The sequence below is a fragment of the Sandaracinobacteroides saxicola genome, assembly GCF_014117445.1.
Classification (GTDB): domain Bacteria; phylum Pseudomonadota; class Alphaproteobacteria; order Sphingomonadales; family Sphingomonadaceae; genus Sandaracinobacteroides_A; species Sandaracinobacteroides_A saxicola.
Window position 1 is genome coordinate 2,283,394 of record NZ_CP059851.1, and the last position, 53,707, is coordinate 2,337,100.

Genomic DNA, 53,707 nt, shown 5'->3' on the forward strand with positions numbered 1-53,707 from the left:
CATGCGTCAGAACGCCCTCCCCGATGGTGAAACGGGCGCGCATCAGGCGGCGTCCTCCTCGAACCAATGCTTGCGCGCCGCCATGATGATCGCGTTGCCATCGTCCTGGCTGATGTTGAACATCGCCAGGATGCCGGCCGGAATCTCCCGCCGCTTGTCGCCTTTGCCGATCAGCTCGTCGGTGGACAGGTCGGCCAGGTCGTCGAGCGTCTTGATCCCCTTCTGCCCCAGCCGCACCAGCATCGCTTCGGTCAGCCCGGGGATTTCGCTCAGCGCATCCTCCACGCCCAGCGCGCGCCGTGCCTCGCGGAAGCCGGCCTCGCGCCGCTCGATGGCGTCGTTCGCCCGCTCCTGCAGCGCGCCTGCCAGCTCCTCGTCGAAGCCCTCGATCTCCGCCATCTCGGCAAGCTCGACATAGGCGACTTCTTCCAGGCTGGTGAAGCCCTCGGCGACCAGCAGTTGCGCCAGCGTCTCGTCGACATCCAGCTCGCGCTGGAACAGTTCGCTGCGCTCGACGAACTCCTTCTGCCGCTTCTCGCTCTCCGCCGCCTCGGTCATGATGTCGATCTGGTGGCCGGTCAGCATGCCGGCCAGCCGCACATTCTGGCCGCGCCGGCCGATCGCCAGGCTCAGCTGGTCATCGGGCACCACCACCTCGATGCGGGTGTCCTCCTCGTCGATCACCACCTTGCTCACCTCGGCGGGCTGCAGCGCGTTCACCACGAAGGTCGCGGTTTCCGGCGACCAGGGGATGATGTCGATCTTCTCGCCCGCCAGTTCCTGCACCACCGCCTGCACGCGGCTGCCGCGCATGCCGACGCAGGCACCCACGGGGTCGATGCTGCTGTCGCGGCTGATGACCGCGATCTTGGCCCGGCTGCCCGGATCGCGGGCGCAGGCCTTGATCTCGATGACGCCGTCATAGATTTCCGGCACCTCGGCGGCGAACAGCTTCTTCATGTAATCGGGGTGCGCGCGGCTGCAGAAAATCTGCGGCCCGCGGTTTTCGCGCCGCACCAGCGTGATCAGGCTGCGCACCCGGTCGCCCACGCGCAGCATCTCGCGCGGGATCTGCTGGTCGCGGCGGATCACGCCCTCGGCGCGGCCCAGGTCCACGACGATGTGGCCGAATTCCACCCGCTTCACCACGCCGGTGATGATCTCGCCCTGCCGGTCCTTATATTCCTCATATTGCCGCTCGCGCTCGGCATCGCGCACCTTGGTCACGATCACCTGCTTCGCCGCCTGCGCCGCAATCCGCCCGAACTCGATGGGCGGCAGCGGATCGATGACATAGTCGCCCAGCTTGGCGTCCTTTTCCTTCGCCTGCGCATCCGCCAGGCTGATCTGCTTGAAATAATCCTCGACGAACTCGACCACCTCCAGCACGCGCCACAGCCGCAGGTCGCCGCTGCGCGGATCGATCTTCGCGCGGATGTCGTTCTCGGCGCCATAGCGGGCGCGGGCGGCGCGCTGGATGGCTTCCTCCATCGCCTCGATCACGATCATCCGGTCGATGCTCTTCTCGCGCGCGACGGCGTCGGCGATCGCGATCAGCTCGGCGCGGTTGGCGGAAATCGGGTTCATTCGGTCATCCCTCTTCTTCGATGATATCATCAGCGCCGCTCGCGTCCAAGGGCGCGGTTTCGGCGATCAGCTTGTCGGTCAGCAGCAGCTTGGCGGTCCGGATCGCGGCAAAAGGCAGCGCGATCGGCCCCAGCCCCTCGGCCTCGAGGCGAATGTCATCGCCCTCCGTCGGCAGCAGCGGCCCCTGAAAGCGCTTGCGGGCCGCCCCGTTGAACGGCAGCGGCTCCGAAAGGTCGATGCGCGCCACATGCCCCACCCAGCGGTCGAAGTCGGCCAGGCGGGTCAGCGGCCGGTCGATGCCCGGGGAGGAGACCTCCAAACGGTATGCCGCCTCGATCGGGTCCTTCTCGTCCAGCATGGCCGACAGGGCACGCGACAGCCGGGCGCATTGCTCCAGTGTCATCTGGCCGGTCGCCGGGTCTTCCGCCATCACCTGAAGCGTCGGCGCCCGCTCGCCGCCGATCATGGCGACGCGCACCAGCGCGAAGCCGGTGGCGGTCACCACCGGTTCGATCAACGCCTTCAGCTTCTCGTCGCCCAAAATCCTGCCTCGTGCCAAAAGCCCTCCGGCGCCGGAGGCGCTGTGCCGTCCGACTTCCCTGCGGGCCTGCTTGTTGGAAGTGACGGCGATATAGGCCCGCCCGTGGCGCGGCGCAACACCCATCGACAGGAAAAACCCCCGGCGACAGGCGCCGGGGGTTTTGAGCGGCAAAGGCCGGCTGCCGTCAGTTCGCCGAGGCCAGCGCACTGCGGCGGGCGATCAGGCCTTCCGCCCATTTCTGCGCCTTGCCCATCGATTCCAGGCGGCAGCGGCGCAGGTCCTGCGTGTCGCTCAGGTTGCGGACGTCGCTGTCGCTGCAGGCCGCCTTCACCGCCACCGCGATCCGGCTGTTCAGGGCGGCGATGCCCTCGACGCTGGCCAGGTTGAGGTCGCCGGTTTCGACGGCGATGCTCTTGGCCGGCCCGGCCTGCACCGGCAGGGCGGCCACCGAAACCAGGGCGGCGGCGATCATCAGGTTGAACTTGGTCATGGCGTGATCCTTCTCTGTCCCCGCCGGATCCGCTGGCTGCCCGGGATTGGGCGGTGCGTTCGGCGTGGCACCCTTGTCGGCCCTGCCCGCCCGACGAGACAGGGACGCAGGCCGTTCATTGCCCGACCGCCACCCGATCAAATCCCGATCCGGCGCTTTTCTTTGACTTTCGGGGTTGTTTCCGCCTCTAGTCGCGCATCGCAGGGGGCGTCGGGACGGGTGTGAGCGGCAGCGAAAAACGCATCATCTTGGCCGACGAGCCAATCTTCACGCTGGGTTCGACCATCGTTGACCCGGCCGGGCTGCGCGTGACGGGAGCGGACGGTGTTCACCACAGCCTGCAACCCCGAACCATGCAGGTGCTGGTCGCGCTGTTCCACCAGGCCGGCACCACCGTCAGCCGCGAATCGCTGAACCAGAGCTGCTGGGAAGGCCGCATCGTGGGGGAGGATGCGATCGACCGTGTGCTGGTGCAGCTGCGCAAGCTGGCCCATGACAGCGGTGGTTTTCACCTGGAAACGATCCGCGGCGTCGGTGTCCGCCTGCTGGCACAGGCGGCGACCACGCCCGCGCCGGCGCCTGCCGGCAGCCCGCCGCCCGCGACGGCCGCCGCGGCCGTCGAACCGCTGGCAGCCCCCGTGCAGCCGCCCGCGGCCCCCACCGCTGCTTCCGTCGAAACACCCCTGTCCTGGTGGAAACCGCTTCGACTCTACGTTGCGGGGCTCCTCCTCCTGCTGGTCGCGGCCGGCGCATGGTGGGCGCTGCGGCCGGCGGGCGGCAACGCCGACGCCGTGCTGGTGCTGCCGTTTCAGGACATGTCGCCGCGCCGCGACCAGGCCTGGTTCGCCAACGGCGTGGCGGAGGAAATCCTCAGCGCGCTGTCGCGCGACCCGCGCCTGCGGGTGATGGGCCGCACCACCGGCGAATCGCTGCGGGCCCGCGCGCTCGACCTGGCGACCCTCCGCGCGCAGCTCGGCGTGGGGCATGTGCTGGAGGGCAGCCTGCGGCAGGCGGGCGGGCGCATCCGGGTGGCGGTGCGCCTGATCGACACGCGCGACGGCACCGAACGCTGGACCGAGAGCTTCGACCGGCCGGACGGCGACATTTTCGCGGTGCAGGACGAAATCGCCCAGGCGGTCGCCAGCCGGCTGGGCGGCACGCTGGACGCGGTCGAAACCCGACCGGCCACCCGGTCGGTACCGGCGCACGACGCCTTGCTGCGCGGCCAGCAGCTGGTCAACCTGTCCGGCGACGAAGCGACCTGGCGGGCGGCGCTGGCGCAGTTCGACGCCGCCATCCGCGCCGATCCCGACTATGCCGCGGCCCACGCCGCGCGCGCCGGCGCGCTGTCCGCCATCGCCGGCCAGTTCGACGACGAGCAGCAGGCGCCACGCCGCAACCGCGCCGCGCTGGAGGCGGCGCAGACCGCGGTGCGGCTGGCGCCCGACCTGGCGGACGCGCATGCCGCGCTGGCCTACGTTCTGGAGCGCGGGCAACTGGACGTTCGCGGCGCCGCCCGCGCCTATGACCGGGCCTATGCGCTGGCGCAGGGCGATCCCGACCTGCTGATCCGCTTCGGCATCTTCAACGTGCGGGTGGGCGATGCGACGCGCGGCCTGGCGGCGCTGCAACGGGCGTCCGCGCTCGATCCCTACAACCCGCGCGCTTGGCGCGCGCTGGGGACGGCACTCTATCAATCCCGCCGCTTCGCCGATTCGATTCCCGCCTTCGATTCGGCGTTGCGCCTGTCGCCGGGCATGGCGGCGGGCCATGCCTATCGCGGCGACGCGCTGCTGATGCTGGGCCGCGTGGCGGAGGCGCGCGCCTCCTATGCCGCCGAGACCACCGGCTGGGCGCAACTGGCGGGCCTGGCCATCGTGGAGGCGCGGTCGGGCAACCGACCGGCGTCCGATTCGGCCTTGGCATCGCTGCGCCGCATCCCCGGCGCCGGCTATCAGGTGGCGCAGGTGCTGGCGCAACGCGGCGAAGCGGCGGCGGCGCTGGCGATGCTGGAAACCGCCCATGCCGCCCGTGATCCGGGCATGCTGAACCTGCGCAACGACCCGATGCTCGACCCGCTGCGCGGCGACCCGCGCTTCCGCGCCCTGCTGGCGCGGCTGGGGATCGGCTGACGCCGGCGGATCGTCGCGGCGGTTCCCATATCGCGGCAAGGCCGCTAAGCCGCGCCGCACCATGGCCGAACCGCTGATCATCGCCCTTCCCAAGGGCCGCATCCTGAAAGAGGCGCTGCCGCTGCTGGCGCGCGCCGGCATCGTGCCGGAGCCGGCGTTCCACGACGAGGCGAGCCGCGCGCTGAAATTCGCCACCTCCCACCGCGACGTCGAGTTGATCCGCGTGCGCAGCTTCGACGCCGCGACCTTTGTCGCCTTCGGCGCGGCGGCGCTGGGCATCGTCGGCAATGACGTGCTGCTGGAGTTCGCCTATCCGGAGCTTTATGCGCCCATCGACCTCGGCATCGGCCACTGCCGGCTGTCGGTCGCCGACCATGCCGACGCGCCGCCGATCACGGGTGAAACGGCGTCTCACCTGCGGATCGCCACCAAATATCCCCGCCTGACCCAGGCGCATTTTGCGGCGCGCGGCATCCAGGCGGAGTGCATCAAGCTGAACGGTGCGATGGAGCTGGCGCCCCTGCTGGGACTGGCGCCGCGCATCGTCGATCTGGTCTCGACCGGCGCGACGCTGCGCGAGAATGGCCTGGTGGAGCGCGAGGTCATCCTGGACGTGACCAGCCGGCTGGTCGTCAACCGCGCCGCGTCCAAGACCGATGCGCGGGTGTCCGTGCTGGTGGAGGCGCTGCGGCGGGCGGTGGGCGATGCCGCTGCGGCTTGACGCCCGCGCGCCCGGCTTCGCCGAGGCCTTCGCCGCGCTGGTCGCCGACCGGCGGGAGGAAGATGCCGGCGTCAGCGCCGATGTGGCACGGATCATCGCCGAGGTGCGCGCGCGGGGCTATGCGGCGGTCGCCGAGCTGACGGCGCGTTTCGATGGCGTCGATCTGGCGGCGGGCGGGATCGAAATCGGCCGCGATGAACGGGCAGCGGCAGCAGCGCGGGTGACACCGGAAACGCGCGCCGCGTTGCATCTGGCCGCAGACCGAATTGGAATGTTCCACGTGGAACAATTGCCAAAAGGGCATGATGCCGTGGATGGAAGCGGCATCCGCGCCGGCTGGCGCTGGACGCCGGTGGAACGGGCGGGGCTTTATGTGCCGGGCGGACGCGCCGCCTACCCCTCCAGCGTGCTGATGAATGCCCTTCCGGCGAAGGTCGCCGGCGTGCGCGAGCTGGTGATGGTGACGCCGACGCCGGGGGGCGAGCTGAACCCGCTGGTGATGCTGGCGGCGGAGATCGCCGGCGTGGACCGGGTGTTCCGCATCGGTGGCGCGCAGGCGGTGGCGGCGCTGGCCTATGGGGTCGCGCCGGTGCCGGCGTGTGATGTCATCGTCGGCCCGGGCAATGCCTGGGTCGCCGAGGCGAAGCGGCAGCTTTATGGCGTGGTCGGGATCGACATGGTGGCGGGGCCGTCGGAAATCCTGGTGATCGCCGATGCCAGCGCGGATCCGGCGCATGTCGCCGCCGACCTGCTGAGCCAGGCCGAGCATGATCCGGTGGCGCAGTCGATCCTGATCACGGACAGCGCCACGCTGGCAGGCGCGGTGGCGGCGGAGGTGGAGCGGCTGCTCCCCGGCCTGGCCAGCGCCGCAACCGCGCGGGCGAGCTGGGCGCGGTTCGGCACGATCATCACGGTCGCCGACATCATGGACACCGTGCCGCTGGCGGACGCGCTCGCCGCCGAGCATCTGGAGCTGATGCTCGCCGATCCCGAACCGCTGTTCCGCGCCATCCGCCATGCCGGCAGCATCTTCCTGGGGCACCGCACGCCGGAGGCGATCGGCGACTATCTGGGCGGCCCCAACCATGTGCTGCCCACCGGCCGCCGGGCGCGGTTCGCCAGCGGGCTGGGCGTGCTGAACTTCATGAAACGCACGACCTTCCTGGACAGCAGCCGGGGATTCGACGCGGTCGCCGATGCGGCAGCCACGCTGGCCGACGCCGAAGGCCTGCCGGCGCACGCGCTGTCGGTGCGCATCAGGAGCTGACACCGCGTCGCAACGAAATGAACGCGCGCGCGTTCATCGCAGGTCATGGCCAGCCTGCCCGATGCCGAGCCCGCGCTGCATTTCTCCGACCTCGATGCCCCCGGTTTCACGCGGGTGCGGCGGGGCAGCGGTTTTCACTATCGCGATGCCGCGGGCCGGCCGGTGCGCTGCCGGGAGACGATCGCGCGGCTGAATTCCGTGGCGCTGCCGCCGGCCTATCGCGACGCCTGGTATTGCGCCGATCCCGACGGGCATATTCAGGCGGTGGGCATCGATGCGCGCGGCCGGCGGCAATATCGCTATCACCCCGCCTTTCGCGCCCGGCAGGAGCTGAGCAAGTTCGAGGCCTGTGTGGCGTTCGGGGAGGCGCTGCCGCGTGTTCGCCGCGCCGTTGCCCAGGCGCTGGAGACGCGCGGGCTGGACCCGGCGCGGGTGATCGCGGCGGTGGTGCGGCTGCTCGACCTCGGCCGGATTCGCGTGGGAAACGAGCGCTATGCCCGCGACAACCGCACGCATGGCGCGACCACGCTGCGCGGGCGGCATGCCGCGGTGAAGGGCGCGCGGGTGCGGCTGCGGTTTCGCGGCAAGCATGGGATCGAGCGGGAGGTGGTGCTGAGCGATCGCGCGCTGGCGTCCACGGTGCGCCGCTGTCAGGAGCTGCCGGGGCAGCATCTGTTCGCCTGCGAGACCGGTGACGGCGTGCGCGCGGTCACCTCGGCCGATGTCAATGCCTGGTTGCAGGGTGTCGCCGGCGCCGGGGTGACGGCGAAGGCGTTCCGCACCTGGTGGGCGAGCACGCTGGCGCTGGCGGCGGGGCAGCGCGGCGCGGGCCTGCGCGAGGCACTGGACATGGTTGCCGCCGAACTGGGGAACACCCCGGCGATGGCGCGCAAAAGCTATGTCCACCCCGCGGTGGTCGGCTGGCTGCGCGAGGGCGCGCCGGCGCTCCGCCGGCAGCGCGCGACACGGTGGATGAGCGCCGACGAGCGCACGCTGCTGGCCTTCCTGTCCAAGCCGGTCAACGGCACCCTATCAGAACCTGTTTGAGAAATCGTTCAGGCCGTGGCGAGAACGTTGATTTTCGACCACCGAAGCGCAGCGACCTTCAGGGTCGTGAGCATCGGAGCGCAGAAAATCGGCGTTCGCAGCCCGGCATGGACGATTTATCAAACAGGTTCTCAGACGAACTTGCCGGGCACCACCGGATGGCTGCTGCTGAGGCCGCCGTCGACCGCCAGTGCCTGGCCGTTGACATAGCTTGCCTCGTCGCTCGCCAGGAAGACCGCGACGGCGGCGGCCTCGTCGGCGCTGGCGGCGCGCTTCAGCGGGTTGAGCTGTCCCAGCTTGCCATCCGTTCCGCGGGCACGGGCGCCATCGAACAGGCCCTGTGTCATGCCGGTTTCGGTGAGGCCGGGGCAGATGGCGTTGACGCGCACGCCGCTGCCCTGGAGCTGGTTGGCGCTGGTCATCACCAGGTTGATGACGCCGGCCTTGGACGCGGAATAGGGCATGCCGCCGGCGCCGGAGCGGATGCCGGCCACGCTGGCGGTGGCGACGATGGCGCCCGACCCCTGCGGCACCATGATGCGTGCCGCCTCCCGGATACCCAGGAACACGCCGATCAGGTTGACGCGCAGCACGGTCAGCCATTCATCGACCCCGACATCCGGCAGCCGCGCCAGCCCGCCGCCGACGCCGGCGTTGGCGAAGAAGGCGTCGAGCCGGCCGAAGCTCGCCACCGCCTCGTCCACGATCTGCCGGTTGAACGCCTCCTCCCCGCAGTCGCCGCGCATGGCCACCGCCCGTCCGCCGCTGGCGGCGATGGCGTCGGCGGTCTCGTTGACGCCGGCGGACCAGTCCACGGCGACCACGGCGGCGCCTTCGGCGGCGAAGCGCAGGCTGGCGGCGCGGCCGATGCCGCTGGCGGCGCCGGTCACCACGGCCACGCGGTCGAGAAATCGGGTCATCATTGTCTCCTTCCTGCGCTATGCTAGCCTTTGCAAGGCGCGGCGCAACCGGATAACCAGCGGCGATGCAACCGCTGATCCTTGCCATCGACGAAGGCACCACCTCCACCCGCGCGCTGGCGTTCGACCTGAACGGCGGCATCGTTGCCAGCCATGGCGTGGCGTTGACGCAGCATTATCCGCAGCCCGGCTGGGTGGAGCATGACGCGGACGAAATCTGGGAACATACGCTGGCCTCCATCCAGACCGTGCTGGCCGAGGTGGGAAGGGTTGCCGCCATCGGCCTGACCAACCAGCGCGAGACCATCGCCTTCTGGAGCCGGGCCAGCGGCCGGCCGCTGGCGCCGGCGATCGTCTGGCAGGACCGGCGCACGGCGGACATCACCGCGCGGCTGAAGGCGGGCGGGCAGGAGCCGGCGGTGCAGGCGGCGACCGGCCTGCTGCTCGACCCCTATTTCAGCGCGTCGAAGATCGGCTGGGCATTGGCGCACTGGCCGGCGGTGGCGGAGGCCGCGGCGCGCGGCGACCTGGCGGTGGGCACCATCGACAGCTGGCTGGTGTGGAAGCTGACCGAAGGCCGGACGCACATCAGCGACGCCACCAACGCCAGCCGCACCCTGTTGATGGACCTGAAGACGCGGCAATGGCGACCCGACCTGTGCGCGCTGTTCGGGGTGCCGGCGGCGGCGCTGCCCGCGATCGTGCCGTCCGCCGGGGCGCTGGCCGAAACCAGGCTGTTCGGCGCGCCGATCCCGATCACCGGCATCGCCGGGGACCAGCAGGCGGCGAGCATCGGCCAGGCCTGCCTTTCGCCCGGCATGGTGAAGACCACCTATGGCACCGGCATCTTCATGCTGGCGCATGCCGGCGCGGCGCCGCCGATCAGCCGCAGCCGGCTGCTGGCGACGCTGGCCGCGGAGACGGACGCGCCGAGCTATGCGCTGGAGGGATCGATCTTCATCGGTGGTGACGCGGTGAAATGGCTGCGCGACGGGCTGGGCATCCTGCACACCGCGGCGGAGTCCGAGGCGCTGGCCGCGAGCGTGGCGGACAGCGGCGGCGTGACCTTCGTGCCGGCCTTCGCCGGGCTGGGGGCGCCGCACTGGAACCCGCGCGCGACCGGCATGCTGACCGGGATCACCGGCGGGACGACGCGGGCGCATATCGTGCGCGCCACGCTGGAAGCGATGGGGATGCAGACCGCGGACCTGCTGGACGCGATGGCGGGCGACGGGGTGCGGCCCGGCGTGATGAAGGTGGATGGCGGCATGGTGGCGAACAACTGGCTGTGCCAGGACCTGGCCGATGCGACGGGCCTGGTGGTGGAGCGGCCGCGCTGCATCGAGACGACGGCGATGGGCGCGGCGATGCTGGCGGCGGTGGGGGCCGGGCATTTCGCCGACCTGACGGTGGCGGCGGCGGCGATGGTGGCGCCGGACGCGCGGTTCGAGCCGCGCGAGGGCGATCGCGCCGGGCGTCGCGCGGCGTGGGCGGCGGCGATCGCCAAGGTGCTGGCATGATTGACGCGCTGCTGGCGCTGGGCGTGCTGGTGAGTTTCGCGCTGGTCGGCGGCGGGCTGTGGCTGTGGCGGCGGGACCGGAAGCGGGCGCTGTTGATGCTTGCGGCGGGCGTGGTGTTGCTGTTCAATATCGTGATGTGGAGCACGTTGCCCGTGATGCCGACCCTGCCGGTGGCGAAGGGCTGAACGATGCGGATGCGGATGCGGGAGCTGGAGCGGGAATCGGGGGTGGGGCGGGAGACCATCCGGTTCTACATCCGCGAGGGGCTGTTGCCGGAGCCGGAGCGGGCGACGCGCAACAGCGCGGTCTATTCGGACGATCACCTGACCCGGCTGCGCGCCATCCGGCGGTTGCAGGACGAGCGTTTCCTGCCGCTGGCGGTGATCCGCAGCCTGCTGGACGAGGATCATGGCGCGCGCTGGCTGCATCCGGAGGCGCTGCCCGACCTGGACAGCGTGCTGCGGGCGCGGCTGGACGGGGCCGGCGGGCGGCTGCCGGCGGCGCAGGTGGCGGCGGACGCGGGGCTGGTGGAGGATGGCCTGGCGGATGCCGCCGCGGAAGGGCTGATCGAGCTGGCGGGTGACGGCAGCGTCAGCCCGCGCGATGCCCGGATCATCCGGCTGCTGGCGGAGGCGAGCAAGCTGGGGTTCGACCGCGAGCATGGCTATGAGCCGTTCGCCATGGTGCGGTACCTGAATGTGGCGCGGGCGCTGGCGGAGGCGGAGGTGCGCGAGTTCTTCGAGAATATCGCGCCGCATGTGGATGTGGCGCAGGCGGCGGACATGGCGGAGAATGGCATCGGGTTGATGAATGCGCTGCTGTCTGAACTGCACACGCGGGAGATATTGCGGTTGTTGGATGCCCGCCGGCGGGTGGCGAATGACAACGGCCAAGGCGGCCGGGAATAGCGCAAGGCGCTATTCCCGGACTCGCCGCAGTGCCTGGCCGGCGTGCGGTTGGCCGGTGGCCAACCGACACGTCCGACAAGCGGGCTTTGCCCGCTCTTTTCTGTTCTTCTTTTCTTCTTTCGTCTTTTCCGCTGCCACCTCCGCCCGTTTCGCGCGGCTTGGCCGCGCAGGGGCTGTTGGTTTGTTGCAGGGCCGAATTCTGGAAGGTTTGTCGAAAAAAGTGACAGCTTTTATCAAGGGCTTGGCGATTTTGGGGGATCCGGGCGGCCTGCGGGGAGGGAAAAGCCGCTGGCGATTGATCCGATAATTCCGATATGGTTATCATTGCCGAGCGAAAAAAGCAAGCAATTTTGCAGCGGTTTCGGGCGAGCGCACCGTGGGGCGGATTGGCCGGGGGGTTGGGGGGTGTTATGGAATGGGGGAAGGAGTGGCGCATGGCGAGCGTGACGGTGTCGGCGGAGGATGAGGCCTGGATCGCGGCGCAGGTGCGGGCGGGGCGGGCGCGGGATGCGGCGTCACTGATTTCGGCGCTGATGGAGCGCGAGCGGGCGGATGCAGCGAAGCTGGCGACGTTGCGGGCCATGGTGGAAGAGGGCCGGCAGAGCGGGATCAGCAGCCGGACGATCGATGATATTTTCGCCGGTGCGATGGCGAAGGCGGGCGCCTAGTTTCTTCCGACGGAACAGTTCACCAGATGAACCGTCGCCGCAATTCAGCCTCTAGTCGTCCTTGAATCCCATGCCTCTGAGGCCGCCGCCGGTGTGGTTGCCGATTTGCGTTCCGGTAACGTCCTCTCCGTCAAAGTCGTTCGTTCGGAGCGCCAGGGCGAATTCGACAAGCTCGTCTCGGACAGTCGCGCTGTGCAGGGGATATTCGTGGGCGATGGCGTTATCCACCGTTCCCGGCAATCCCCGTTCCACGTCATCCCTGGGCGTGGCGCGGGGATAATTCCCGATCAGATAGTTTTTCATGTCCGCGATCCATTGTGCCCTTCGCGCGCCGCAGAAACCCTGAATGGTCAGGGGCGCAGGTGGCAGGGCGTTCAGGTTGAGCTTGCTGTAATATTTGAGCCGGGTGGAGCGAGCGGGATCGCGAGCGACATTTTCCTGACCCACCGCCACCTCCAGCGACGTTGCCCGGTCGGCCTCTCTTTCAAGGTCTTCGAAGGCGTTGACGATCTCTCTGGGTGCCTGCAGCAGCCGGGCGGGCGTGAGGAGCGGTGTTCGCGCCATGGAACCTCCATCATGTGCTGACAGGGAATTGTTAAGAAGGTGGTAGGCTTGATGGCCAGCGGCTGCAATGCGAAACGGTGAGCTTGGACGTGCAGTGCGGTAATATGCGGAGCGGCGCTTAATGCGAAGATTGCGCAGCAATCAGCGAGTTAACGCACGACACCGGGTAGTGCGCTGCCCCCTTTCGGCAGGGCATGCTTGAAATAAACTTGCCGTGAAGTGCAAGCAATACCTAGCGGCGATTCGTTCATTTAGCAAAATGTCAATGTAATTCAAAGTAGACTGTCACCGTAATTCTATCATTACTCATCCTCAAACATACTACGCAATTGTTTTTCAACCATTTCCAGCGCTTGGCCGTAGCACTGCAGCTGTTGTTTCATTTCGTCATGGTCGAGCGGGGCATAGTCCGCAGTCGTCCAAACACGAACATAGCGTTCCTTCGTACCCTTGATGCGGGGGAAGAAAATGAAAATCGCTTCTGAGCCCTGAAAGTCGGACAGTCGCAGGATACTTTCTGTTACAATCGTTGACATAATTCGTTTTTGATAGTCATCAAGTGCGACCGCGACCCATCCGACCACAAAAACCGGTTTGAGCTGTCCGTCCTTTAGTATGGTAAAGGTGGGTTCGACTGGAATTGAAACATTCCGACCAACAGGATAATTCTCCTTGAGGCCGGGGAAAACGTTCAACCCATCCAGCTTCTCACGGCCATTATAGCGAAAGAAGGCGGGAACGATCTCGTACGCCATCGCTCGGGTTCGCGGGCTTGAGATAGCCGCAACCGACCGCATAGACTCTTCATAGGTCCGGCCGAAATGCACCGCATCGCCTATAATTCGATACACTGCCTGTAGGCTACTTCTAGGCCTGCCAAGAACAAATGCCAAAAGAGCGCGAGCAGTATCATTCACGCGCTTGTAGTTGTATCGAACCCAATTAGCAACCGACGGAGGCCGCCGTAGCTTCCTGATCAGATCGTCCGACTCGCTCATGCATTAACCCCTTTCATACTGGCATCGATAATTATTTGAGGCGTTATTTCCATTCCTGGGTTTACTGGACCATCATGGTTCCATACCATATCCCAAGCACTTCCTGGTAGGTGAGATAAGCTTCGAAGACGCGCCGCGCTCAAAGAGATAAGGGGCTCTATGATTGCGCTGAACTGGCGGGCGTCGTTTTCAGCAATGCTGGGTTTGGCGATGACCATTTGACGAGAGATAACATCAAACCTCTTGGCGTATGTGTCTATCGGTTTGTCCCCGTGAACTTTGAAGTTACGATAAATCTCGGGAAAAACAGGTCCATGCTCCCAAGCTTCAATTTTAGCCTGCGTTATGATCCTGCCAGAGGTTACCAGACACGATTCGACAAGGAAATACAAAACCTTATTCAGCGCCATGTTCGTGAGAAAAGCTTTTCGAGATCGGCCATAATCGAGAATAAAGTTCGCCAACTCCCTTACGTCGTATCCCTGATCTTGTTGGAACAAGTAGATATCCCTCACTTCTTTCTTTTGATCCTGTCTTGCCCAAACGACGTGTTAGTAGGGCATCTTCAGAGCCAGAGGGCTTATTCGGCCGCGCCCAGCAGGACCCCCTGCCCTTCGTCCACGGCGTCGTTGGCGGCGGCGCCCTTGGCGGCGGCGCGTTTGTCGAAGGTGTCCCAGACTTCGTTCCAGTTGCCGCGCGTCGCCGCCTTCGAATATTCGGTGGCGCGGGTTTCGAAGAAGTTGGCGTGTTCGACGCCGTTCAGCAGCGGTTGCAGCCAGGGGAGGGGGTGTTCCTCGATCAGGTAGATGGGTTGCAGGCCGAGCTGTTTCAGGCGCCAGTCCGCGATGAAGCGGACATATTTCTTGATTTCCTTGGGCGTCATGCCGGGCACCGGGCCCATTTCGAAGGCGAGGTCGATGAAGGCGTCCTCCAGGCGGACGGTGCGCTGGCAGACGTCGGCGATGTCGTCCCGGACCGCCTTGGTAAGGCAGCCGCGTTCGGCGCAGAAGGCGTGGAACAGCTTGATGATGCCTTCGCAGTGGAGCGATTCGTCGCGGACGGACCAGCTGACGATCTGGCCCATGCCCTTCATCTTGTTGAAGCGCGGGAAGTTCATGAGCATGGCGAAGCTGGCGAAGAGCTGGAGGCCTTCGGTGAAGCCGCCGAACATGGCGAGCGTGCGGGCGATGTCGGTATCGCTGGAGACGCCGAAGGTCGCCATGTAATCATGCTTGTCGCGCATTTCCTTGTAGTTGAGGAAGGCGCTGTATTCGGATTCGGGCATGCCGATGGTGTCCAGCAGGTGGCTGTAGGCCGCGATGTGGACGGTTTCCATGTTGCTGAAGGCGGTGAGCATCATCTTGATTTCGGTGGGCTTGAAGACCCGGCCGTAATTGTCATGATAGCAGTTCTGCACCTCCACATCCGCCTGGGTGAAGAAGCGGAAGATCTGCGTCAGCAGGTTGCGCTCATGCTCGTGCAGCTTCTGCGCCCAGTCGCGGCAGTCCTCGCCGAGGGGGACTTCCTCGGGCATCCAGTGGATCTGCTGCTGGCGTTTCCAGAAATCATAGGCCCAGGGATATTCGAAGGGCTTGTAGCTGTTGGAGGCCTGGAGGAGGGGCATGGGTTAGCCTTTCACGGGAAGGAGCGCCTGGCGGCGGAGAAAATCGGCGAGTGAGCTGTGGATGGCATCGAGCAGCGGTGCGGCGGCGATGGCATCGAGCAGGCGCTGATGTTGCTGGTGCGGGTTGAGCGGATATTCGTGGGCCAGGCGGTTGCGCAGGCGGACGAGTGCCGACCAGCCGGCGGCATCGGGGATGACGCCGAGCTTTTCCATGCGGTTGGCGATATCCCGCGCGGTCATCGGCGCGATGTCGACGCCATCGGCAATGAGCGCGGTGCGGAACATGCGGGCGAGAATATCCTGCTGCTGCTCGATGCGTTTCAGAAGCGCGGTGGCGGCGGTGCGCTGCACGCGATCGAGCGCGTCGAACGCGGCGGGCGATGCCGGCGGCGGGCCGAGCAGATCGAGTGTTTCCTGAACGCCAACGGCAATCGTGGCCGCAGAGGAATCGAGCGCCTGGAGGATGGCGGTTTCGGGGGCGGTCACAGGAGGATCCCGTCGCGATAGCCGATCGTCTGGAACGGGCCAGCGGGCGCGCCGCGGACGGCGAAGATGAGGTCCACGCGCTGCGGCTCGATGGCGCCGAACAGGAGGGTTTCGAACCGGTCAATGGCGGCGTCGCTGTTCCGGCCGGGATCGATTTCGAGATGCAGGTCGATGTCGCCGCCGCGCGCCGAATCGCGGACGCGGCTGCCGAACAGGCGCACGGCGACCGACGCACCGAAGGCGTCGCGCGCGGCGGCCTTGATGGCGGTGGCTTCGTGGGCGGTCAGGCGCATGGAGGGCTGCTTCAGGGGTGGGGGGTTTGAGGGAGGGGCATGGGTGGGGTCCTTGGCAAGAGATGTTTCTAGGGCTTCAGGCTCCCGGGTTTCTCATGAAAATGACTATCCGAACACGCGTTACTTACCCTTAGACTGCTTGTTTGGGGCCTGTGTAAGAACCGAAGCTGCAAGCGACTGTATCTGGGATTTTGTGATACTGCTGGGGTTTTGCAACGCTTTGCTGGCAATGGATGCGACCTTTGAAGAGGTCTGCTCGTTAGACTTGTTCGCCATGTCGTTTCCTTTCACTGGCAAGCTAAACACTCGTCGTAATCCGTCGTTTCCGCCTGGATCACCCGCAGGTCCGGGGTGTTGTCGGCCTCCACGCCGCCGGCGAAGCCGGCGCGCTGGATGCTCTTGCTGCGGAGGTAGTAGAGCGATTTGATGCCGAGTTCCCAGGCCCGGAAGTGGAGCATCAGGAGGTCCCACTTCTCGATGTCGGCGGGGAGGTAGAGGTTGAGGGACTGCGCCTGGTCGATATAGGGCGTGCGGTCGCCGGCGAGTTCGAGCATCCAGCGCTGGTCGATCTCGAACGCGGTGCGGAAGGTGGCCTTCTCGTCGGCGGACAGGAAATCGAGGTGTTGGACGCTGCCCCCCATCTCCAGCATCGAGTTCCAGACGCTGTCGGCGTTGCGGCCCTTTTCGATGAGCAGCTTTTCGAGGTGCGGGTTGCGCACGACGAAGCTGCCCGAGAGCGTCTTGTGGGTGTAGACGTTGGCCGGGATGGGTTCGATGCAGGCGCTGGTGCCGCCGCAGATGATGCTGATGCTGGCGGTGGGCGCGATCGCCATCTTGCAGCTGAAGCGCTCCATCACGCCCATGTCCTGCGCGTCCGGGCAGGGGCCGCGTTCGGTGGCGAGCAGCATGGAGGCTTCATCCACCTTGGCACGGATGTGGCGGAACATCTTCATGTTCCAGGATTTTGCCGTGGCCCCCTCGAACGGGATGCCGCGCGCCTGGTAGAAGCTGTGCAGGCCCATGACGCCCAGGCCGACGCTGCGTTCGCGCATGGCGGCATAGGCCGCGCGCTCCATGCCGGGTTCGGCGCGGGCGATGTAATCGGAGAGGACATTGTCGAGGAAGCGCATCACATCCTCGATGAAGCGGTCGTCGCCGTGCCACTGGTCCCAGGTTTCGAGGTTCAAGGACGAGAGGCAGCAGACCGCGGTGCGGTCCTTCCCCAGATGGTCCGGCCCGGTGGGGAGCGTGATTTCGGAGCAGAGGTTCGAGGTGCTGACCTTCAGCCCCAGGTCGCGCTGGTGCTTGGGCATGTGGTTGTTCACATGGTCGATGAAGATGATGTAGGGCTCGCCGGTGGCCAGGCGGGTTTCGACCAGCTTCTGGAACAGGGCGCGGGCGTCGACCTCGCCGCGTTTTTCGCCGGTTTTCGGGCTGACGAGCGTGAAGGGCCGGCCGTCGCGCACGGCGTGCATGAAGGCGTCGGTGATGAGGACGCCGTGGTGCAGGTTCAGCGCCTTGCGGTTGAAATCGCCGCTGGGTTTGCGGATTTCCAGGAATTCTTCGATCTCCGGGTGGTTGATGTCCAGATAGACGGCGGCGGAACCGCGGCGGAGCGACCCTTGGCTGATGGCGAGGGTGAGGCTGTCCATGACGCGGACAAAGGGGATGATGCCGCTGGTCTTGCCGTTGAGGCCGACGGGCTCGCCGATGCCGCGCACCCGGCCCCAATAGGTGCCGATGCCGCCGCCGCGGCTGGCGAGCCAGACATTCTCGTTCCAGGTGTCGACGATGCCGTTGAGGCTGTCGGACACGCTGTTCAGGTAGCAGCTGATGGGCAGGCCGCGGCCGGTGCCGCCGTTGGAGAGCACGGGGGTGGCGGGCATGAACCAGAGGTTCGAGATATAGTCGTAGAGGCGCTGCGCGTGCGGCGCGTCGTCGGCGTACGCCGCGGCGACGCGGGCGAACAGGTCCTGGCAGCGCTCCCCGGGCAGCAGGTAGCGATCCTTCAGCGTGTCGATGCCAAACGCCGTCAGCAGCGAATCGCGCGCGTGGTCGACGGTGACCGGAAAGCGCGGCGCATAGACGCTGTGGCTGTTGGAAGGGGCGGTGAGCGTGTCGGCGCTGGCCATGGTTGGTGCCTGAAAGTCCATTTTGTTCCCCTTTTACCCCTACGCGCTTTTGGCCGGTGTGGCCAGCCTCTGATTGGTGGCGGGGACGCGATGCCGAACCTGTTTCCCGGGGCGTGGTTCCATCGGAGGATGGGGATCACATACTAGGGGTTGTGTCGGCGACGCCGGGCCGCACCACAGATAGTGGTGAAAAGGTCGGCGGATGCAAGCGGAAAATGCCGGCCGATGCTGTGGATAACGGGGAGAAAGGCGCCGTCACAGGGGGGAAAGCATTGGCGCGGCAAGAGCTTCGGGCGCGGCCTTGGCGGGGGTGGCGAGCGGCGAAAAAATTTGCGGGTGATGGCGCGGGTGGCCGGCGCGGTGCCGTGGCCAAGGAAGGCCGCATCAGCTTTGGTGGCAGCAACCGGCGGCAAAAGCTTGGTGGGACGGGGAAAGACCGGGGCAGCGGCGGGATCGGGGGCGGAGTGGCGCGGCGCGTGGCAAACGCATCGGACAGGTTGACGAATGAATCGCATGGGCGTTTGTGCAGCGCCGTGAAGAAAACCGACGGCGAAAGACCATGGACGTTGCGATGCATGCCAGCCTGACCCCGCCCGAACAGAGTGACGCGGCACAACCGCGGCTGCCGGTGCGGGCCAATGGCCGGCGCCGGTATGAACTGCTGCTGGATGCCGCCGAGCGCCTGCTGGAGCAGGGCGAGGGACAGCCGCTGACCATCCAGCGGCTGGCGCGGGAGGCCGGCGTGCCGATGGCGTCCGTCTATCATTTCCTGCCCAGCCCGGCGGCGGTGTCGGTGGCGCTGTCGCAACGCTATATGGCGGGCTTCGGCGAGCTGGTGATGCGGCCGGTGCCGAACCGCGAACGGCTGGGCTGGCGCGAGGTCATCGCCACCCTGAACCAGCGCGCCGTGACCTTCTATCGCGAGCATCCCTATGCGCAGAAGCTGATCCTGGGATCGGACCACAGCTGGGCGATCCGCCGTTCCGACCTGGCCAACAACCGCCGGATCGCCGGGGCCGTCGTGGAGCTGGTCGCCGACAAGTTTCCCGATGTGCCCGCCGATGTGCTGTTCGAGGCGGTGGTGGTGGGAATCAGCATCGGCGACGCGGTGTTCACCCTGTCGATCGCCGAGCATGGCGAGATCACCCCGGCGCTGGGGCAGGAGGCGGCATTGGCGATGTGCGGCTATCTGGCGATCAAGTTCGAGACGACGCCAACCGATTGACGAATCGATATGTGTCGAATATTTTGACCGCATCCGGGGAGAGCCGTGTGGGGTTGGGTCTGGCTGTCCGGGCGAGTGCCCAACCCCGTCCGACCATGGGAGATACAGGTCATGACTGACACGCATGTGACAACCGCTGCGACGCCCGACAGCGGGGGTGTGGAACGCCGCACCTTCCTGAAGCAGGCGGGCGCGGTGACGGGTGCCGTGCTGGCCTCCGCCTCCATGGCGAATGTCGCGTTCGCCGCCACGCCGGCGGCCGAGATCACCGGCTGGGACGCGACCGTGCTGTCGGCGCGGATCAAGGCGAAGGATGTGTCCTGCGTCGAGGTAATGGATGCCTATCTGGCGCAGATCAAACGCTTCAATCCGCGCATCAACGCGATCATTGGCATGGCTGACGAAGGCGCATTGCGCGCGCAGGCGGCAGAGCGCGATCGGCAGCTGGCCGCGGGCCAGTATCTCGGCTGGATGCACGGTTTTCCCCAGGCCATCAAGGATACGGCACTGGCGAAGGGATTCGTCTATACGTCCGGATCGCCGCTGTTGAAGGGCAATATCGCCAAATATGATTCGGTGATTGTCGAGCGTGCGAAAGCGGCCGGCGCGATCGTCATCGGCAAGACCAATGTGCCGGAATGGGCACTGGGTTCGAACACATTCAATCCGCTGTGGGGCACGACCTGGAACCCCTATGACCTGAAGAAGACGGTAGGGGGGAGCAGCGGCGGCGCCGGGGCGGCGCTGGCGATGCGGATGCTGCCGGTGGCGGACGGCAGCGACATGGGCGGTTCGATCCGCAACCCGAGCGCCTATAACAATGTCTATGGGCTGCGGCCAGGGGCCGGCACGGTTCCCCTTGCCCCCAGCCCCGAAGTGTTCGTCCAGCAATACGCAATCGAAGGGCCCATGGGCCGCACGGTCAAGGATGTGGCCATGCTGCTGTCGGTCCAGGCCGGCCATGATCCCCGGGCGCCGCTGTCGGTACAGTTGGACACGGCGCAGTTCACGGGCGACCTGCAAAGTGACGTGAAGGGCAAGAAGATCGCCTGGATGGGCGACTGGAACGGCTATTTCGCGATGGAGCCAGGTGTGATCGACCTGTGCAAGTCCAGCCTTAAGGTGTTCGAGTCCCTTGGCTGCATTGTTGAAGAGGCGGTGCCGGCCTTTGATCCTGCGATGCTGTGGAAGATATGGTTGACACAGCGCGCCTGGATCATGGGCAATTATCTGGGTGACTACTATGCCAACCCGGCCCAGCGGCCGTTGTTGAGCGACAACGCCCGCTGGGAGGTGGAACAAAGTTTCAAGCTGACCGCAAACGACGTGTTCCAAACCTCCGCCATGCGCTCGGCGTGGGTGACCGATGCCGTTCGCACCTTCTTCGAAAAATATGATTTCGCCATCGCACCGACCGCGCAGGTCTTCCCCTTCGACGCGACGATTCCCTGGCCGCGCGAAGTGGGGGGACGCAAAATGGAAACCTATCACCAGTGGATGGGGATCGTGCTGCCTTGGACATTGGCGGGCACACCGGTGATGAACCTGCCGGTGGGGTTCAGCGCCGGTGGCGTGCCGATGGGCGTGCAACTGATCGGCAAGCGCCAGGCCGAGTTGGCCGTCATCAAGATGGCCCATGCCTATGAAGCGGCGACGCAGTGGGTGCAGAAGCGGCCGCCGGCGATCCTGGGCCTGCGCGGATGAGACGGCGCGGCGCCTGGTGGCTGGTGGCGGCGTGCCTTGCCGCCGGCCCGGCCGCCGCGCAATCGCTCGACAAGACCTGGCTGTTGCAGGTGGGGGCCTATTTCCCGGACATCGACAGCAAGCTGCGCGTGGACAGCAGCCGCGGCCTGGGCACGACGGTGGATTTCGAGCGGGACCTGGGGTTCAACCGGCACCGGACGCTGCCCGCCTTCCTGCTGGAATGGCGGCCCGGCGACGACTGGGTGTTCGACGCGCAATATTACAAGCTGGGGCGCACCAGCACGAAAAGCCTGGAGCGCGACATCAGCATCGGCGACACCACCTATCCGGTGGCGGGGCGGGTGCGGGCGGGGTTCGACAGTGACATCATCCGCTTCACCGTGGGCAACCGGCTGTTCCAGTGGCGCAACCTGGAGATCGGCGCGGGCATCGGGCTGCATGCGACCGATTTCAGCGTGTTCATCGAAGGCGAGGGATCGGTGGGGGGCGGCACGCGGAGCTTTCGCACCGAGAGCCGGTCCCTGTTCGCGCCGCTGCCCACCATCGGCGTCTTTCTGAACGCCCGGCCCGGCCGGAAGGTGCATGTCAACGCGCGGGTGGACTGGCTGTCCCTGACGATCGACGACTATAACGGCCGTCTGATCAATGCCGAGGCCTCGCTGGCCTACAGCCTGCACCGCAACATCGACGTGGGTGCGATGTACCGGCTGGTGGATTATCGTGTCCGCGTGACGAGCGCCGACTGGACGGGGCGGGTGGATTACAAGTTCAACGGGCCGGCGCTGTTCGTGCAGGTGGGCTTCTGACGGCGCCTGGCTTGCAGCCCCCATGCCGCCCGCGCTAACCACCCGCGCAGCGAAGGAGAGCATGCGTGGGACTGATCCGCAGTGAGGATGTGATCGAGAGTGTGGCGGATGCCTTGCAGCACATCAGCTATTTCCACCCCATCGATTATGTCCAGGCGCTGGGCGCGGCCTATGAGGCGGAGGAAAGCGCCGCGGCGAAGGACGCCATCGCGCAGATTCTGACCAACAGCCGCCTGTGCGCGGAGGGGCATCGGCCGATCTGCCAGGATACCGGCATCGTGGTGGCGTTCGTGAAGGTGGGGATGGGCGTGCGCTGGGACGGCGCGATGACGCTGGACGCCATGGTCAACGAGGGCGTGCGGCGCGCCTATCTGCACCCGGACAACCGGCTGCGGGCGTCCATCGTGGCGGACCCGGCCTTTTCGCGGGTGAACACGCGGGACAACACGCCGGCGGTGGTGCATGTGGAGATGGTGGCGGGCGACCATCTGGAGATCGGCCTGGCGGCGAAGGGCGGCGGCAGCGAGAACAAGTCCAAGTTCGTGATGCTGAACCCGTCCGACAGCATCGTCGACTGGGTGGTGAAGACCGTGCCGCTGATGGGCGCCGGCTGGTGCCCGCCGGGGATGCTGGGGATCGGCATCGGCGGTTCCGCCGAGAAGGCCATGGTGATGGCAAAGGAGGCGCTGATGGCGCCCATCGACATGGCGGTGCTGAAGGCCCGCGGGCCGGCGACCGACATCGAGCGGCTGCGGGTGGAGATTTACGACGCGGTCAACGCGCTGGGCATCGGGGCGCAGGGGCTGGGCGGGCTTTCGACCATCCTGGACGTGAAGATCCTGGACTGCCCGACGCATGCGGCCTCCAAGCCCGTGGCGATGATCCCCAATTGCGCGGCGACGCGCCATGCGCATGTGCATCTGGATGGAAGTGGCCCGGCCTATCTGCCGGCGCCGGACCTCTCCGCCTGGCCGAAGGTGGACTGGAAGCCGAGCGCCGAAGCGATTCCGGTGGACCTGGACACGCTGACGCCCGAGGTGGTGGCATCGTGGAAGCCCGGCGACCGGCTGCTGCTGAACGGCCGGATGCTGACCGGGCGGGACGCCGCGCACAAGCGGATGGTGGACATGCTGGCGCGGGGTGAGGCGCTGCCGGTGGATTTCACCAACCGGGTGATTTATTATGTCGGCCCGGTCGATCCGGTGCGGGACGAGGTGGTGGGGCCGGCGGGGCCGACGACGGCGACGCGGATGGACAAGTTCACCGAAACCATGCTGGCGCAGACCGGCCTGATCGCCATGGTGGGGAAGGCGGAGCGCGGCCCGGCGGGGATCGAGGCGATTGCCCGGCACAAGGCGGCCTATCTGATGGCGGTGGGGGGTGCGGCCTATCTGGTTTCGAAGGCGATTCATGCGAGCTGCGTGGTGGCGTTCGAGGATCTGGGGATGGAGGCGATCTACGAGTTCACCGTGCGCGACATGCCGGTGACGGTGGCGGTGGATGCGAGCGGGGAGAGCGTGCACGCGACCGGGCCGGCGGTGTGGCGGGAGCGGATTGCGGCGGCGGTGGCGGCATGATGCGCGTTTTGGTTGCCGGTTTTTGCCGCCGTCACGGCGGCGTTTGTGCAGATATGATTGCTTTTTCCGGCCAGGTTGGCTAAGTGCTTGGCCAAGGAGATGTCGTGATGAACGCGTCCGTGAAGAGTGCCGACCCCGTGTCTGTCGGGCAGGCCAAGACCACCTTGTCGAAGCTGATCGCGGCTGCCGAGGCGGGCGAGGAGGTGGTGATCAGCCGTGGGAAGGTGCCGGTGGTAAAGCTGGTGCCGGTGGCTCCGGTGGCCAAGCCCAAGCGCGTGCCTGGCAGCATGAAAGGCCTGATTGCCCTGGACGATAGTTTTTTTGATCCCTTGCCCGATGACGAGTTGGCGATGTGGGGAACGGGCGATGCGGCGGAGGCGGATGTTCCGGCGTGACGCTGTTGCTGGACACGCATGCGTTGATCTGGTGGCTTGCTGATGACCCGCAGTTGACCCCGGCCGCCTGCGCCGAGATTGCCGACTCCGATGTTTTTGTGAGCGCGGTATCGGCCATGGAAATCTGCACAAAGGTCAGGATCGGCAAATTGCCGTCAGCGAAGCGGCTGGCGGAGCGGTTCGAGGAAAAGATACTGGCGGAAGGGTTCAAGCTGTTGCCCTTGACCGTGCGACACGGTCAACGCGCGGGCAGTTTCCCTGACGTCCACAAGGATCCGTTTGACCGCATGCTGATCGCCCAGGCATTGCTGGAAAATCTGACGATCGTATCGAATGAGACGATGTTCGATCGCTTTGGCGTATCGCGGCTATGGTGATACATCCTACAATTCGGTGCGCGGCCTTGGCGTTGATGGGCGCCATGTCAGCGCCGTCCCTGTCTCAGACGCCGGAAGCCCGCCTGACCGCGGCGGGGCATGTGTTGCCGGCGCCGACGCGGGCGGTGGCGACCTATTTGACCTTTGCGCGCTCGGGCAATCTGCTGTTCCTGTCCGGCCATGGCGAGTGCGGGCCCGGCGCGTCGGGCAAGCTGGGGCGGGAGCTGACGGTGGCGCAGGGGCAGGCGGTGGCCGGTCGGGTGGCGCTGTGCATGCTGGCCACCATCAAGGCGGCGACGGGCGACCTGGGCAAGGTGAAGCGCTTCGTCCGCGTGCTGGGGTTCGTGAACAGCACGGCCGATTTCACCCAGCATTCCGCGGTGATGAACGGCTTTTCCGACATGATGGTGCTGGCCTTCGGCGAGGGCGGCAAGGCGCCGCGCAGCGCGGTCGGCGCGCCGTCGCTGCCGTTCGACATTCCGGTGGAGGTGGAAGCGGTGGTCGAGCTGTCGGAACAGCGGCGGTCAGGGCACGGCCGGCGCGGGTTCCGCCAGCAGGGACACGATCAGTTCGTTGAGGTCATCGAGCTCGAGCGAGGCGGCCTTCGCGTAGCGGACGGTGCCGGCGCGGTCGATCAGGTAGCTGGTGGGAACGGCGCGCACGCTGCCATAGGGCCCGCGGAAACGGCGCGCGAAGGTGATGCCGGGCAATGCGTCGGCGACGGCCTTCAGGCGATAGGGCGGCAGCGAATCCTCGGTGGTGACGGCGATGACGCGAAAGCCATGTTTGCCCTGGGCGCGGGCATAGGCGTCGAGCAGCGGCATCTCCTTGCGGCAGGGCGCGCACCAGGTGGCCCAGATGTTGATCAGCACGACCTGGCCCTTCAGCCCGGCGGAATCGAGCCTGGTGCCATCGAGCGCGGTCAGTTCGTAGGGCGGCGCCGGTTCGCCGACGGTGGGCGGGTTGGCGCAGGCGATGTTGGCGCAGAAAGCGGCGGCAAGGACGAGTGCGGCGCGGCGCGGCGAAACCATTGATTCAGCATAGCCGGCAGGCGGTTGCGGCGGAAGCGGTGTTGTGACAGGTTCCGCGTCATGAGGGGATGGTGGCTGGCAACTCTGCTGCTGGGGGGCTGCGCGATGGCGCCGCAGCTGGGCCGCGTGGCGGTGGACCATAACGAGCTGGTGGCGAACACCACCAATCAGCTGCTGCTGGTGAATGTGCTGCGCGCGCGGGAACGGCTGCCGATGCATTTCACCAGCATTTCGGCGCTGCGTGGACAGGCCAATGTGAAAGGTGACCTCGGCCTGGGCGGCGGGGTGGCCGGCAAGGGGTCGACGGCGAACCTGGACGCCGCGGGGTTGGGAACGGGGGGCAGCATCAGCCAGGCGGCAGCGACGCTCTCGCCCTCGATGGGGATCGAGGTGACGAGTGGCAGCAGCTTCGATGTCGCCGTGCACAACACGCAGGAATTCTACGCCGGCATCACCACCTCGATCCCGCAGGCAACGGTCGCGGGCTATCTTTATGCCGGATGGCCGGCCGACCTGGTGACCTTCATGTTCGTCACTGACGTCGAGATACGGGTGTCGGCGCGCCATGTGCCCGCCGGGCCGGACGACCTGGCACCGGGCGCCGTGCTGGCGCGGGTGGTGAATGCGCCCGACATGGCGGGCTGGACGCAGGGATTCGCGGCACTGGCGCGCTGTTTCCAGGTGCAGCCGGACAGCGGGGACGGTGATGCCAAGGCGCCCCCGCTGCGCTGGATGCCGGCCGGGGATGCGCCGTGCCGTGTGGCGGTGACCGAGGGAGCCAGGCTGCGCGGCGGCGCGGTGGTGCGGGAGGTGGTGCTGTCCCGCGACGCTCGCGGGTTGCAGGCGGAACTAGTGGCCGCCGGGGCCGCGAGCCAGAAGGTGGAGGTGCGGTTCGTCTCGACCATCCGATCGGTGGAGGGGCTGGTCTATTACATGGGGGCGCTGGCGCGGCGCGGGGATGCGCCGCGCGTGCTGCGCACCACGCTGCCCAGCGGCGAAAGCATCGACATGCCGATCCTGGTGGTGCGGCCGGGGGCGGCGCCGGATGCCTTTGTCAGCGCGCGCTTTGGCGGCAGGCTGTGGTCGGTGCCGGCCTCCGGCGCCGTGCAGAACAGCGTGGCGGGCAGCAGCAGCGCGGTGTTCGTGCTGGTGCAGCAGCTGATGAACCTGCAACGCTCGGCACGTGAACAGGTGATGACGCCGACTGTCCGGATCGCGCAGTAAGGCGTCAGCTCGCCATGCGCAGCGTGGCGTCGCTGTCCAGCGCATAGCCGGCGGAGCGGACGGTGCGGATCATGTCCGGCAGGTCCTCGCCATTGATCGCCTTGCGCAGGCGGCGGATGTGGACGTCCACGGTGCGCAACTCGACATAGACGTCGCGGCCCCACACCGCATCGAGCAGCTGTTCGCGGCTGAAGACGCGGCCGGGATGTTCCAGGAAATGGCGCAGCAGGCGGAATTCGGTGGGGCCGAGCTGCACCGGCAGGCCGTCGCGCGTCACCTTGTGCGCGGCAGTGTCCATGATGATACCGCCATAATCGAGGTTGCCGCCGGACAGCGCCGGGCGCAGGCGGCGCAACAGGGCGCGGACGCGGGCGATCAGCTCCCGCGGGGAGAAGGGTTTGGTGACATAATCGTCGGCGCCGGTCTCCAGCCCGCGGATGCGGTCGCTTTCCTCGGCCCGGGCGGTCAGCATGATGATCGGGATGCCGGCGGTGGCGGGGGCGCGGCGCAGGCGGCGGCAGACCTCGATGCCCGAGAGGTTGGCGATCATCCAGTCGAGCACGACCAGGTCGGGCGCCTCTTCCTGGGCCAGCACCAGCGCTTCCTCGCCGTCATGGGTCTGGACGACGTCGAAGCCCTCCTTGTCGAGGTTGTAGCGGACCAGCTCGACAAGATGGGCGTCGTCTTCGACCAGCAGGACTTTCGGGCGCATCGGATCAGCCCTGCGGGGTGGTGACGAACGCGGTATCGTCGGCCTTCGCCCGCTCGGCGGCATGCTCGCCGGTGACGCTGAAGGTGACCAGCTCGGCGATGTTGGTGGCATGGTCGCCGATGCGTTCCAGATTCTTGGCGATGAACAGCAGGTGCGCCGACGGCGTGATGTGGTGCGGGTTTTCCATCATGTAGGTGAGCAGCGAGCGGAACAGCGAATTGTAGAAATCATCGACCACGGCATCGCGCGCCATCACCGCTTCGGCCAGTTCGGCATCGCGGTCGACATAGGCGTCGAGCGCGTCGCGCACCATCGCGGCGGCGGCGCGGCCCATCTCCGGGATGATGACCACCGGCTGCACCGGCTGCGCCTGGGCGAGCGTGGAGGCGCGCTTGGCGATGTTCTTGGCATAGTCGCCGATGCGCTCCAGCAGCGCCGACATCTTCAGGCCGGCGATGATCTCGCGCAGGTCATCGGCCAGCGGGGCGCGCAGCGCGATGGTGGCGACCGCCAGCTTCTCCACTTCGGCCTCCAGCGTGTCGATGGCGGCGTCCTGCGCCACCACCTTCATCGCGGCATCGGCATCGCGCCGCATCAGCGCGTCGATGGCGCCGGCGATCTGCGCCTCCGCCAGGCCGCCCATCTGGCTGATCAGGCTGCGGATCGTTTCCAGGTCGCTGTCGAAACTCTTGACCGTGTGCGCGGTCGTCGGGGTCTGTGCCACAAATCGTCCTTTCAACGCCTCAGCCGTAGCGGCCGGTGATGTAATCCTTGGTGCGCGGCTCACGCGGATTGGTGAAGATATCCTTGGTGTTGCCATATTCCACCAGCGTGCCCAGGTGGAAAAAGGCTGTCTTCTGGCTGACGCGCGCCGCCTGCTGCATGTTGTGCGTGACGATGACGATGGCATATTTGCCGCGCAGGTCGTCGATCAGCTCCTCGATCTTGGCGGTGGCGATGGGGTCGAGCGCGGAGCAGGGCTCGTCCATCAGGATCACCTCGGGATCGACGGCGATGGCGCGTGCGATGCACAGCCGCTGCTGCTGGCCGCCCGACAATGCCGTGCCGCTGTCGTTCAGCCGGTCCTTCACCTCTTCCCACAGGCCGGCGCGGCGCAGCGAGCGTTCGACGATGGCATCCATTTCCACCTTGGTGCGGGCGAGGCCGTGGATGCGCGGGCCATAGGCGATGTTTTCATAGATGCTTTTCGGGAAGGGGTTCGGTTTCTGGAACACCATGCCGACCCGGGCGCGCAGCTGCACCACATCCATCTTCGGCGAATAGATGTCCTCCTGGTCAAGCTCGATGCGGCCGGTGACCTTGGCACTGTCCACCGTGTCGTTCATGCGGTTCAGGCAGCGCAGGAAGGTGGACTTGCCGCAACCCGACGGCCCGATGAAGGCGGTGACATTCTCGGTCGAGACGTCGATCGACACCTCTTTCAGCGCCTGTTTCGGGCCGTAGAAGACGCTGACGTCGCGCGCCGTCATCTTGGTGGTTTCGATGGCCGAAGCCTGCTGTTTCGCGGCGATGTCGTCGCCTGCGGTCACGGTCATGTCGCTCACCAGCGCACCTCGAACTTGTTGCGGAGATAGATGGCCAGGCTGTTCATCAGCATCAGGAAGACGAGAAGAACGATGATGGCCGCGGAGGTTTTCTCGACAAAGCCGCGGGCGACATTGTCGGACCAGATATAGACCTGCACCGGCAGCACCGTCGCCGGGTTGGTAAGGCCGCTGGGCACGTCGGTCAGGAAGGCGCGCATGCCGATCATCAGCAGCGGCGCCGTTTCGCCGAGCGCGCGCGCCATGCCGATGATGGTGCCGGTCAGCAGGCCGGGAAGCGCCAGCGGCAGCACATGGTGGAACACCACCTGCACCCGGCTGGCACCGACGCCGAGCGCCGCGTCGCGGATGCTGGGGGGCACCGCCTTGATGGCGGCGCGGCCGGCGATGACGATGGTGGGCAGCGTCATCAGCGCCAGCGTCAGCCCGCCGACCACCGGCGCCGAGCGCGGCATGTCGAACGTGTTCAGGAAGACCGCCAGGCCGAGCAGGCCGAAGATGATGCTGGGCACGGCGGCGAGGTTGTTGATGCTGACCTCCACGATATCGGTCCAGCGGTTCTTCGGCGCGAACTCCTCGAGATAGACGGCGGCGAGCGCGCCGATCGGGAAGCTGAGCGCCAGGGTGACGAACAGGGTGAGGAAGCTGCCTTTGGCGGCGCCCCAGATGCCGGCGCTTTCGGGGTCGGTCGAATCGGCACCGGTGACGAAGGTCTCGTTGAAGCCGGTGGTGAGCAGGCCGCGGTCGCGCAGCAGTTTCCAGTCGGCGACCTCATCGTCCCGCACGCCGCGGTTGTCCTCGGTGATGTCGAGATCGAAGCCGCCCTTCTGCAGCTGGTCGATATTGCCCTTGGCCTTCAGTTCCAGCTCGACCGTCTTGCCAAGCAGCGACGGGTCGGCGGTGAGCGCGTCGCGCGCCGCGAGCCAGGCGCCTTCGGAGACGACATCCGTCTGCGTGCCGAGTTTCGCGACCGAGGCGCGCACGGCCTCCTGGTAATTGGCGCTGGCGAGCGCGCTGGCGGCGTTGGGGCCGGTGAGCGCGGCGGCGTCCACCCCCAGCACCGCCGCGTCGAAGGTGACGGGCACGCGAACCTCGGTGGCGCGGAAGCCGTTCCAGCCGTTGCCGATGATGGTGGACAGCAGGAAGATCAGGAAGGCGCCGGCGATGCTGAGCGCGGCGAGACCGAGGAAGCGGAAATTGCGTTCCGAGCGATAGCGTTTGCGGATGCGGTTCTGCATCTCGCCCCCCGCCCAGTCGGTCGGGGCGCGGCGGGCGGCGTCGGGCACCGCGCCGGTCATGGTGAGGGCCTCAGTCATAAGCCTCCCGATAGCGCTTCACGACGGAGAGCGCGTAGATGTTGAGACAGAGCGTGACGATGAACAGCACCAGGCCGAGGGCGAAGGCCGAGAGCGTCTTGGCGCTGTCGAATTCCTGGTCGCCGGTCAGCAGCGCGACGATCTGCGCGGTGACAGTGGTGACCGAGCTGAAGGGGTTGGCGGTGAGGTTGGCGGCGAGGCCGGCCGCCATCACGACGATCATCGTCTCCCCGATGGCGCGGCTGACCGCGAGCAGCACGCCGCCGACGATACCGGGGAGCGCGGCCGGAATCAGCACCTTGCGGATGGTCTCGCTCTCGGTCGCGCCCATCGCCAGGCTGCCATCCTTCATTGCCTGCGGCACGGCGGTCAGCGCGTCGTCCGCCATCGAGCTGACGAAGGGGATGATCATGATGCCCATCACCATGCCGGCGGCAAGCGCGCTTTCGGAACTGGCGTTGGTGATGCCGATCGAGACGGCGAAATCCCGTACCGCCGGCGCGACGGTGAGCGCGGCGAAGAAGCCATAGACGACGGTGGGAACGCCGGCCAGAATCTCCAGCACCGGCTTCGCCACGCGGCGGAAGGCGGGCGCCGAATATTGCGTCAGGTAGATGGCGGTCATCAGGCCAAGCGGGATGGCGACGATCATGGCGATGATGGCGCCGATGAAGATGGTGCCCCAGAACAGCGGCACCGCCCCGAACGCGCCCGAACTGCCGACCTGGTCGGCGCGGATGGCGGTTTGCGGCGACCATTGCAGGCCGAACAGGAACTCGATCGGCGAGACCTTCTGGAAGAAGCGGAAGCTTTCGAAGACCAGCGAGGCGACGATGCCGAAGGTGGTGAGGATGGCGACAAGCGAGGCGATGATCAGCGTCCACATGATGGCGCGTTCGACCGCGGTTCGCGCGCGGAAATCCGGGCGGATGCGGGTCCAGGCCCAGGCGGCGCCGATCAGCGCCAGCGCCAGCGCGGCGGAGGCGGCGATGCCATTGTAGGTGGCGCGGGTGGATTTATAGACCTCCGCCGCCTGTCCGGCGTTGGGGTCGAAGGCTTCTTCGATCTCGCCCGTCGCCAGCCCGCGGACATCGGCCATGAAGGCGTCGCGGTCGAGCGCGGTGGCGGGGCGCGCGTCCGCCGGCAGCGAGTTGATGACATGGCCGGTGACCACGCCCTCGCCGTAAAGCCCCCAGGCGCTGATCAGCAGCAGCGCCGGCACGGCGGCGAGGAGCGCGACGAAGGCGCCATGGTAATGGGCGCGGCTGTGCACCTGGCCGATGGCGGCGCCGCCGGCGGGCCGTTTCGCGAAGGCCAGCGCCTTGGCCCGGCCGACATAGAAGGCCAGCAGGGCGAGGCCGAACGCGGCAAGAAACATGAACGAAACGGACATTCAGCCCCCCGGAACCCCTCGGCACGGACCGCCGCGCCGCTGCAACGAAGGGGCGGGTGTCACCACCCGCCCCCCTCGCCTTACTTGATGTCGCCGTCGGCGAGCGGCGTCAGCGCCGCCGCCTTCTGTGCGAACTCGGCACGCGTGGCATCGGGCGACGCGACCAGGCCGCGCCGGACGAGATAGCCGCGCGGGCCCCAGGTCGTGTCTTTGGTATATTCGGCGATGAATTCGCGCATGCCGCGGACGGCGCGGACATGCTGCGCCTTCACATAGATGTAGAGCGGGCGCGAGGCCGGATATTTGAAGGTGGAGATGGTGTTGTAATTGGCCTCCACGCCGTTGATCTTCACGTCACGCAGCTTGTCGAGATTTTCCTCGAGATAGCTGTAGCCGAAGACGCCGACCGCGTTGGGGTTGGCGACCAGCTTCTGCACGATCAGATTGTCATTCTCGCCGCCCAGGATGAAGGCGCCATCCTCGCGGATCTTCTGGCAGACGGTGTCGAACCGCGCCCGGTCGCTGCGGCGCAGCGCCACCATCGACGGGTTGGTCATGCAGCCGGCGATCATGTAGAGTTCGTTGAAGGCATCGCGCGTGCCGCTGGTTGGCGGCGGCCCGATCACTTCGATCTTGTTCGCGGGCAGGGCGCTGTTCACATCCTTCCAGGTGCGCGCCTTCTGCGTGCCGCCGAACGGGTTGGCGGCAAGCGCGGCATAGACGTCGCGAACCGTCAGGCCGAGCGGCGCGCCGGCCTTGGATTCGGCCATCACCAGACCGTCGATGCCGATCTTGATCTCCACGACCTGCGTGACGCCGTTCGCCTTGCAGGTGTTGAACTCGGCAAGCGTCATGCGGCGCGAGGCGTTGACGATGTCGGGATGCTGCGCGCCGATGCCGGCGCAGAACAGCTTTACCCCGCCGCCGGTGCCGGTCGATTCGACGATCGGCGGCTGGAACTGCGGGTTGGAGCGCTTGAAGTTTTCCGCAACCGCGGTGGTGAACGGGAACACCGTGGACGAACCGACGATGCGGATCTGGGTGCGAGCGTCGGCACTGGTGGCGCCGGCGGCCGCGATGGCGAGCGCGGTGGCGCCCAAAATGGCCTTGGTCTTCATCATCTCTCCTGTTCGCATGTCGCCCGGCGACCTGGCGCGTGGCTGCGCGGCGCTCCGGTGACCCATGCCGTAGAAGCGGCGTGTTGGAGTAATGTGACTTTATTGTTACGGTTTCGTGACAGCGTCCGTGGCCGGATATTCGGGCAGCAGCGGCAGGGTGAAACTTACCTCGGTGCCCTCCCCCTGGCGGCTGTGGATGTCGAGGCGGCCGCGGTGGCGTTCGACGATATGCTTGACGATGGCGAGACCCAGCCCGGTGCCGCCCATCGAACGCGATCGGCTGGTGTCGACGCGGTAGAAACGTTCGGTCAGGCGCGGCAGATGCTCGGGCGCGATGCCTTCGCCCTCGTCCGCGACCGCGACGCGGATCATCGCCTCGCCCTTCACGCCGTGCGGGCCGGCGGCGGCGGACAGCCGGATCGGCGTGCCGGCACGGCCATATTTCAGGCTGTTGGAAACCAGGTTGTGCAGCACCTGCAGGATCTGGTCGCGGTCGGCGATCACCTTGGGCAGGGGTTCCACGGTCTCGATGCGCAGCGCGCGGCCATCGGCCTCGAGCCGCATTGCCAGCGTCTTGCCGACATCGGCCAGGAGCGGCGCCAGATCGACGGCATCCTGGGGCCGGACATATTTGTCGAGTTCGATGCGGCTCAGGCTCAGCAGGTCGTCGATCAGGCGGCTCATCCGCGCCGCCTCGCGCGCCATGATGTCGAGGAAGCGGCGGCGGGCGGGTTCGTCCTCGGCGGCCGGGCCTTGCAGCGTTTCGATGAAGCCGCCGATGGTGGCGAGCGGCGTGCGCAGCTCGTGGCTGGCGTTGGCGACGAAATCGACCCGCATGCGCTCGGTCAGGCGCGCCTGGGTGATGTCGGCGAAGGTCAGCAGCAGCAGCGTAGGCGCGGCGGCGACGGCGCGGACCCGAAAGGCGGCATCGTTGCGGCCGACGCCGCTGACCTCGCGCACGACCGGCGCCGGCGCGGCGAAGGCGAGCCGCACCGCCTCCAGCACCTGCGGGTGGCGCAGCACCAGCCGGACATCGCCGCTGGTGATGCGCGGCCCGAACAGGTCGATCGCCGGCGGGTTGGCGGCGAGCACGCGCCATTCCGGATCGATCAGCAGCGCCGGTTCCGCCAGCGCATCAATGGGGACCGCGGGATCGGGCAGGGCCGGATCGGGCGCCACGGGGGCGGGCGGCGGGACCGGTTCGCGTCGGGCAAAGAAGCGCATCAGCGCAGCATAGACCAGCAACATGACAGTCAGGCTGACGGCCAGGGCCGGAAATCCCGGCCCGCCCGGCCAGGCGAGCAGCAGCGACAGCCCGAGCGCCGCGGCGATGAGGCTGTGACCGGGGCGGGGATCGCTCATCCCCGCGCCGTGCCAGTGGTGGCGTCAGCGTGCAAGCAGCGCGCCGAGGATCGCCTCCTCCCAGGCCTGGAAGCGGCTGCGGCGGCCGGGATATTTCGCCGGATCCCGGGCCACGCCGGTGACGGCATAGGCAACGACGGTGCCGCGGGCGCGGTCGATCCACAGGCCGGAGGTCAGGCCCCAGGCCTCCCCCAGATGGCCGCACAAGGCGGTGGCGCGCGGCGCCAGCGGCTGGTCGCCATCCGGACGGCCGTTGCCGGCGAGGCATTGCATGCCAAGACCATAGCTGAGCATCAGGCCGCCATAATCGTCGGGCGGCAGGCCGGCATTGGTGGGCGTGGCGTGGAACAGCCGGTCGAGGCTGGCGGGCGACAACAGCCCCCCCTTGCCGCGCGGGCGCAGCAGGGCGGCGCCGAGACGGGCGAGGTCGGTGACGCCGATGCGAAGGCCGCCGGCGGGCGAGAAGATGAAACCGTTGCTGCCCGGAACATAGCGGTCGAGCGCGCAGGGCGCATCGGGCGCGATGTTGGCGAAACACCCCTGACGCGGGCGGACATCATCGATCTGGGCGATCCACCGGTCGCCCCAGCGTTCCTGCGCGTCGCGCTTGCGATAGAGCGCGCCGCCGCGCGCGATCCCGGCGACGCCCGACCAGTTGAAGCCGGCGTCGAGCCGGAGCGGCGTGAACAGCAGGCGGGTCATCAGCCGGTCGAAGCGCTCGCCGGTCGCGCCCTCCATCGCGCTGGCGATGATGGCCCAGGCATTGTTGCTGTATTCGAACCGTGCGCCGGGCGCGGCGACGAAGCGGCTGGCGCCCTCCCCCGCCAGGATGTCCTGCCAGCGCCCCCCCAAGGGCACGCTGAAGCGCGCGCCGTCGCTGAGGCCGCTGCGGTGGCCGAGCAGCATGCGCAGGGTGACGGCGACATCGGGCGCGAGCGGATTGCGCAGCGGCGCCTTCAGATAGGCCGACACATCGCGGTCCAGGTCGAGCACGCCGTCCTCCACCAGGCGAAGGACGGCGACCGCGATGGCCAGCTTGCTGATGCTGGCGATGCGGACGGGCGTATCGGGTTGCAGCGGCCGCGCGATGCCGCCATCCGCCGTGCGTTCCGCGGCGCCCCAGGCGCGGGCGGTCAGCCTGCCCCGCGCATCGATGGCGGCGACCGCCAGCCCGGACAGTTCCGGGGCGGCGGCGGTCTGCCCGGCGACCAGCGGCGCCAGATCGGGAATGGTTGCGGCGGGCGCGGCGGCAGCGCATAGCAGGGCGATGACGGCAAAGAGAGTGGGGCGCTTGCTGATGCTCATCGTGGCGGCGATCCTGCTGGGGCTGCTGGTCCTGTTCATCGCGGTTCGCGTGTCGCTGGACAAGCCCGCCTATGTCGGCCCGGTGAGCGACCATTTCGACGGCGAGCGCTTCTTCCTGCCGGGCGCGCCGAATGTCGGCGACAAGGGGGTCGGCGAGTTGCTGCGCTGGCGGATCGGGCGGACGCCCGCCGTGTGGCCGGCGAGCGTGCCGGTGACGCCGGTGGTGCCGGCGGCGCGGGTGGACGGCGAGGCGATGGTGGTGACGATGGTGGGCCACGCCAGCGTGCTGGTGCAGACGCAGGGGCTGAACATCCTGACCGACCCGCTGTGGAGCGCGCGCGCCAGCCCCGTCGCCTGGGCGGGGCCGCAGCGGGTGCGCGCGCCCGGCGTGCGGTTCGAGGACCTGCCCAGGATCGACCTGGTGCTGGTGAGCCATGGCCATTACGACCATCTCGACCTGCCGACGCTGAAACGCCTGTGGGCACGCGACCGGCCGCTGATCGTCACGCCGTTGGGCAACGGCACGCTGCTGGCGGCGCATGGTGTCACCGCGCTGGCGCGGGACTGGGGCGAGCGGGTGGTGGTGCGCGACGGCATCGAGGTGATCGTGGAACCCGTGCAGCACTGGAGCAGCCGCTGGGGGGTGGACCGCAACCGCGCGCTGTGGGGCGGGTTCACCGTGGTGCTGCCCGGCGGCAACCTCTATTTCGCCGGCGACTGCGGTTACAACGCGGCGCTGTTCCGCGCCGCCGCGCGGCATGGCCCGGTGCGGCTGGCGCTGCTGCCGGTCGGCGCCTATGAACCGCGCTGGTTCATGGCCGAACAGCATATGAACCCCGCCGAGGCCGTTGCCGCCATGGCCGACCTGGGCGCAGCGACCGCGGTCGGCATCCACTGGGGCACCTTCCAGCTGACCGATGAGGCCATCGACGCGCCGCGGGCGGACCTGGCGGCGGCGCTGGCCGATGGCGCCATCGCCGCCGAACGCTTCCCCGCCCTGGCGGCGGGGGACGTTATGACGATCGCAGCATTACCGACGGGCAGCGAACGGCCCGCCGGACAGCTGTTGCCGCGGGCGGCCGCGCCTCAGGCCGGGCCGACGCGATAGGCGCAGAGCTTGTTGCCGTCGAGATCGCGGAAATAGGCGCCATAGAAGGCCTGCGGTCCCTCCTCGCCGCGCACACCGGGAGGCCCCTCGCACGTGCCGCCCAGCTCCAGCGCCCTGGCGTGCAGCGCGTCGACCTGCGCCCGCTCGGCCATCGCCAGCGCCACCATGCTGCCATTGCCGACCGTGGCCGGTGCGTCGTCATAGGGAATGCCGATCGCCAGCATCGGCTTGTCCCAGCTGAGGCCATAGGCCGGACCCTTGGGAAACTCCATCAGCGGCTTGATGCCGACGGTTTCGAACAGCGGATCATAAAAGCCCCGCGCCCGCGCAAGGTCGTTGGTCCCCAGCATCGCATAACCGATCATGTCGCTCTCCCCATGAACATAGGGAGAACATTGCCGGCGCGATCCCGGCCTGTCAAGCCGCCAGATCGAAACTCTCGCGGTAATCGGCGAAGCGGTCGCGGATGTCGTGCGGGCACAGGCCGTAATCGCTGAGATCGTAGCGGTGCGAGCGATGCGGGTGCTCGCGTTCGGCCCGCACCAGCCAGGCCTGCATGGCGAACAAGGTCGCCGGCGGCAATTCCCGCCCCAGCCAGCCATAGAGCGTCCGCAGCGATCCCTGCCAGTCGCGCTCCATCGATTCGTAATGGATGTCCGTCACCTGCGCGGCGGGCAGCGTCTCGCGCACCGCGGCGGTCACGTCGATCCTGAGCCGCGTCTTGTGCAGCCATTCCTGCCCCACCCAATAGGGGCAGACATCGTCCGACTGCACCACCATCTGGTTCCACGCGAGCGAGGCCGAGCTGCCGACGACCTTCACGGGATCGCGATGGGTGAACACCAGTTTCGCATCGGGAAAGACGTTCAGCAGCGCCCGCAGGTCCTGCATGTGCTGCGGCGTCTTCAGCACATAGGGTCGCGCCGGGTCGATGCCGCGGAACCAGGTGCGCAGCTGCAACAGCCGCTTCATATGGGCATAGGCCGGTGTCTGGTCGGTGACCTCGCCATAGCGGGCGAAACTGGGCACGCGGCGCTGCGCCTCGATCTGGCTGCCCGAGGCGCTGGCTTCCAGCAAGCCCAGTTCCTCGTCCACCTCGTGCACGCCGGTCGGGTGCACGGCGGCGTTGGCCGGGTTCACCCAGTTGACGAACTGCAGGCCCTTTGCGGTGAAGGCGATGCGCGGGTCGCGGGCGCGGCGCTCGCTGCTGGGCCAGGGCACCGGGCACATCGATTCATAGAGCGTCAGCGCCGTGAAGCGCGTGTCCTGCGCCAGCAGCCGGTGCAGGCGGGTGGTGCCGCTGCGCATCGGCCCGACGATGACGATCGGCGGCGCCAGCGGGATGTCGAGGATTTCCGGGTGCCGGGTGAACAGCGCCTGCGCCCACAGCCGTTCCTTCATCACCTTCAGCAGCTGGCCATGCGCCAGCATGCGGCCGAGCGGGTTGAGGCGCGCTTCCTCCGCCAGGCTGGCGAGCAGGATGCGCAGCTGCTTGCGGAAGAACAGGTCGTCGCCGAAATCGCTGAGGCCCGTGCGGCGCGTCGCCATCGCGGTGATGCTGTGTTCCAGAAGGTCGGGCGGCGGCAGCAGCCGGTTGGCCCAGAGCGGCGGCAGCGTGCCGTTGAGCGCCTTCAGCGCGCGCGGCCGGAAACTGGTGGCGGGGGGCAGAGTGGACATGGTTTCAGGCGCTGTTAAGGGCCGGGGTCGGGAAATGCCAGCGCAAGTGAAGGGAATTCGCCGATGAAACGGGTTTTGATGACAGGTTTGGCGCTGGTGTTGCTGGCAGGCTGCACTGCCACCAAGGAGATGCGGGTGCGGTCCGCCCTGCAGGATGCCGGAATGCCGCCCTCTCAGGCCGCCTGCATGGCGCGGCCGCTGGCGGAGCAGTTGAGCGTGGAGCAGTTGCGCCAGCTGCAATCGCTGGTGCGCATGGGTGAGGCCCAGGCGCGCGCCCTGCCACCGGGTGAACTGGCGGCACGGTTGGGGCGCGTGCTGGATGGACCGACCCTGGCCGTGGTGCTGCGCGCGGGGTTCGGCTGCGCCCTGCGAGGTTGATGGCATATGCCTTTGCGCGATGCCATGGCATATGATATTTGATGTTCATGAACGCGATGATCCCCATGCGCCTGTTCCGCAACAACCGTTCCCAGGCCGTGCGGATCCCACGCGCGCTGGCCTTTCCCGACGATGTTCGGGACGTGACGATCCGTCGCGAAGGTGACCGCCTTGTGCTGGAACCCTTGCGGCCGAAAACTGCCACGAACTGGGAAGAGTTTTTTGCCATGCCCGGCGCCGAGGACTTTCCTGAACGGGAACAGCCGCCTGAACAGGTCCGTGATCGATATTTCGATTGACTGCGATCACCCGCCTGCTCGACACCAGCACCTGTCTCGACATCATCCGCGACCGGCCAGTTTCCCTGTTCGAACCCTTCGCCCGGCTGCTTCCGTCTCTCGCCGTGTCAGCCGTCACCGTCGAAGAGTTGCGCTTCGGTGCCAACCGATCCGCTCGGCCCCCGCACCATCATGCTGTCGCGGATCGGTTTCTGGGCAGGCTGCACATTTTGTCCTTCGACGCGGACGATGCGGCGGAGGCAGCCCGCGTTCGCGCGGAATTGACGGCCCGGGGCCAGAGGATCGGTGCGCTCGACATGCTGATCGGAGGGCATTGCCGCCGGCATGGGTTGATCCTGGTCACGTCCGATCGCGACTTTCGGCGCATCGCCAATCTCGTCATCGAGGATTGGCGCTCCCCTACCCCAGACCCTTGACGATTTCCTCCGTCATCTTCTTCGCGTCGCCCAGCAGCATCATCGTGTTGTCCATGTAGAACACGTCATTGTCCACCCCGGCATAGCCCACGCCGCCCATGGAGCGCTTCACGAACAGCACGGTCTTCGCCTTGTACACGTCCAGGATCGGCATGCCATAGATGGGGCTGGTCTTGTCCGTCTTCGCCGCCGGGTTGGTCACGTCGTTGGCGCCGATGACATAGGCGATGTCCGCCTGCGCGAACTCGCCATTGATGTCCTCCAGCTCGAACACCTCGTCATAGGGGACGTTCGCCTCGGCCAGCAGCACGTTCATGTGGCCGGGCATGCGGCCCGCCACCGGGTGGATGGCATATTTCACCTCCACGCCCTCTTTCTTCAGCAGGTCGCCCATCTCGCGCAGCTGGTGCTGCGCCTGGCTGACGGCCATGCCGTATCCGGGGACGATGATGATCTTCTCGGCATTCTTCATCACGAACGCCGCGTCCTCGGCACTGCCGCGCTTCCACGGCCGGTCGGTCTTGGCCACCGCCGCGCCGCCGCCATCCTCCGCGCCGAAACCCCCGGCGATGACGCTGATGAAGCTGCGGTTCATCGCCTTGCACATGATGTAGGACAGGATCGCGCCCGACGAACCGACCAGCGCGCCGGTGATGATCATCGCGCTGTTCTGCAAGGTGAAGCCCATGGCCGCCGCCGCCCAGCCGGAATAGCTGTTCAGCATCGAGACGACGACCGGCATGTCCGCGCCGCCGATCGGGATGATCAGCAGGAAACCGATGGCGAAGGACAGCGCCGTGATCGTCCAGAAGATCCACGGGCTGCTGTCGAAGATGAAATAGGCGACCAGGCCCAGGATGCCGGCGAGCACGCCCAGGTTGATGACATGCCGCGCCGGCAGCAGGATCGGCGCGCCGGACATGTTGCCGTTCAGCTTCAGGAAGGCGATGACGGAGCCCGAGAAGGTGATGGCACCGATGGCGATGCCCAGCCCCATCTCCACCTTCGACACGGCCAGGATGTCACCCGCCGCGTCCACGATGCCGAACGCCGCCGGGTTCAGGAAGGCGGCAGCCGCCACCAGCACCGCGGCGAGGCCGACCAGGCTGTGGAAGGCGGCGACCAGCTGCGGCATGGCGGTCATCGCGATGCGCCGCGCCATCACCAGCCCGAACGCGCCGCCGATGGCGATGGCGATGGCAATTTCCAGGATGCTCGCCAGCTGGTGCGTGACCAGCGTGGTGACGACGGCAATCGCCATCCCGGCCATGCCATAGCGGTTGCCGGCGCGGCTGGTTTCAGGACTGCTGAGGCCGCGCAGCGCCAGCACGAACAGGATGCCGGCGATCAGATAGGCGAGCATTGCCCAGGCAGGTGTGGCCGAAAGTGCATGTTCCATCGATCAGTGCCCGCCCTTCTTCTCTTTTTTCTTGTACATGGCGAGCATCCGTTCCGTGACCGCGAACCCGCCGAAGATGTTCACCGAGGCCAGCACGACGGCGATCAGCCCGAGCCATTTCGACGTCGCACTCCCCGCCGCGGCGGACGCGATCAGCGCGCCGACAATGATGACGGACGAAATGGCATTGGTGACCGCCATCAGCGGTGTGTGCAGCGCCGGCGTGACGCTCCACACGACATAATAGCCGACGAAACAGGCCAGTACGAAGATGGAGAGGATGCTTATGAAATCCATGGTTCAGACTTCCGTTGGCGAGTTCGGTTTGGCGTCGATGCCCCCTCCGTCCGCTTCGCGGCCACCTCCCCCTGCGGGGGAGGACAGCGCGGTACAGCGGGCGAGGATCGTTCCAAGGGCATCACGCGGGCGGTAACGAACCATTTCAGCGCGCAGCCGAAGCACCTCAACGCCCTGCCCGGCCAACCAGGCATCACGACGCCTATCATGTTCGGCACGATCAGCGATGTCGTGGCTTGCACCGTCATTTCGACGGCAAAAGCAAGACTGGAACAGAAAAAATCCAGGATATACGGCCCAAGCGGATGTTGCCTGCGAAACTTCAAGCCTTCCGGGCGCCGGCGAAGGATCTGCCAGAGTTGAGCTTCGTCCTGCGTCATCGACCTCCGCAGGGCACGCGCACGCTCCAATGTTGCCGGGCGCGGAAATCGCCGCTGTCCTCCCCCGCAGGGGGAGGTGTCAGCGAAGCTGACGGAGGGGGCATTCATGCCAACCCCCCATGCACCACCGCCCCACCCTCGGTCAGCTTCACCGCCTTGATGATCTCGTCCTCGGCATCCCATTTCGGCGCCTTGCCTTCCTTGTCCCAGAAGGTGCTGACGAAGGTGAACAGGTTGCGGGCGTAGAGGTTGCTGGCGTCGGTTGCCAGCCGGCTGGCGTAGTTGCGGTGGCCGATGATGGTGATGCCGCCGTCCGTCACCACCACCTCGCCCGGCACGCTGCCTTCGACATTGCCGCCGGCCTCCACCGCCAGGTCGACGATGACGCTGCCAGGCTTCATCGTCGCCACCTGCGCCGCGGTCACCAGGCGCGGCGCCGGCCGGCCGGGGATCAGCGCCGTCGTGATCACAATGTCCTGCTTGGCGATGGTCTCGCTCACCAGCGCGGCCTGCTTCGCCTTGTAGGCGTCGGACATTTCCTTGGCATAGCCGCCGGCGGTCTCGGCGGCCTTCGTCTCCTCATCCTCGATGAAGATCGGCTTGCCGCCCAGCGACATGATCTGCTCTTTCGTGGCCAGCCGCACGTCGGTGGCGCTCACCACCGCGCCCAGGCGCTTGGCCGTGGCGATCGCCTGCAACCCCGCCACCCCCACGCCCATCACGAACACGCGCGCGGCAGAAACCGTGCCCGCAGCCGTCATCATCATCGGAAAGGCGCGGCCATAGGCTTCGGCGGCATCAATGACCGCCTTGTAGCCGTTCAGGTTCGATTGGGAGGACAGGATGTCCATGGATTGCGCCCGCGTGATGCGCGGCATGAATTCCATCGCGAACGCCGTCACGCCGGCCGCGGCATAGGCCGCCACCCGCTCCCGCGTCTGGTGGGGGTTCAGCGCGGCGATCACGCTGGCGCCCTGCGGCAGGCCCGCCGGCTCCGGCCCCTGCACGCCCAGCACGATGCCGGCGTCGGCCAGCGTGCCGGCGCGATCCGCGATGCTCGCGCCCGCCGCCTCGAACGCCGCATCGGGGATGTTGGCGCCCTGGCCCGCGCCCGCCTCAACACCCACGCTGGCGCCCAGGCCGATGAACTTCTTCACGGTTTCCGGGGTCGCGGCAACACGCTTCTCACCCGCGGCGGTTTCCTTCAGCACCGCAATCTTCATGTCTGTCCCCCGAAGTGAACGCCGCCCTTAGGGCGTCGGCGCGTGATAGAGAAAGCTGACCATTCCGATAAGCACGATCACCACCAGCACGATCAGCCACATCGTCAACTTCAGGAACCCGGAATAGGTTTCCTGATTGTCCTTACCCGTCTTCTCGATCTCGGCCATGGCGGTCCCCTTTACAGCGTCGCCGCGCTTTTGCCGTCCGCGCCTTCCGCTGACAAGCCCGCATCGTGCAAAGCCCGGCTCTGCCGGGTGGCAACCTCCGCTTCGTCGAAATCGTCCATCAGGCCGCGGAACAGCCGGTGCCAGTTCAGCCGCGCGTCCATATGGATGAACACGCCGCCCAGCCCGATCGCGGCGCGGTCCATGAACACGAACTCTGCCGGCACGGTCACCGTCCCCAGCGTGCGCAGCCGGGCATGGACCTTCGCCGCGGTCGCCCGGCCATATTCGCCCGGCGCGATGTTGTCGGCGATGGGCCGCACCCGGTCGTCCAGCAACGGGCCATAGAGGAACTCCGCCCAGATCAGCAGCGTCTCGATGATCTCGCGGCTCAGGTCGCGGAAGCCCCACAGCTCGAAGGCGTGCACCGCGGCGTCGCGGTCGTTCGCCTCGATGGCGTGATACAGCCGGTTCACCCCGCCGATGAAGCGCGGCGGAAAGATGCGCACACAGCCGAAATCGAGGAGGTTGATGCCCAGGTCCGGGCGCACGCTGTAATTGCCCATGTGCGGGTCGCCATGGATGATGCCATAGCGATAGAAGGGCGCATACCAGGCGTTGAACAGCCGCTCGGCGATGGTATCGCGCGTCGCCTGGTCGGCACCCTTGAAGGACATCAGCGGCGCCCCGTCCAGCCAGTCCATCGTCAGCAGGCGGGTGGTGGACAGGTCGGGGTGCACGCCCGGCACATGGGCATGGGGATTGTCCGCCAGCATCGCGCGATAGAGCGAGAGATGTCGGGCCTCCCGCGCATAATCCAGTTCCTCGCGCAGGCGGGCGGCCAGTTCCTCGCGGATTTCGGACGGGTCGATGCTCTTGTCCACCATCCGCAGCGCGCCGAACAGCATGTCGAGCTGCTTCAGGTCGGCCTCCACCGCGCTGCTCATATCGGGATATTGCAGCTTCACGGCCACCGGCGCGCCCCCGGGCAGGGTCGCGCGATGCACCTGCCCCAAAGACGCCGCCGCGACCGCCGTGTCGTCGAAGGTCCCGAACCGGTTCCGCCAGTCCGGCCCCAGCTCCGCCCCCATGCGCCGGCGCAGGAAGCCCGGCCCCATCGGCGGCGCATTTGCCTGCAACTGCGCCAGCTCGGCGGCGAACTGCGGCGGCAGGGCATCGGGAATCGTCGACAGGATCTGCGCGATCTTCATCACCGGGCCCTTCAGGCTGCCCAGCGCCCGCCGCAGCTCGGCGGCATTCTTCGGATCGGCGAAATCCCGCCCGCCCAGCCGCGCCGCCCCCGCCTGCGCGGCAAAGCCCCCCAGTTGCAACCCCACCTTGCCAAAACGCGCCAGGGTACCGGTGAGCGAGGAATGATCAGCCATGCCCCCACATAGGGCAGGACGAGCAGGGCGCGAAGTGCGGCCAAACGGTCGCAGGGCCCCGCCCGGGCATTCGACGGCGCAATGACCCCATGCTACCGTCATGCCGGGCAAGGCTGCAGGGGAGTTTCGGTCATGCGGACGTGGATCGCGGCGTTGACGGCGGCGGGCATCATCCTGGCGGGCGCGGCGCCGGCCCTGGCGAACTGGAAAGCCGCCAATGCCACGGTAGAAGCCGCGGCAAAGGATCCGGTCATCGCGGCCGTGCTGGCGGCAACCGTCCGCATGGACGAGGCGATCCTGAAGCGCGATGCCGAGGCCTTTGGCGGCCTGTTCGATCCCGCGGCGGTCGTCAACAGCCCGTACAACAATGTCGCCACCCGCGACATGGCGATGCAGCGCATCCGCAATGGCATGATCGACTACACCAGCCTGGAGCGCTCCATCGAATTCGCCGCCCGTCGCGGGGCGCATGATGTCATCCTGATGGGAGAGGAGCGCTACACCCCCGTCGGCGTGTCGCAATATGCCGGCCAGGTCCTGCGCCGCCGCACAAGCGAGTTGTGGAGCAACGAAAGCGGCGGCTGGAAACTGGTGCTGCGCCAGGCCACCGTGATCAAGGTGGAGCCGATGCAACCAAAATGAAGTTTGCGTGGCAAATCCCTGCCATGATAAAATGCGTGCACAGGTCGTGATCTGAAAGGATGGCCATGCAGCTCAACCCGATCGAACGCTGGTTCCGCCCGAAGACCTTCGGCTTTGGCTGGACCCCCGTGACCTGGGAAGGCTGGGCCGTCACGCTGGGGGCGGTGCTGCTCGTCGTGGGGGCGGTTCAGCTGCTGGCCCGTTGAGCGCCCGCCACACCGCCAGCGCCTGCGCCGTTTCCGCCACATCATGCACCCTGAGCCAGGCGGCGGCCTTTGTGGCCCCGTGCAGCGCCAGCGCCAGGCTGCCGGGCAGCCGGTCCGACACCGGCGCCGCGCCGGCGATCGCCGGGATCAGGCTCTTGCGGCTGGCGCCCAGCAGCAGCGGGCAGCCGGTCTCAACTGCAATCCGGTCCAGCCCGCGCAGCAGCGCGAGGTTGTGCGCCAGCCCCTTGCCGAACCCGATGCCGGGATCGACGATCAGCCGCGCGCGGTCGATGCCCGCCGCCTCGCACGCCGCCACCCGTGCCCGCAGCCATTCGATCACCTCCGCCAGCGGGTCGGCATAGGCCGGCGCGCGCTGCATCGTTTCAGGGGTGCCCTGATGATGCATCAGTACAATGGCCGCGTCCGACGCCGCCGCCACGGCCAGGCTCTCCCGGTCATGGGTCAGCGCGCTGACATCGTTCAGCATCGTCGCGCCGGCCGCCAGCGCCGCCCGCATCACCGCCGCCTTGCGGGTATCGATGCTGACCGGAATCCCCTCCGCCACCAGCGCCGCGACCACCGGGATCGTCCGCCGCAACTCCTCCGCGACGGCCACCGGGGCCGCGCCGGGCCGCGTCGATTCCCCGCCGACATCGATGATGGCCGCGCCCGCCGCGCGCATCGCCCGCGCCGCCACCACCGCCTCCTCCACGCTCCCCAGCCGGCCGCCATCGGAAAAACTGTCCGGCGTGACGTTCAGGATACCCATGATATGCGGTTTCATGGGTGAAACGCCTGATCCACCAGATGCAGCCGCGGCACCACCGTGCGCGGCGCCAGCAGCGCGCCGGGCGCGATCACCGCATTGGCGCCGATGCGGACGTGATCGCCCACCAGCGCGCCGAACTTCTCCACGCCGGTCTCGATCACGCCATGCGCCGTCCGGATGCGGATGCGCTTGTCCTCCCGCTCGTTGCGGTAATTGGCGATCATTGCCCCGGCCTCCACATTCACCCCGGCCCCCAGGATCGAATCACCCACGAAATTCAGATGCGCCAGCTTGGCTCCGGCAAACATCAGGCTGCTTTTCAGCTCGCACGCCGGGCCGATAATGCAGCCGGCGCCCAGCCACACCCCGCCGCGCAGCAGCGCCGTCGCGGCGATAAAACAGTCCGGCCCGACGATGAGCGGACCTTTCAGCGCCGCGCCGGGCTCCACCGTGGCGCTGCGGTGCACGGCGGCATCCCCCGTGCGAACATAGTCATCGCAGAGGGACGGCAGCAGCGCCGCCACCAGCGCCGGCAGGTCATTTGTGACCCCCCAGGGCGAGCGCTCCACCGCGCCGAACGGGCTGTCCAGCCAGGCGGCGACAAAGCGCGGCAGCAAGTCGGTCACGTCGTCCATCGCACGGACTTGCCCTCGCCCGCCGCAGCGCGCAAGCTGCCCGCATGACAGGAAAGGGCAGTATTGCCATCGTCGGCGCCGGGGATTTCATCGGCGCCGCCATCGCCCGGCGTTTCGCGCGGGAGGGTCACCCCGTCCACGGCGGCCGCCGCCGCGCCGAGCGGCAGGACGCGCTCGCCGACAGCATCGCCGCGACCGGCGGCCGCTACACCCCACACCGGCTCGACGCGCGGCTGGAGGACGAGGTCGTCGCCTTCCTCGATGCCGCCGAGGCGGACGCGCCGCTCGACGCCGTCATCTTCAATATCGGCGCCAATGTCCGCTTCGCGCTGACCGACACGACCGAGCGCGTGTTCCGCAAGGTCTGGGAAATGGCCTGCGCCGCCGGCTTCCTGACGACGCGCGAAGCCGCCCGCCGCATGCTGCCGCGCGGTCGCGGCGCCATCTTCCTGACCGGCGCCACCGCCAGCGTGCGCGGCGCATCCCATTACGCCGCCTTCGCCAGCGCCAAGGCGGGGCTGCGCGCGGTCGCGCAGTCCGCCGCCCGCGAGCTGGGGGCCCAGGGCATCCATGTCGCCCACCTGATCATCGACGGCGGCGTCGACACCGATTTCGTTCGCGAGCGCATCCGCGAAACCGGCCGCGATCCCGAGACCCTGCCGCCCGACACGCTGCTGCGGCCGGAGACCATCGCCGACACCTATTGGACCCTGTTCAACCAGCCGCGCGACGCCTGGACGTTCGAGCTGGACCTGCGACCTTTCTCGGAGACCTGGTGATGCCCCCTGCCTTCCTGTTCGATTTCGCCAGCCCCAACGCCTATCTGGTGTGGCGTGTCCTGCCGGGCATCGAGGCGCGCACGGGTGTCACCTTCGACCATCGCCCGGTGCTGCTGGGGGGCCTGTTCAAGCTGACCGGCAACAGCGCGCCGATGGTGGCGTTCGCCGGCATCCCGAACAAGCTCGCCTATGAGATGCTGGAAATGCGCCGCTTCATCGCCAGACATGGGCTGAGCGAATTCGCCATGAACCCGCATTTCCCGATGAACAGCCTGTTGCTGATGCGCGCCGCGGTCGCCGCCGACGCGGCCGGGCAACTGAAACCCTATTGCGCCGCCATCTATCCGGCGATGTGGGAACGCAGCCTGAAGATGGACGATCCCGCCGTCGCCACATCCGTGCTGACCGACGCCGGGCTGGATGCACAGGCGCTGTTCGCCGCCGCCACCACCGATGCCGTGAAGGCAAAGCTCGCCGCCAACACGCAGGCCGCCGCCGACGCCGGCGCCTTCGGCATCCCCAGCTTCCTCGTCGGCGACCAGCTTTATTTCGGCAAGGATCGACTGGCCGACGTTGAAGCGGCATTGGCCCGCTGATGCTCTATTTCGAGGATTATGCCGTCGGCCAGGTGCGGCACATGGGACCTTATACCCTGACCCGCGAGGAAGCGTTGGATTTCGCGCGCAAATATGACCCGCAGCCCTTTCACCTGGACGACGAAGCCGCCGCCGCCCACCCCTTTTTCGGGCGGATTTCGGCGAGCGGCTGGCATGTCTGCGCCATGGCGATGCGGATGATCGTGGACAGCCATGCCGACGCGCCGACCGCCTCGCTCGGCTCACCGGGCGTCGACAAGGTGCGCTGGCTGAAACCCGTCTATCCGGGCGACACGCTGCACATGGAGGTGGAGGTCGAAAGCGTCCGCGCCTCGCGCAGCCGCCCCGAAATGGGCATGGTCAACCAGCACTACCGGCTGTTCAACCAGCATGGCGTGCTGGTGATGACGATGGAAGGCGTCGGCCTGTTCCGCACCCGGCCGGCCTGAGCGTCAGGCAAAATCTGGCGTCCAAAGCCCGACCCGTTCCGGCGACGGCGCCGCCCAGCGCGACCGCCGCGCCAATGCCTGCGGCAGCGACCCGGCGACCGAGCGCAGCTTGCGTTGCGGACTGGTGACCACCCGCTCAGACAGCGCCGCCATCCCCCGCCGCCGGACCTTGCGGCCGATGTCGCCATAGATCCGCGCCGCCGACAGCACCGCCCAGGCCGAGCGGAAATCGAGCGCCGCCACGCCCCAGTCCGCCGATTCCTCATAGACTTCCGCCAGCGCCACCAGCCGCGCCACCACCTTCGCCAGCCGCGCGCGATGCGCCGGTTCGGCGAAATCCCCGACCGGAATCCCCGCCTCCCGCAGCCAGTCCGCCGGCAGGTAGCGCCGGCCGTTGGCGGCATCCTCCATCACGTCGCGCGCGATATTGTTCAGCTGGAACGACAGCCCCAGGTCGCTCGCCCGCGCCAGCGTGGCGTGGTCGGACGGTTCCACCCCCATCACCAGCGCCATCAGCACGCCGACGCAACCGGCGACATGATAGCAATAGGTCAGCAGCTCGGCTTCCGTCTGATAGGCTGTTTCCGCCACATCCATGGCAAAACCGTCGAGCAGGTCATGGGCATAACGGCGGGGCAGCGGGCAGACCGCGTTCAGCGCCGCCAGCGCGCGAAACGCCGGCTCGCTGCCGCCGTCGCCGGCCAGCGCCCGGTCGGTCGCGTCACGCAGCATCGCCAGCCGTTCCGCCGGGCTGTCCGCCGACGCTACCCTTCCTTGCCCCAGATGCTGGCCATCGATGACATCGTCGCAATGCCGGCACCAGTGATAGAGCAGCGTCGCCCGGTCGCGCGTGTCCGGATCGAACAGCCGGGCCGCCAGCGCGAAGCTCTTGGAGCCGGCGGCGATCGCCGCGCGGCTCGCCGCGATTGCCTCAGGCGGCAAGCGCGGGCCCGCCATTTCCCACCAACGGATAGGCCGCGCCCATGTCGGCGAGCATCAGCTTGGCGGTCGCCTTGGCGCTGCCCACCACGCCCGGAATGCCGGCGCCCGGATGCGTGCCTGCGCCCACGAAATAGAGGTTGGACAGCACATCGTCGCGGTTGTGCGTGCGCAGATAGGCGCTCTGCCACAGCACCGGTTCCAGGCTGAAGGCGCTGCCCTTGTGCGCGTTCAGCTCGGTCGCGAAATCCTGCGGCGTGAAGGTGCGCATCGTCACCAGGTCCTCGCGCAGCCCGGGGATCAGCCGCTTTTCCAGATAGGCCAGGATTTTCTCGGCATATTTCGGTGCCACCGCGTTCCAGTCCACCGGCAGCTTCCCCAGGTGCGGCACGGGGGAGAGCACATAGAAGCTGCTGCACCCCGCCGGCGCCAGGTCGGGATCGCTCGCCGTCGGATGGTGCAGGTAGAGCGAGAAGTCATCCGCCAACATGCCGTGGCTGTAGATGTCGTCCAGCAGCTCGCGATAGCGCGGGCCGAACAGGATGCTGTGGTGCGGAATGGCCGGATGCTGCCGCTTCAGGCCGAAGTATGTCACGAACAGGCTGGGCGAATAGCTTTTGCGCAGCAGCGATTTCGCCATCTTCGCGCCGCGCGGGTGATGGCCCAGCAGGTCGCGATAGGTGTGCACGACGTCACCGTTGCTGGCGACCGCGTCGAAGCGCAGCTCCTCCCCGCCGGCCAGCCGCACGCCGGTGACATGGCCGGCCAGCGCCTCGATCGCCTCCACCTTGGTGCCGATGATGGTGCGCCCGCCCAGATCCTCGAACAGCTTCACCAGCCCGCGCACCAGGGCATGCGTGCCGCCCTTGGGAAACCAGACTCCCCATTTCTTCTCCAGCGCGTGGATCAGCGTATAGACGCTGCTGGTCTTGAACGGGTTGCCGCCGACCAGCAGCGTGTGGAAGCTGAACGCCTCGCGCAGCTGCGGGTCCTTGATGTAGCTGCTGACCATCGAATAGACGCTGCGATAGGCCTGGTAGCGCGCCAGCTGCGGCGCTGCCTTCAGCATGGATTTGAAATCCAGGAAGGCCTCGTGCCCCAGCTTCTGATAGCCTTCGCGAAAGACATTTTCGCTGAAGCCCAGGAACTTGCGATAGCCTTCGACATCGCCGGGGCTTTTTGCGGCGATCTGCGCGAACAGCGCCGTCTCGTCGTTGCTATAGTCGAAGACGCTGCCGTCCTCCCACATCAGCCGGTAGAAGGGCGTCACCGGCATCAGGTCGACATAGTCGGCGAGCTTACGCCCCGACAGCGCGAACAGCTCTTCAAGGCAGGTGGGATCGGTGATCACCGTCGGCCCGGCGTCGAAGGTGAAGCCCTCGTCGTGCCAGACATAGGCGCGCCCGCCCGGCTTCTCCCGCGCCTCGATCAGCGTCGTGGCGATGCCGGCCGATTGCAGGCGGCAGGCGAGTGCCAGGCCGCCGAAGCCGCTGCCGATGACTGCTGCCGTCCGTTGCATCTCTATCCCCTCAGGATCGCCGCCAGGCCGCGGTGGATCGGAATCGGCGGTTTGCCGGTGAGAATCCGCACCTTGTCGCGCCAGTTGGTATGACCGGCGTAGAAGCGCTCGATCAGCGAGGCGTCAAGCTTGTAGAATCGGTCCAGAATGCGCCAGCGCTCGTCAGGTCGCGCACCGCGGAATAGCATCTTGTTGAGAACGCGAAGGAAAGCCTGGTCCTGCCAGCTCTGCCGGGCGTGGTCGCGGATGGCGCGGTCCAGCGTCGCACCGCTGAGTTCGGGGAGGGTAGCGACAAGGTCGGCGACGCGGACGGCATGCGGCAGGCTGTAGCCCGTCACCGCGTTGAACAGCGCGGCGTTCATGCCCGACGGCGCGATGCCGGCGGCGCGGCTGGCGAGATGCGCGGTGATGTCACCGCCGATGGCGATCGGCAGCACGCCCTTTTCCGTGCGCAGCGTGCGCGCGATCCGCCAGCCTTGCGATGCCGCATAGGCATGGGTGCGCTGCTCCAGCGTCGCCGCGCTCAGCTCGGGACCGTCGGTATAATAGGTGTCATAGATCAGGCAGCTGGTCGGCCCGAACGGCAGGGTATAGACGAAGCGATAGCCGTCATGCTGGTCGACCGTCGCATCCATGATGATCGGGTCGTTCAGCCCGTGCGGTTCGGCCAGTTCCACTTCCAGTCCGACGAATTTCTGCCAGCCGAGGTCGAGCGCCGGTGCGCCCCCCTGCCCGCGACCATCGACAACCGCGTGGGCGGAAAGCACCCGCTGGTCGCCCAGCGTCACGCTGTCGGGCGTCACATGAACGATCGGTACACCGGTGAAACGGCAGTTCGCTGGCAAAACGTCGCACAGCGCCGCATGCAGCAGCGGCGACGTGGCGCTGTAATAGCCGTTGTGCAGGGTCCGGCTGTGCGTGGGAAAGCGCACCGTGTAGCGTTGCCAGCGATGCGCCACCAGCGGCGCGATCCAGTCATGCTGCGCCGGCGTCAGGTCGCTGGCGAAAAAACTCCAGGTGTGGTTGCCGCCGAAATGCTCGCCAGCCTCCACCAGCGCCACGCGCAAATCCGGCCGCACCTGCGCCAGCCGCAGCGCGATCAGGCCATTGGCCAGTCCGCCACCGGCAAGGATCAGGTCGAAATCGGGCTGCGTCACCGGCTGCGCCTAGCCGCTTTGGCCCGGCAAGGCTAGAAGATGCGGATGGCACCGACCCTGATTGCGACAATGCTGCTGATGAGCCTGATCGTGGCCTTGCGCTATCTGGCGCTGTCGGGGCTGTTCGCGGCCATCACCGCGCGCGTGCGGCCGGGCCTGTACCGCCCCGCGCTGCCGGCCAAGGCGGCGCGGATGGCGCGGCAGATCCGGCGCGAGATCGGCTGGTCGCTGCTGAGCGCGGTGATCTATGGCGCGCCGGCGGGGCTGGCGGTGTGGGCTTGGCAGGCAAAGGGCCTGACCCTCATCTATACCGATCCGATGCACCATCCGCTGTGGTGGCTGCCTCTCAGCGTCCTCGTCTATCTGCTGGCGCACGACGCCTGGTTCTATTGGACGCACCGTGCCATGCATGGATCGGCGAAAATCTTCCGAACCATGCACGCGGTGCATCACGAAAGCCGCCCCCCCACCGCCTGGGCGGCGATGGCCTTCCACCCGACGGAGGCGCTGTCTGCCGCCTGGCTCTATCCGGTGATGGTGTTCCTCGTCCCCATCCATGTCGGCGCGCTGGGCGTGGTGCTGGCGATCGCCAGCTTCTTCGCCGTCACCAACCACATGGGCTGGGAGATTTTTCCGCGCCGCTGGATCGACGGCTGGCTGGGGCGCCACCTGATCTCCGCCAGCCACCATCACCTGCACCATGGCAATTATGGCGCCAATTTCGGGCTGTATTTCCGCTTCTGGGACCGCTGGATGAACACCGACGCCGGCATCAGCCGCGAGTTGCTGCGCTAGCGTGACCCTGTAGAGGCCGCTCCGGCGGCGAGCTTGCGCCGGCCTGAAACTCCTCTATCATTTTATCCGGAATCGGAAGAAAGCACGGGTCGATGATGGCGCATGATGCGGGCCGCACGAAAAGGCGGATGCTGGAGGGATTGCGGGCGCTGGCGCTGGCCCCCGTGGATGCCATCGACGCCGCGGCAGGGGCCATTTTCGCCCCCGATGCCGGCTATCTCGGCGCACATCCGGTGAACCAGCTGCAGGGAATCGCGGCGATTGCCGCGCATGTCTGGCGCCCGCTGAAGCAGAGTTTCCCCGACATAGAGCGCTATGACGATATCTTCATGAGCGGGCATTGGCAGGGCCATGACTGGATTTCGGCCACCGGCTATTATTACGGCAGTTTCGAACGGGACCTGTTTGGCATCCCGGCGCACCAGGGCTGGGCCTATCTGCGCTTCGGCGAATTCTACCGGATCGTGGAGGGCAGGATCGTCGACGGCTACGTCATCTTCGACTGGATCGACCTGATGCGCCAGGCCGGCGTCAATCCCCTGCCGCCCGCGCGCGGGATCGAGGGGCTGTGCCCGGGGCCATCCACCCGCGACGGGGTGATGCTGGCGACCATGCCCGCCGGGCAGAGCGCGGCCAGCCTCGCCTGTGTGGAACGGATGATTTTCGAAGGCATGCACGGCTTCGACGGCGTGGATCATTCGACCATGAACATGGACCGTTACTTCACGCGGAACCTGATGTGGTACGGCCCGGGCGGGATCGGCACGACGCGCAGCTTCGACGGTTTCATGCGCTTTCACGAAATCCCGTGGAACGAGGCCTTCCCGGATTTCCGCGGCGGCAACCATGTCGCGCGTTTCGGCGATGGCGACTATGTCTGTTCGACCGGCTGGCCCTCGATCCGGGGCACGCATAGCGGCAAGGAACTCTTCAGCGTGCCCGCCACCGGCAAGCCGATCACCATCCGCGTGATGGACTGGTGGCGCGCGCAGGACGGGCTGCTGATCGAGAACTGGATCTTCATCGACATTCCCGAACTGCTGATGCAGCTGGGCTATGACCTGTTCGCCCGCATGCGCGAGCTTGGCGACCGGCGGCGCGGGCGGGCGTGACGGCGGGGGCAACAGGGTTCGGGTGAAACAGGGCGCGGGTTGGCGCGTTGAACGCGGGGATCATCTGGAGCCTGGAGGACCATGGACGCTGATTTGGATTCGATGGATCGCGCCGCGCTTCTCAACGAAGTGAAAAGGCTGCGTCAGGCCATCCGGGAGCATCGCGACGCCTCCGGGCACGACCTGTGCTGGCATCACCCCAGGCTATGGTCGATGCTGCCCGAGCCGGTTCAGCCGCACATCGAGGTGCCGGAATGGCCGCAATTCCTGCGGGGATGCCTGGCCTACCGCCAATCGCTCGATCAACAGGCTGCTGATGCGCCAAGGATCACGGCGGAGTATGGGCGTTAGGGACAAGTATTGGTCGTTCCGAA

At 67.2% G+C, this 53,707-nt stretch carries 61 protein-coding genes and 2 pseudogenes (1 of these 63 cut by a window edge); 29 read left to right on the forward strand and 34 right to left on the reverse strand.

Annotated elements, in window-relative coordinates; all coding sequences use genetic code 11:
• From H3309_RS11475 to H3309_RS11490, 4 genes are all read right to left on the reverse strand, one after another.
• Positions 1 to 3: the 5' end (the start) of a DUF448 domain-containing protein gene (locus H3309_RS11475; protein WP_182294836.1), read on the reverse strand. It extends 684 nt beyond the left edge of the window; the window shows 3 of its 687 coding nt (coding positions 1-3); it begins with the start codon at positions 1 to 3; its stop codon lies off the left edge, out of view.
• A 39-nt stretch (positions 4 to 42) separates the two neighbouring features.
• Positions 43 to 1,587 (reverse strand): transcription termination factor NusA, encoded by a 1,545-nt coding sequence (gene nusA, locus H3309_RS11480; RefSeq protein WP_182294837.1) that lies wholly within the window; start codon positions 1,585 to 1,587, stop codon positions 43 to 45.
• A 4-nt stretch (positions 1,588 to 1,591) separates the two neighbouring features.
• Positions 1,592 to 2,251 carry an LSm family protein gene (locus H3309_RS11485; RefSeq protein ID WP_182294838.1) on the reverse strand — a complete coding sequence of 220 codons (660 nt, stop codon included), beginning with the start codon at positions 2,249 to 2,251 and terminating at the stop codon, positions 1,592 to 1,594.
• Positions 2,252 to 2,312: 61 nt separating this feature from the next.
• Positions 2,313 to 2,618, reverse strand: coding sequence for a UrcA family protein (locus H3309_RS11490; protein WP_182294839.1), 306 nt, complete (start codon positions 2,616 to 2,618; stop codon positions 2,313 to 2,315).
• Positions 2,619 to 2,866: 248 nt separating this feature from the next.
• Here H3309_RS11490 and H3309_RS11495 point away from each other — a divergent pair, with 248 nt between their 5' ends.
• The 4 genes from H3309_RS11495 (at position 2,867) to H3309_RS11510 (ending at position 7,785) form a co-directional block, all read left to right on the forward strand.
• A complete protein-coding gene (locus H3309_RS11495; protein ID WP_182294840.1) occupies positions 2,867 to 4,750 on the forward strand; it encodes a tetratricopeptide repeat protein in 1,884 nt (627 codons plus the stop codon).
• A 61-nt stretch (positions 4,751 to 4,811) separates the two neighbouring features.
• Positions 4,812 to 5,471 (forward strand): ATP phosphoribosyltransferase, encoded by a 660-nt coding sequence (hisG, locus tag H3309_RS11500; RefSeq protein ID WP_182294841.1) that lies wholly within the window; start codon positions 4,812 to 4,814, stop codon positions 5,469 to 5,471.
• Positions 5,455 to 6,738, forward strand: a complete 1,284-nt coding sequence (gene hisD, locus H3309_RS11505; RefSeq protein WP_182294842.1) for a histidinol dehydrogenase — start codon at positions 5,455 to 5,457, stop codon at positions 6,736 to 6,738. The genes hisG and hisD overlap by 17 nt, the downstream gene beginning before the upstream one ends.
• Positions 6,739 to 6,783: 45 nt before the next feature.
• The gene (locus H3309_RS11510) at positions 6,784 to 7,785 is read left to right on the forward strand and encodes a DNA topoisomerase IB (protein WP_182294843.1); all 1,002 of its coding nucleotides are present in this window, start codon (positions 6,784 to 6,786) and stop codon (positions 7,783 to 7,785) included.
• Positions 7,786 to 7,916: 131 nt separating this feature from the next.
• Here H3309_RS11510 and H3309_RS11515 read toward each other — a convergent pair whose 3' ends face one another.
• Positions 7,917 to 8,708, reverse strand: a complete 792-nt coding sequence (locus tag H3309_RS11515; RefSeq protein ID WP_207791501.1) for an SDR family NAD(P)-dependent oxidoreductase — start codon at positions 8,706 to 8,708, stop codon at positions 7,917 to 7,919.
• 62 nt (positions 8,709 to 8,770) lie between these two features.
• Here H3309_RS11515 and H3309_RS11520 point away from each other — a divergent pair, with 62 nt between their 5' ends.
• From H3309_RS11520 to H3309_RS11540, 5 genes are all read left to right on the forward strand, one after another.
• A complete protein-coding gene (locus H3309_RS11520; RefSeq protein ID WP_182294844.1) occupies positions 8,771 to 10,225 on the forward strand; it encodes an FGGY family carbohydrate kinase in 1,455 nt (484 codons plus the stop codon).
• A complete protein-coding gene (locus H3309_RS11525; RefSeq protein ID WP_182294845.1) occupies positions 10,222 to 10,410 on the forward strand; it encodes a hypothetical protein in 189 nt (62 codons plus the stop codon). Before H3309_RS11520 ends, H3309_RS11525 begins: the two co-directional genes overlap by 4 nt.
• A gap of 3 nt (positions 10,411 to 10,413) precedes the next feature.
• Positions 10,414 to 11,133, forward strand: coding sequence for a MerR family transcriptional regulator (locus H3309_RS11530; RefSeq protein WP_182294846.1), 720 nt, complete (start codon positions 10,414 to 10,416; stop codon positions 11,131 to 11,133).
• A 55-nt stretch (positions 11,134 to 11,188) separates the two neighbouring features.
• Positions 11,189 to 11,440 carry a hypothetical protein gene (locus tag H3309_RS11535; RefSeq protein ID WP_182294847.1) on the forward strand — a complete coding sequence of 84 codons (252 nt, stop codon included), beginning with the start codon at positions 11,189 to 11,191 and terminating at the stop codon, positions 11,438 to 11,440.
• A gap of 127 nt (positions 11,441 to 11,567) precedes the next feature.
• Positions 11,568 to 11,801 carry a type II toxin-antitoxin system ParD family antitoxin gene (locus tag H3309_RS11540; protein WP_182294848.1) on the forward strand — a complete coding sequence of 78 codons (234 nt, stop codon included), beginning with the start codon at positions 11,568 to 11,570 and terminating at the stop codon, positions 11,799 to 11,801.
• 51 nt (positions 11,802 to 11,852) lie between these two features.
• Here the strand turns inward: H3309_RS11540 and H3309_RS11545 are convergent, their stop codons facing one another.
• The 7 genes from H3309_RS11545 to H3309_RS11575 form a co-directional block, all read right to left on the reverse strand.
• Positions 11,853 to 12,365 (reverse strand): hypothetical protein, encoded by a 513-nt coding sequence (locus tag H3309_RS11545; protein WP_182294849.1) that lies wholly within the window; start codon positions 12,363 to 12,365, stop codon positions 11,853 to 11,855.
• A 302-nt stretch (positions 12,366 to 12,667) separates the two neighbouring features.
• A complete protein-coding gene (locus tag H3309_RS11550) occupies positions 12,668 to 13,363 on the reverse strand; it encodes a hypothetical protein (RefSeq protein WP_182294850.1) in 696 nt (231 codons plus the stop codon).
• Entirely contained in the window at positions 13,360 to 13,863 is a 504-nt protein-coding gene (locus H3309_RS11555) for a Panacea domain-containing protein (RefSeq protein ID WP_182294851.1), read from the reverse strand. Before H3309_RS11555 ends, H3309_RS11550 begins: the two co-directional genes overlap by 4 nt.
• Before the next feature lie 80 nt (positions 13,864 to 13,943).
• Positions 13,944 to 14,987 carry a ribonucleotide-diphosphate reductase subunit beta gene (locus tag H3309_RS11560; RefSeq protein WP_182294852.1) on the reverse strand — a complete coding sequence of 348 codons (1,044 nt, stop codon included), beginning with the start codon at positions 14,985 to 14,987 and terminating at the stop codon, positions 13,944 to 13,946.
• A gap of 3 nt (positions 14,988 to 14,990) precedes the next feature.
• A complete protein-coding gene (locus H3309_RS11565; RefSeq protein WP_182294853.1) occupies positions 14,991 to 15,473 on the reverse strand; it encodes a ribonuclease HepT family protein in 483 nt (160 codons plus the stop codon).
• Complete coding sequence (locus H3309_RS11570; protein WP_182294854.1) at positions 15,470 to 15,766, reverse strand: nucleotidyltransferase domain-containing protein; 297 nt, start codon at positions 15,764 to 15,766, stop codon at positions 15,470 to 15,472. The genes H3309_RS11565 and H3309_RS11570 overlap by 4 nt, the downstream gene beginning before the upstream one ends.
• Before the next feature lie 287 nt (positions 15,767 to 16,053).
• Positions 16,054 to 17,898, reverse strand: a complete 1,845-nt coding sequence (locus H3309_RS11575) for a ribonucleoside-diphosphate reductase subunit alpha (protein ID WP_243453707.1) — start codon at positions 17,896 to 17,898, stop codon at positions 16,054 to 16,056.
• Between the two features lie 559 nt (positions 17,899 to 18,457).
• Between H3309_RS11575 and H3309_RS11580 the strand changes: the two genes are divergently transcribed.
• The 7 genes and pseudogenes from H3309_RS11580 to H3309_RS11610 form a co-directional block, all read left to right on the forward strand.
• Positions 18,458 to 19,123, forward strand: a complete 666-nt coding sequence (locus H3309_RS11580) for a TetR/AcrR family transcriptional regulator (protein WP_182294856.1) — start codon at positions 18,458 to 18,460, stop codon at positions 19,121 to 19,123.
• Positions 19,124 to 19,234: 111 nt separating this feature from the next.
• Entirely contained in the window at positions 19,235 to 20,827 is a 1,593-nt protein-coding gene (locus H3309_RS11585; protein ID WP_207791502.1) for an amidase, read from the forward strand.
• Positions 20,824 to 21,633, forward strand: a complete 810-nt coding sequence (locus H3309_RS11590) for a hypothetical protein (protein WP_182294857.1) — start codon at positions 20,824 to 20,826, stop codon at positions 21,631 to 21,633. The genes H3309_RS11585 and H3309_RS11590 overlap by 4 nt, the downstream gene beginning before the upstream one ends.
• Positions 21,634 to 21,698: 65 nt before the next feature.
• Positions 21,699 to 23,210, forward strand: coding sequence for a fumarate hydratase (locus tag H3309_RS11595; protein ID WP_182294858.1), 1,512 nt, complete (start codon positions 21,699 to 21,701; stop codon positions 23,208 to 23,210).
• 107 nt (positions 23,211 to 23,317) lie between these two features.
• A complete protein-coding gene (locus H3309_RS11600) occupies positions 23,318 to 23,605 on the forward strand; it encodes a type II toxin-antitoxin system Phd/YefM family antitoxin (protein ID WP_182294859.1) in 288 nt (95 codons plus the stop codon).
• Complete coding sequence (locus H3309_RS11605) at positions 23,602 to 23,982, forward strand: type II toxin-antitoxin system VapC family toxin (RefSeq protein ID WP_182294860.1); 381 nt, start codon at positions 23,602 to 23,604, stop codon at positions 23,980 to 23,982. The genes H3309_RS11600 and H3309_RS11605 overlap by 4 nt, the downstream gene beginning before the upstream one ends.
• Before the next feature lie 44 nt (positions 23,983 to 24,026).
• Positions 24,027 to 24,428, forward strand: a pseudogene (locus tag H3309_RS11610) (RidA family protein); the annotation flags it as partial.
• Positions 24,429 to 24,506: 78 nt separating this feature from the next.
• Here H3309_RS11610 and H3309_RS11615 read toward each other — a convergent pair.
• Positions 24,507 to 25,013, reverse strand: coding sequence for a TlpA family protein disulfide reductase (locus H3309_RS11615; protein WP_182294861.1), 507 nt, complete (start codon positions 25,011 to 25,013; stop codon positions 24,507 to 24,509).
• A gap of 60 nt (positions 25,014 to 25,073) precedes the next feature.
• Here H3309_RS11615 and H3309_RS11620 point away from each other — a divergent pair, with 60 nt between their 5' ends.
• Positions 25,074 to 26,237, forward strand: a complete 1,164-nt coding sequence (locus tag H3309_RS11620) for a hypothetical protein (RefSeq protein WP_182294862.1) — start codon at positions 25,074 to 25,076, stop codon at positions 26,235 to 26,237.
• A 4-nt stretch (positions 26,238 to 26,241) separates the two neighbouring features.
• Here the strand turns inward: H3309_RS11620 and phoB are convergent, their stop codons facing one another.
• The 8 genes from phoB to H3309_RS11660 all read right to left on the reverse strand — a co-directional run bounded on the left by phoB (position 26,242) and on the right by H3309_RS11660 (position 35,008).
• Positions 26,242 to 26,949 (reverse strand): phosphate regulon transcriptional regulator PhoB, encoded by a 708-nt coding sequence (phoB, locus tag H3309_RS11625; protein ID WP_182294863.1) that lies wholly within the window; start codon positions 26,947 to 26,949, stop codon positions 26,242 to 26,244.
• A gap of 4 nt (positions 26,950 to 26,953) precedes the next feature.
• The gene (phoU, locus tag H3309_RS11630; protein ID WP_243453708.1) at positions 26,954 to 27,673 is read right to left on the reverse strand and encodes a phosphate signaling complex protein PhoU; all 720 of its coding nucleotides are present in this window, start codon (positions 27,671 to 27,673) and stop codon (positions 26,954 to 26,956) included.
• Positions 27,674 to 27,692: 19 nt separating this feature from the next.
• Positions 27,693 to 28,505 (reverse strand): phosphate ABC transporter ATP-binding protein PstB, encoded by an 813-nt coding sequence (pstB, locus tag H3309_RS11635; protein WP_182294865.1) that lies wholly within the window; start codon positions 28,503 to 28,505, stop codon positions 27,693 to 27,695.
• 5 nt (positions 28,506 to 28,510) lie between these two features.
• Positions 28,511 to 29,752 (reverse strand): phosphate ABC transporter permease PstA, encoded by a 1,242-nt coding sequence (gene pstA / locus H3309_RS11640; RefSeq protein ID WP_182298715.1) that lies wholly within the window; start codon positions 29,750 to 29,752, stop codon positions 28,511 to 28,513.
• A 70-nt stretch (positions 29,753 to 29,822) separates the two neighbouring features.
• Positions 29,823 to 31,223, reverse strand: a complete 1,401-nt coding sequence (gene pstC, locus H3309_RS11645) for a phosphate ABC transporter permease subunit PstC (protein WP_182294866.1) — start codon at positions 31,221 to 31,223, stop codon at positions 29,823 to 29,825.
• Positions 31,224 to 31,303: 80 nt separating this feature from the next.
• Positions 31,304 to 32,341, reverse strand: coding sequence for a substrate-binding domain-containing protein (locus tag H3309_RS11650; protein WP_182298717.1), 1,038 nt, complete (start codon positions 32,339 to 32,341; stop codon positions 31,304 to 31,306).
• Positions 32,342 to 32,446: 105 nt separating this feature from the next.
• Complete coding sequence (locus H3309_RS11655; RefSeq protein ID WP_182294867.1) at positions 32,447 to 33,703, reverse strand: sensor histidine kinase; 1,257 nt, start codon at positions 33,701 to 33,703, stop codon at positions 32,447 to 32,449.
• Between the two features lie 24 nt (positions 33,704 to 33,727).
• Positions 33,728 to 35,008: a serine hydrolase domain-containing protein gene (locus H3309_RS11660; RefSeq protein ID WP_182294868.1), complete on the reverse strand. Its 1,281-nt coding sequence runs from the start codon at positions 35,006 to 35,008 to the stop codon at positions 33,728 to 33,730.
• Here H3309_RS11660 and H3309_RS11665 point away from each other — a divergent pair.
• The gene (locus tag H3309_RS11665; RefSeq protein WP_207791610.1) at positions 35,001 to 36,116 is read left to right on the forward strand and encodes an MBL fold metallo-hydrolase; all 1,116 of its coding nucleotides are present in this window, start codon (positions 35,001 to 35,003) and stop codon (positions 36,114 to 36,116) included. The two genes, H3309_RS11660 and H3309_RS11665, sit on opposite strands and share 8 nt — an antisense overlap.
• Here the strand turns inward: H3309_RS11665 and H3309_RS11670 are convergent.
• Complete coding sequence (locus H3309_RS11670) at positions 36,095 to 36,481, reverse strand: VOC family protein (RefSeq protein ID WP_182294870.1); 387 nt, start codon at positions 36,479 to 36,481, stop codon at positions 36,095 to 36,097. The genes H3309_RS11665 and H3309_RS11670 overlap by 22 nt on opposite strands.
• Positions 36,482 to 36,533: 52 nt before the next feature.
• Positions 36,534 to 37,793 (reverse strand): sulfotransferase family protein, encoded by a 1,260-nt coding sequence (locus tag H3309_RS11675; protein WP_182294871.1) that lies wholly within the window; start codon positions 37,791 to 37,793, stop codon positions 36,534 to 36,536.
• Between the two features lie 63 nt (positions 37,794 to 37,856).
• On the opposite strand from H3309_RS11675, the gene H3309_RS11680 reads away from it, so the two are divergent.
• The 3 genes from H3309_RS11680 to H3309_RS11690 are packed head-to-tail and all read left to right on the forward strand — an operon-like array spanning position 37,857 to position 38,886.
• Entirely contained in the window at positions 37,857 to 38,171 is a 315-nt protein-coding gene (locus H3309_RS11680; RefSeq protein WP_182294872.1) for a hypothetical protein, read from the forward strand.
• Positions 38,172 to 38,218: 47 nt separating this feature from the next.
• Complete coding sequence (vapB, locus tag H3309_RS11685; RefSeq protein ID WP_243453711.1) at positions 38,219 to 38,470, forward strand: type II toxin-antitoxin system VapB family antitoxin; 252 nt, start codon at positions 38,219 to 38,221, stop codon at positions 38,468 to 38,470.
• A complete protein-coding gene (locus H3309_RS11690; protein ID WP_182294873.1) occupies positions 38,467 to 38,886 on the forward strand; it encodes a type II toxin-antitoxin system VapC family toxin in 420 nt (139 codons plus the stop codon). Before vapB ends, H3309_RS11690 begins: the two co-directional genes overlap by 4 nt.
• Here H3309_RS11690 and H3309_RS11695 read toward each other — a convergent pair.
• From H3309_RS11695 to H3309_RS11720, 6 genes and pseudogenes are all read right to left on the reverse strand, one after another.
• Positions 38,870 to 40,285, reverse strand: a complete 1,416-nt coding sequence (locus H3309_RS11695; RefSeq protein WP_182294874.1) for an NAD(P)(+) transhydrogenase (Re/Si-specific) subunit beta — start codon at positions 40,283 to 40,285, stop codon at positions 38,870 to 38,872. The genes H3309_RS11690 and H3309_RS11695 overlap by 17 nt on opposite strands.
• A gap of 3 nt (positions 40,286 to 40,288) precedes the next feature.
• Positions 40,289 to 40,582 carry an NAD(P) transhydrogenase subunit alpha gene (locus tag H3309_RS11700; RefSeq protein WP_182294875.1) on the reverse strand — a complete coding sequence of 98 codons (294 nt, stop codon included), beginning with the start codon at positions 40,580 to 40,582 and terminating at the stop codon, positions 40,289 to 40,291.
• 3 nt (positions 40,583 to 40,585) lie between these two features.
• Positions 40,586 to 41,145 (reverse strand): annotated as a pseudogene (locus tag H3309_RS17800) (endonuclease domain-containing protein).
• On the reverse strand, positions 41,067 to 42,185 hold the full coding sequence (locus H3309_RS11710) for a Re/Si-specific NAD(P)(+) transhydrogenase subunit alpha (protein WP_182294876.1): 1,119 nt from the start codon (positions 42,183 to 42,185) through the stop codon (positions 41,067 to 41,069). Before H3309_RS11710 ends, H3309_RS17800 begins: the two are co-directional and overlap by 79 nt.
• Before the next feature lie 27 nt (positions 42,186 to 42,212).
• The gene (locus H3309_RS11715) at positions 42,213 to 42,353 is read right to left on the reverse strand and encodes an aa3-type cytochrome c oxidase subunit IV (RefSeq protein WP_182294877.1); all 141 of its coding nucleotides are present in this window, start codon (positions 42,351 to 42,353) and stop codon (positions 42,213 to 42,215) included.
• 11 nt (positions 42,354 to 42,364) lie between these two features.
• The gene (locus tag H3309_RS11720) at positions 42,365 to 43,735 is read right to left on the reverse strand and encodes an ABC1 kinase family protein (protein WP_182294878.1); all 1,371 of its coding nucleotides are present in this window, start codon (positions 43,733 to 43,735) and stop codon (positions 42,365 to 42,367) included.
• A 132-nt stretch (positions 43,736 to 43,867) separates the two neighbouring features.
• On the opposite strand from H3309_RS11720, the gene H3309_RS11725 reads away from it, so the two are divergent.
• Positions 43,868 to 44,377, forward strand: a complete 510-nt coding sequence (locus tag H3309_RS11725; RefSeq protein ID WP_182294879.1) for a nuclear transport factor 2 family protein — start codon at positions 43,868 to 43,870, stop codon at positions 44,375 to 44,377.
• 59 nt (positions 44,378 to 44,436) lie between these two features.
• On the forward strand, positions 44,437 to 44,583 hold the full coding sequence (locus H3309_RS11730; RefSeq protein ID WP_182298888.1) for a hypothetical protein: 147 nt from the start codon (positions 44,437 to 44,439) through the stop codon (positions 44,581 to 44,583).
• On the opposite strand, the gene folP is transcribed toward H3309_RS11730, so the two are convergent.
• Positions 44,528 to 45,367 (reverse strand): dihydropteroate synthase, encoded by an 840-nt coding sequence (folP, locus tag H3309_RS11735; RefSeq protein ID WP_182294880.1) that lies wholly within the window; start codon positions 45,365 to 45,367, stop codon positions 44,528 to 44,530. The two genes, H3309_RS11730 and folP, sit on opposite strands and share 56 nt — an antisense overlap.
• Positions 45,364 to 45,987, reverse strand: coding sequence for an LbetaH domain-containing protein (locus H3309_RS11740; protein ID WP_182294881.1), 624 nt, complete (start codon positions 45,985 to 45,987; stop codon positions 45,364 to 45,366). The genes folP and H3309_RS11740 overlap by 4 nt, the downstream gene beginning before the upstream one ends.
• A gap of 44 nt (positions 45,988 to 46,031) precedes the next feature.
• Between H3309_RS11740 and H3309_RS11745 the strand changes: the two genes are divergently transcribed.
• The 3 genes from H3309_RS11745 to H3309_RS11755 are packed head-to-tail and all read left to right on the forward strand — an operon-like array spanning position 46,032 to position 47,811.
• Entirely contained in the window at positions 46,032 to 46,766 is a 735-nt protein-coding gene (locus tag H3309_RS11745; RefSeq protein WP_182294882.1) for an SDR family NAD(P)-dependent oxidoreductase, read from the forward strand.
• Positions 46,766 to 47,362 (forward strand): 2-hydroxychromene-2-carboxylate isomerase, encoded by a 597-nt coding sequence (locus H3309_RS11750; RefSeq protein ID WP_182294883.1) that lies wholly within the window; start codon positions 46,766 to 46,768, stop codon positions 47,360 to 47,362. The genes H3309_RS11745 and H3309_RS11750 overlap by 1 nt, the downstream gene beginning before the upstream one ends.
• Positions 47,362 to 47,811: a MaoC family dehydratase gene (locus H3309_RS11755; RefSeq protein ID WP_182294884.1), complete on the forward strand. Its 450-nt coding sequence runs from the start codon at positions 47,362 to 47,364 to the stop codon at positions 47,809 to 47,811. Before H3309_RS11750 ends, H3309_RS11755 begins: the two co-directional genes overlap by 1 nt.
• Before the next feature lie 3 nt (positions 47,812 to 47,814).
• On the opposite strand, the gene H3309_RS11760 is transcribed toward H3309_RS11755, so the two are convergent.
• The 3 genes from H3309_RS11760 to crtY are packed head-to-tail and all read right to left on the reverse strand — an operon-like array spanning position 47,815 to position 51,426.
• Positions 47,815 to 48,768, reverse strand: coding sequence for a phytoene/squalene synthase family protein (locus H3309_RS11760; protein WP_182294885.1), 954 nt, complete (start codon positions 48,766 to 48,768; stop codon positions 47,815 to 47,817).
• Complete coding sequence (locus H3309_RS11765) at positions 48,743 to 50,269, reverse strand: phytoene desaturase (protein WP_182294886.1); 1,527 nt, start codon at positions 50,267 to 50,269, stop codon at positions 48,743 to 48,745. The genes H3309_RS11760 and H3309_RS11765 overlap by 26 nt, the downstream gene beginning before the upstream one ends.
• A 2-nt stretch (positions 50,270 to 50,271) precedes the next feature.
• On the reverse strand, positions 50,272 to 51,426 hold the full coding sequence (gene crtY, locus H3309_RS11770) for a lycopene beta-cyclase CrtY (protein ID WP_182294887.1): 1,155 nt from the start codon (positions 51,424 to 51,426) through the stop codon (positions 50,272 to 50,274).
• Between the two features lie 45 nt (positions 51,427 to 51,471).
• On the opposite strand from crtY, the gene H3309_RS11775 reads away from it, so the two are divergent.
• The 3 genes from H3309_RS11775 (at position 51,472) to H3309_RS11785 (ending at position 53,684) form a co-directional block, all read left to right on the forward strand.
• The gene (locus tag H3309_RS11775) at positions 51,472 to 52,221 is read left to right on the forward strand and encodes a sterol desaturase family protein (RefSeq protein WP_182294888.1); all 750 of its coding nucleotides are present in this window, start codon (positions 51,472 to 51,474) and stop codon (positions 52,219 to 52,221) included.
• A gap of 92 nt (positions 52,222 to 52,313) precedes the next feature.
• The gene (locus H3309_RS11780; protein ID WP_182294889.1) at positions 52,314 to 53,333 is read left to right on the forward strand and encodes a nuclear transport factor 2 family protein; all 1,020 of its coding nucleotides are present in this window, start codon (positions 52,314 to 52,316) and stop codon (positions 53,331 to 53,333) included.
• Between the two features lie 81 nt (positions 53,334 to 53,414).
• On the forward strand, positions 53,415 to 53,684 hold the full coding sequence (locus H3309_RS11785) for a hypothetical protein (RefSeq protein ID WP_182294890.1): 270 nt from the start codon (positions 53,415 to 53,417) through the stop codon (positions 53,682 to 53,684).
• The last annotated feature ends 23 nt before the right edge of the window (positions 53,685 to 53,707 follow it).

Coding starts and splice junctions, on each gene's coding strand:
- nusA (WP_182294837.1), bottom strand. CDS start 1,587: ATGAACCCGATTTCCGCCAACCGCGCCGAGCTGATCGCGATCGCCGAC.
- H3309_RS11485 (WP_182294838.1), bottom strand. CDS start 2,251: ATGGGTGTTGCGCCGCGCCACGGGCGGGCCTATATCGCCGTCACTTCC.
- H3309_RS11490 (WP_182294839.1), bottom strand. CDS start 2,618: ATGACCAAGTTCAACCTGATGATCGCCGCCGCCCTGGTTTCGGTGGCC.
- hisG (WP_182294841.1), top strand. CDS start 4,812: ATGGCCGAACCGCTGATCATCGCCCTTCCCAAGGGCCGCATCCTGAAA.
- hisD (WP_182294842.1), top strand. CDS start 5,455: ATGCCGCTGCGGCTTGACGCCCGCGCGCCCGGCTTCGCCGAGGCCTTC.
- H3309_RS11510 (WP_182294843.1), top strand. CDS start 6,784: ATGGCCAGCCTGCCCGATGCCGAGCCCGCGCTGCATTTCTCCGACCTC.
- H3309_RS11515 (WP_207791501.1), bottom strand. CDS start 8,708: ATGATGACCCGATTTCTCGACCGCGTGGCCGTGGTGACCGGCGCCGCC.
- H3309_RS11520 (WP_182294844.1), top strand. CDS start 8,771: ATGCAACCGCTGATCCTTGCCATCGACGAAGGCACCACCTCCACCCGC.
- H3309_RS11525 (WP_182294845.1), top strand. CDS start 10,222: ATGATTGACGCGCTGCTGGCGCTGGGCGTGCTGGTGAGTTTCGCGCTG.
- H3309_RS11530 (WP_182294846.1), top strand. CDS start 10,414: ATGCGGATGCGGATGCGGGAGCTGGAGCGGGAATCGGGGGTGGGGCGG.
- H3309_RS11540 (WP_182294848.1), top strand. CDS start 11,568: ATGGCGAGCGTGACGGTGTCGGCGGAGGATGAGGCCTGGATCGCGGCG.
- H3309_RS11545 (WP_182294849.1), bottom strand. CDS start 12,365: ATGGCGCGAACACCGCTCCTCACGCCCGCCCGGCTGCTGCAGGCACCC.
- H3309_RS11550 (WP_182294850.1), bottom strand. CDS start 13,363: ATGAGCGAGTCGGACGATCTGATCAGGAAGCTACGGCGGCCTCCGTCG.
- H3309_RS11560 (WP_182294852.1), bottom strand. CDS start 14,987: ATGCCCCTCCTCCAGGCCTCCAACAGCTACAAGCCCTTCGAATATCCC.
- H3309_RS11570 (WP_182294854.1), bottom strand. CDS start 15,766: ATGCGCCTGACCGCCCACGAAGCCACCGCCATCAAGGCCGCCGCGCGC.
- H3309_RS11575 (WP_243453707.1), bottom strand. CDS start 17,898: ATGGCCAGCGCCGACACGCTCACCGCCCCTTCCAACAGCCACAGCGTC.
- H3309_RS11580 (WP_182294856.1), top strand. CDS start 18,458: ATGGACGTTGCGATGCATGCCAGCCTGACCCCGCCCGAACAGAGTGAC.
- H3309_RS11585 (WP_207791502.1), top strand. CDS start 19,235: ATGACTGACACGCATGTGACAACCGCTGCGACGCCCGACAGCGGGGGT.
- H3309_RS11590 (WP_182294857.1), top strand. CDS start 20,824: ATGAGACGGCGCGGCGCCTGGTGGCTGGTGGCGGCGTGCCTTGCCGCC.
- H3309_RS11600 (WP_182294859.1), top strand. CDS start 23,318: ATGAACGCGTCCGTGAAGAGTGCCGACCCCGTGTCTGTCGGGCAGGCC.
- H3309_RS11615 (WP_182294861.1), bottom strand. CDS start 25,013: ATGGTTTCGCCGCGCCGCGCCGCACTCGTCCTTGCCGCCGCTTTCTGC.
- H3309_RS11620 (WP_182294862.1), top strand. CDS start 25,074: ATGAGGGGATGGTGGCTGGCAACTCTGCTGCTGGGGGGCTGCGCGATG.
- phoB (WP_182294863.1), bottom strand. CDS start 26,949: ATGCGCCCGAAAGTCCTGCTGGTCGAAGACGACGCCCATCTTGTCGAG.
- pstB (WP_182294865.1), bottom strand. CDS start 28,505: ATGACCGTGACCGCAGGCGACGACATCGCCGCGAAACAGCAGGCTTCG.
- pstA (WP_182298715.1), bottom strand. CDS start 29,752: ATGCAGAACCGCATCCGCAAACGCTATCGCTCGGAACGCAATTTCCGC.
- pstC (WP_182294866.1), bottom strand. CDS start 31,223: ATGTCCGTTTCGTTCATGTTTCTTGCCGCGTTCGGCCTCGCCCTGCTG.
- H3309_RS11650 (WP_182298717.1), bottom strand. CDS start 32,341: ATGAAGACCAAGGCCATTTTGGGCGCCACCGCGCTCGCCATCGCGGCC.
- H3309_RS11655 (WP_182294867.1), bottom strand. CDS start 33,703: ATGAGCGATCCCCGCCCCGGTCACAGCCTCATCGCCGCGGCGCTCGGG.
- H3309_RS11665 (WP_207791610.1), top strand. CDS start 35,001: ATGCTCATCGTGGCGGCGATCCTGCTGGGGCTGCTGGTCCTGTTCATC.
- H3309_RS11660 (WP_182294868.1), bottom strand. CDS start 35,008: ATGAGCATCAGCAAGCGCCCCACTCTCTTTGCCGTCATCGCCCTGCTA.
- H3309_RS11670 (WP_182294870.1), bottom strand. CDS start 36,481: ATGATCGGTTATGCGATGCTGGGGACCAACGACCTTGCGCGGGCGCGG.
- H3309_RS11675 (WP_182294871.1), bottom strand. CDS start 37,793: ATGTCCACTCTGCCCCCCGCCACCAGTTTCCGGCCGCGCGCGCTGAAG.
- H3309_RS11680 (WP_182294872.1), top strand. CDS start 37,857: ATGAAACGGGTTTTGATGACAGGTTTGGCGCTGGTGTTGCTGGCAGGC.
- vapB (WP_243453711.1), top strand. CDS start 38,219: ATGAACGCGATGATCCCCATGCGCCTGTTCCGCAACAACCGTTCCCAG.
- H3309_RS11695 (WP_182294874.1), bottom strand. CDS start 40,285: ATGGAACATGCACTTTCGGCCACACCTGCCTGGGCAATGCTCGCCTAT.
- H3309_RS11700 (WP_182294875.1), bottom strand. CDS start 40,582: ATGGATTTCATAAGCATCCTCTCCATCTTCGTACTGGCCTGTTTCGTC.
- H3309_RS11710 (WP_182294876.1), bottom strand. CDS start 42,185: ATGAAGATTGCGGTGCTGAAGGAAACCGCCGCGGGTGAGAAGCGTGTT.
- H3309_RS11715 (WP_182294877.1), bottom strand. CDS start 42,353: ATGGCCGAGATCGAGAAGACGGGTAAGGACAATCAGGAAACCTATTCC.
- H3309_RS11720 (WP_182294878.1), bottom strand. CDS start 43,735: ATGGCTGATCATTCCTCGCTCACCGGTACCCTGGCGCGTTTTGGCAAG.
- H3309_RS11725 (WP_182294879.1), top strand. CDS start 43,868: ATGCGGACGTGGATCGCGGCGTTGACGGCGGCGGGCATCATCCTGGCG.
- H3309_RS11730 (WP_182298888.1), top strand. CDS start 44,437: ATGGCCATGCAGCTCAACCCGATCGAACGCTGGTTCCGCCCGAAGACC.
- folP (WP_182294880.1), bottom strand. CDS start 45,367: ATGAAACCGCATATCATGGGTATCCTGAACGTCACGCCGGACAGTTTT.
- H3309_RS11740 (WP_182294881.1), bottom strand. CDS start 45,987: ATGGACGACGTGACCGACTTGCTGCCGCGCTTTGTCGCCGCCTGGCTG.
- H3309_RS11745 (WP_182294882.1), top strand. CDS start 46,032: ATGACAGGAAAGGGCAGTATTGCCATCGTCGGCGCCGGGGATTTCATC.
- H3309_RS11750 (WP_182294883.1), top strand. CDS start 46,766: ATGCCCCCTGCCTTCCTGTTCGATTTCGCCAGCCCCAACGCCTATCTG.
- H3309_RS11755 (WP_182294884.1), top strand. CDS start 47,362: ATGCTCTATTTCGAGGATTATGCCGTCGGCCAGGTGCGGCACATGGGA.
- H3309_RS11760 (WP_182294885.1), bottom strand. CDS start 48,768: ATGGCGGGCCCGCGCTTGCCGCCTGAGGCAATCGCGGCGAGCCGCGCG.
- H3309_RS11765 (WP_182294886.1), bottom strand. CDS start 50,269: ATGCAACGGACGGCAGCAGTCATCGGCAGCGGCTTCGGCGGCCTGGCA.
- H3309_RS11775 (WP_182294888.1), top strand. CDS start 51,472: ATGGCACCGACCCTGATTGCGACAATGCTGCTGATGAGCCTGATCGTG.
- H3309_RS11780 (WP_182294889.1), top strand. CDS start 52,314: ATGATGGCGCATGATGCGGGCCGCACGAAAAGGCGGATGCTGGAGGGA.
- H3309_RS11785 (WP_182294890.1), top strand. CDS start 53,415: ATGGACGCTGATTTGGATTCGATGGATCGCGCCGCGCTTCTCAACGAA.